Source organism: Candidatus Dependentiae bacterium (assembly GCA_018266175.1).
Lineage (GTDB): Bacteria > Babelota > Babeliae > Babelales > RVW-14 > JAFEAY01.
Window position 1 is genome coordinate 57,672 of record JAFEAY010000028.1, and the last position, 57,671, is coordinate 115,342.

Annotated in this window: 42 protein-coding genes and 2 tRNA genes (2 of these 44 cut by a window edge); 23 read left to right on the top strand and 21 right to left on the bottom strand. The window is 39.2% G+C overall.

Going from position 1 to position 57,671, the window contains the following annotated elements; genetic code table 11:
- From JST56_07490 to JST56_07515, 6 genes are all read left to right on the top strand, one after another.
- Positions 1–688: the 3' portion of a hypothetical protein gene (locus JST56_07490; GenBank protein MBS1988799.1), read on the top strand. It extends 1,997 nt beyond the left edge of the window; only the last 688 of its 2,685 coding nucleotides appear in the window; its start codon lies beyond the left edge, outside the window; its stop codon occupies positions 686–688.
- A 157-nt stretch (positions 689–845) separates the two neighbouring features.
- A complete protein-coding gene (locus JST56_07495; protein ID MBS1988800.1) occupies positions 846–3,452 on the top strand; it encodes a hypothetical protein in 2,607 nt (868 codons plus the stop codon).
- A 190-nt stretch (positions 3,453–3,642) separates the two neighbouring features.
- The gene (locus JST56_07500; GenBank protein MBS1988801.1) at positions 3,643–4,275 is read left to right on the top strand and encodes a hypothetical protein; all 633 of its coding nucleotides are present in this window, start codon (positions 3,643–3,645) and stop codon (positions 4,273–4,275) included.
- Positions 4,276–4,398: 123 nt separating this feature from the next.
- Positions 4,399–6,843 (top strand): hypothetical protein, encoded by a 2,445-nt coding sequence (locus tag JST56_07505; GenBank protein MBS1988802.1) that lies wholly within the window; start codon positions 4,399–4,401, stop codon positions 6,841–6,843.
- 57 nt (positions 6,844–6,900) lie between these two features.
- Positions 6,901–7,971, top strand: coding sequence for a hypothetical protein (locus JST56_07510; GenBank protein ID MBS1988803.1), 1,071 nt, complete (start codon positions 6,901–6,903; stop codon positions 7,969–7,971).
- A 129-nt stretch (positions 7,972–8,100) separates the two neighbouring features.
- The gene (locus tag JST56_07515) at positions 8,101–11,127 is read left to right on the top strand and encodes a hypothetical protein (protein MBS1988804.1); all 3,027 of its coding nucleotides are present in this window, start codon (positions 8,101–8,103) and stop codon (positions 11,125–11,127) included.
- A 447-nt stretch (positions 11,128–11,574) separates the two neighbouring features.
- On the opposite strand, the gene JST56_07520 is transcribed toward JST56_07515, so the two are convergent.
- Positions 11,575–13,200: an ankyrin repeat domain-containing protein gene (locus JST56_07520; GenBank protein ID MBS1988805.1), complete on the bottom strand. Its 1,626-nt coding sequence runs from the start codon at positions 13,198–13,200 to the stop codon at positions 11,575–11,577.
- Between the two features lie 556 nt (positions 13,201–13,756).
- Between JST56_07520 and JST56_07525 the strand changes: the two genes are divergently transcribed.
- Positions 13,757–14,404, top strand: a complete 648-nt coding sequence (locus JST56_07525) for a hypothetical protein (protein ID MBS1988806.1) — start codon at positions 13,757–13,759, stop codon at positions 14,402–14,404.
- A gap of 61 nt (positions 14,405–14,465) precedes the next feature.
- Here JST56_07525 and asnS read toward each other — a convergent pair whose 3' ends face one another.
- A complete protein-coding gene (gene asnS / locus JST56_07530) occupies positions 14,466–15,851 on the bottom strand; it encodes an asparagine--tRNA ligase (GenBank protein ID MBS1988807.1) in 1,386 nt (461 codons plus the stop codon).
- A gap of 269 nt (positions 15,852–16,120) precedes the next feature.
- On the opposite strand from asnS, the gene JST56_07535 reads away from it, so the two are divergent.
- From JST56_07535 to JST56_07545, 3 genes are all read left to right on the top strand, one after another.
- Positions 16,121–19,510 (top strand): hypothetical protein, encoded by a 3,390-nt coding sequence (locus JST56_07535; protein ID MBS1988808.1) that lies wholly within the window; start codon positions 16,121–16,123, stop codon positions 19,508–19,510.
- Between the two features lie 182 nt (positions 19,511–19,692).
- Positions 19,693–21,774, top strand: coding sequence for a hypothetical protein (locus JST56_07540; protein ID MBS1988809.1), 2,082 nt, complete (start codon positions 19,693–19,695; stop codon positions 21,772–21,774).
- 11 nt (positions 21,775–21,785) lie between these two features.
- Entirely contained in the window at positions 21,786–22,373 is a 588-nt protein-coding gene (locus JST56_07545; protein MBS1988810.1) for a nitroreductase family protein, read from the top strand.
- Between the two features lie 96 nt (positions 22,374–22,469).
- Here JST56_07545 and JST56_07550 read toward each other — a convergent pair whose 3' ends face one another.
- Both JST56_07550 and JST56_07555 read right to left on the bottom strand, forming a co-directional pair.
- Positions 22,470–23,180, bottom strand: coding sequence for a hypothetical protein (locus JST56_07550; protein MBS1988811.1), 711 nt, complete (start codon positions 23,178–23,180; stop codon positions 22,470–22,472).
- 17 nt (positions 23,181–23,197) lie between these two features.
- Complete coding sequence (locus JST56_07555) at positions 23,198–23,893, bottom strand: hypothetical protein (protein MBS1988812.1); 696 nt, start codon at positions 23,891–23,893, stop codon at positions 23,198–23,200.
- A gap of 139 nt (positions 23,894–24,032) precedes the next feature.
- Between JST56_07555 and JST56_07560 the strand changes: the two genes are divergently transcribed.
- The 3 genes from JST56_07560 (at position 24,033) to JST56_07570 (ending at position 26,546) form a co-directional block, all read left to right on the top strand.
- Entirely contained in the window at positions 24,033–24,311 is a 279-nt protein-coding gene (locus JST56_07560; protein MBS1988813.1) for a hypothetical protein, read from the top strand.
- Complete coding sequence (locus JST56_07565; GenBank protein ID MBS1988814.1) at positions 24,301–24,867, top strand: dCTP deaminase; 567 nt, start codon at positions 24,301–24,303, stop codon at positions 24,865–24,867. The genes JST56_07560 and JST56_07565 overlap by 11 nt, the downstream gene beginning before the upstream one ends.
- A 95-nt stretch (positions 24,868–24,962) precedes the next feature.
- Positions 24,963–26,546 carry an AAA family ATPase gene (locus JST56_07570; protein ID MBS1988815.1) on the top strand — a complete coding sequence of 528 codons (1,584 nt, stop codon included), beginning with the start codon at positions 24,963–24,965 and terminating at the stop codon, positions 26,544–26,546.
- A gap of 50 nt (positions 26,547–26,596) precedes the next feature.
- On the opposite strand, the gene JST56_07575 is transcribed toward JST56_07570, so the two are convergent.
- From JST56_07575 to JST56_07585, 3 genes are all read right to left on the bottom strand, one after another.
- Entirely contained in the window at positions 26,597–27,097 is a 501-nt protein-coding gene (locus JST56_07575) for a hypothetical protein (GenBank protein ID MBS1988816.1), read from the bottom strand.
- Positions 27,098–27,167: 70 nt separating this feature from the next.
- The gene (locus JST56_07580) at positions 27,168–28,529 is read right to left on the bottom strand and encodes a TolC family protein (protein MBS1988817.1); all 1,362 of its coding nucleotides are present in this window, start codon (positions 28,527–28,529) and stop codon (positions 27,168–27,170) included.
- Positions 28,530–28,534: 5 nt separating this feature from the next.
- On the bottom strand, positions 28,535–29,617 hold the full coding sequence (locus JST56_07585) for a hypothetical protein (GenBank protein ID MBS1988818.1): 1,083 nt from the start codon (positions 29,615–29,617) through the stop codon (positions 28,535–28,537).
- 89 nt (positions 29,618–29,706) lie between these two features.
- Between JST56_07585 and JST56_07590 the strand changes: the two genes are divergently transcribed.
- The gene (locus tag JST56_07590; GenBank protein ID MBS1988819.1) at positions 29,707–32,496 is read left to right on the top strand and encodes an insulinase family protein; all 2,790 of its coding nucleotides are present in this window, start codon (positions 29,707–29,709) and stop codon (positions 32,494–32,496) included.
- Here JST56_07590 and JST56_07595 read toward each other — a convergent pair.
- The 9 genes from JST56_07595 to JST56_07635 all read right to left on the bottom strand — a co-directional run bounded on the left by JST56_07595 (position 32,490) and on the right by JST56_07635 (position 39,124).
- Positions 32,490–33,962 (bottom strand): saccharopine dehydrogenase NADP-binding domain-containing protein, encoded by a 1,473-nt coding sequence (locus tag JST56_07595; protein ID MBS1988820.1) that lies wholly within the window; start codon positions 33,960–33,962, stop codon positions 32,490–32,492. The two genes, JST56_07590 and JST56_07595, sit on opposite strands and share 7 nt — an antisense overlap.
- A gap of 218 nt (positions 33,963–34,180) precedes the next feature.
- On the bottom strand, positions 34,181–34,921 hold the full coding sequence (locus tag JST56_07600) for a hypothetical protein (protein ID MBS1988821.1): 741 nt from the start codon (positions 34,919–34,921) through the stop codon (positions 34,181–34,183).
- 173 nt (positions 34,922–35,094) lie between these two features.
- The gene (gene yidD, locus JST56_07605; protein ID MBS1988822.1) at positions 35,095–35,325 is read right to left on the bottom strand and encodes a membrane protein insertion efficiency factor YidD; all 231 of its coding nucleotides are present in this window, start codon (positions 35,323–35,325) and stop codon (positions 35,095–35,097) included.
- A gap of 5 nt (positions 35,326–35,330) precedes the next feature.
- Entirely contained in the window at positions 35,331–35,747 is a 417-nt protein-coding gene (rnpA, locus tag JST56_07610; GenBank protein MBS1988823.1) for a ribonuclease P protein component, read from the bottom strand.
- Between the two features lie 24 nt (positions 35,748–35,771).
- Positions 35,772–35,906 carry a 50S ribosomal protein L34 gene (gene rpmH / locus JST56_07615; protein MBS1988824.1) on the bottom strand — a complete coding sequence of 45 codons (135 nt, stop codon included), beginning with the start codon at positions 35,904–35,906 and terminating at the stop codon, positions 35,772–35,774.
- A gap of 171 nt (positions 35,907–36,077) precedes the next feature.
- Entirely contained in the window at positions 36,078–37,466 is a 1,389-nt protein-coding gene (locus JST56_07620) for a hypothetical protein (GenBank protein MBS1988825.1), read from the bottom strand.
- Between the two features lie 137 nt (positions 37,467–37,603).
- Positions 37,604–37,690: transfer RNA gene (locus JST56_07625), tRNA-Leu, on the bottom strand.
- 111 nt (positions 37,691–37,801) lie between these two features.
- Positions 37,802–37,877, bottom strand: a tRNA-Lys gene (locus tag JST56_07630).
- 77 nt (positions 37,878–37,954) lie between these two features.
- The gene (locus tag JST56_07635) at positions 37,955–39,124 is read right to left on the bottom strand and encodes a hypothetical protein (protein MBS1988826.1); all 1,170 of its coding nucleotides are present in this window, start codon (positions 39,122–39,124) and stop codon (positions 37,955–37,957) included.
- 191 nt (positions 39,125–39,315) lie between these two features.
- Here JST56_07635 and ruvB point away from each other — a divergent pair, with 191 nt between their 5' ends.
- The gene (ruvB, locus tag JST56_07640) at positions 39,316–40,353 is read left to right on the top strand and encodes a Holliday junction branch migration DNA helicase RuvB (protein ID MBS1988827.1); all 1,038 of its coding nucleotides are present in this window, start codon (positions 39,316–39,318) and stop codon (positions 40,351–40,353) included.
- Positions 40,354–40,517: 164 nt separating this feature from the next.
- Here ruvB and JST56_07645 read toward each other — a convergent pair whose 3' ends face one another.
- The 3 genes from JST56_07645 to JST56_07655 form a co-directional block, all read right to left on the bottom strand.
- Positions 40,518–42,170 (bottom strand): hypothetical protein, encoded by a 1,653-nt coding sequence (locus JST56_07645; protein MBS1988828.1) that lies wholly within the window; start codon positions 42,168–42,170, stop codon positions 40,518–40,520.
- A gap of 16 nt (positions 42,171–42,186) precedes the next feature.
- Complete coding sequence (locus tag JST56_07650; protein ID MBS1988829.1) at positions 42,187–43,674, bottom strand: hypothetical protein; 1,488 nt, start codon at positions 43,672–43,674, stop codon at positions 42,187–42,189.
- Positions 43,675–43,737: 63 nt separating this feature from the next.
- Positions 43,738–45,255, bottom strand: a complete 1,518-nt coding sequence (locus tag JST56_07655) for a hypothetical protein (GenBank protein MBS1988830.1) — start codon at positions 45,253–45,255, stop codon at positions 43,738–43,740.
- Between the two features lie 460 nt (positions 45,256–45,715).
- Here JST56_07655 and JST56_07660 point away from each other — a divergent pair, with 460 nt between their 5' ends.
- Both JST56_07660 and JST56_07665 read left to right on the top strand, forming a co-directional pair.
- Complete coding sequence (locus JST56_07660; GenBank protein ID MBS1988831.1) at positions 45,716–47,425, top strand: hypothetical protein; 1,710 nt, start codon at positions 45,716–45,718, stop codon at positions 47,423–47,425.
- Between the two features lie 21 nt (positions 47,426–47,446).
- Complete coding sequence (locus JST56_07665) at positions 47,447–49,600, top strand: WD40 repeat domain-containing protein (protein ID MBS1988832.1); 2,154 nt, start codon at positions 47,447–47,449, stop codon at positions 49,598–49,600.
- Between the two features lie 64 nt (positions 49,601–49,664).
- Here the strand turns inward: JST56_07665 and JST56_07670 are convergent, their stop codons facing one another.
- Entirely contained in the window at positions 49,665–50,141 is a 477-nt protein-coding gene (locus tag JST56_07670; protein ID MBS1988833.1) for a GNAT family N-acetyltransferase, read from the bottom strand.
- A 243-nt stretch (positions 50,142–50,384) separates the two neighbouring features.
- Here JST56_07670 and JST56_07675 point away from each other — a divergent pair, with 243 nt between their 5' ends.
- The 6 genes from JST56_07675 to JST56_07700 all read left to right on the top strand — a co-directional run bounded on the left by JST56_07675 (position 50,385) and on the right by JST56_07700 (position 56,440).
- Positions 50,385–51,992 carry a hypothetical protein gene (locus tag JST56_07675; GenBank protein ID MBS1988834.1) on the top strand — a complete coding sequence of 536 codons (1,608 nt, stop codon included), beginning with the start codon at positions 50,385–50,387 and terminating at the stop codon, positions 51,990–51,992.
- 178 nt (positions 51,993–52,170) lie between these two features.
- Complete coding sequence (locus JST56_07680) at positions 52,171–52,887, top strand: YebC/PmpR family DNA-binding transcriptional regulator (protein MBS1988835.1); 717 nt, start codon at positions 52,171–52,173, stop codon at positions 52,885–52,887.
- A 19-nt stretch (positions 52,888–52,906) separates the two neighbouring features.
- Positions 52,907–53,797, top strand: coding sequence for a YicC family protein (locus JST56_07685; protein MBS1988836.1), 891 nt, complete (start codon positions 52,907–52,909; stop codon positions 53,795–53,797).
- A 9-nt stretch (positions 53,798–53,806) separates the two neighbouring features.
- The gene (locus JST56_07690) at positions 53,807–54,946 is read left to right on the top strand and encodes a glycosyltransferase family 9 protein (GenBank protein MBS1988837.1); all 1,140 of its coding nucleotides are present in this window, start codon (positions 53,807–53,809) and stop codon (positions 54,944–54,946) included.
- A gap of 110 nt (positions 54,947–55,056) precedes the next feature.
- Positions 55,057–55,734: a hypothetical protein gene (locus JST56_07695; protein ID MBS1988838.1), complete on the top strand. Its 678-nt coding sequence runs from the start codon at positions 55,057–55,059 to the stop codon at positions 55,732–55,734.
- Positions 55,735–55,765: 31 nt separating this feature from the next.
- On the top strand, positions 55,766–56,440 hold the full coding sequence (locus JST56_07700) for a hypothetical protein (protein ID MBS1988839.1): 675 nt from the start codon (positions 55,766–55,768) through the stop codon (positions 56,438–56,440).
- A 43-nt stretch (positions 56,441–56,483) separates the two neighbouring features.
- Here the strand turns inward: JST56_07700 and JST56_07705 are convergent, their stop codons facing one another.
- On the bottom strand, positions 56,484–57,671 hold the 3' portion of the coding sequence (locus JST56_07705; GenBank protein ID MBS1988840.1) for a glycosyltransferase family 4 protein. Its footprint extends 72 nt past the window's final position; 1,188 of the gene's 1,260 nt are visible here — the last part of the coding sequence; its start codon lies off the right edge, out of view — the gene reads right to left on this strand; the stop codon is at positions 56,484–56,486.

Consider the following 57,671-nt stretch of genomic DNA (forward strand, 5'->3'; position numbering starts at 1 on the left):
GCAGCGATTGAAGTTGCGGAATGTATCTACTGGACATGCTGCAAGTATTTGGGCTGTTGGGCACGAAGATGGACGCATTTATCAGCTTGTTAAGCAGAGTTGGCAATCTTGTTCTGATCCAAAGAGTGGTAAACGAGTAGCGGCATCTCTTGATGCAGTTTTTGCATTGAGTGAAGATGGAAAGGTGTACCGGTATGCTGGAAATAAGCGTTGGATAAAAGTTCCAAGTAAAGCTTCATTCATTGATCTTGCAGTGGTAAATAAAGAGCTTATTTTTGCAATTGATCGTCGATATAACATCTGGCAATATACGCCATCAAGCAACTGGGCTCCTGTTGCAGGACAAAACAAGCAACGTTCTTCAGGCTGTGTACAAATAGCTGCAAACGCTGCAGGTACCATTGCGGTGCTTGATAGCTCTGGAAATATTTACAAAGCACGTAATGTTGGGGTTCCAGAAAATAAAGCAAAACAGATGATTGCTCAGAGTCTCAAGGTGCTCAGCCCTGTTAAAAAGCAGAATCAAAAGAAAGTTAAGAAGCAAAAAGCAGTCTCTATGAAAAAAAGACCTGCCGCAAAACGCTTGAAAAAACAATCAAAAAAATCAAAGAAGGCTTCAAAAAAAAGCGTAAAAGGGGCCAAGAAAAAAATGAAAAAGCGTAAAAAAGTTGCACATAAAAAAATGTAAATAGCGGTAATAACCTAAAGTTGCTTTTTGCAGAAAGTATTGACTTATGGCGAATTGTTAGTCTTTGCTAAGATCTATGTGATAACTGAAAAAAGAGTGTGGGTTACGCTCTGCACTTGAAGAAGTTTTATCCAAAAACAAAAGGAGATGGGAAGTTATGAAGAAAACAATAAAAGGACTTAAGCAAATTAGTCTCGTATTGCTTATAGCAATGGGATTTACAGGAGTTGAAAGAATAATAGCTGCTATGCCTGCAATGAGTGGCAGTAAACCTAAACCTAACAAACCTAAGAAGCCTAAGAAGCCTTCAAAAAAGCCTTCAAAAAAGGGTGGTAGTAAGAAAAAAGGGTATAGACCTCCATCATCAGGTGGTCCTCGATCGTACCTGAAGCATGGTTCAAAAAACTCAAAAGTTCGTGCTGAAAATGCAGCAAAAAAAGCTCAAGCTCATGTTCAAAAAGCTCAGCAAAAATCAGCGCAAGCCGATCAAGAAATAGCAGCAGCAACTACTGCTCGCGATAAAGCTCGTCAAGATTTAGATGCAGCTAAAGCAGCAAAAGATGCAGCAAAAATTAAAGCAGCTCGTAAAGCTCTTGAAAAAGCATCGCAAGCATTGGCTCGTGCAAAAAGAAAAAAAATCCTTGCAGACAGTATTTTGAAGAAAGCTGGTGCAGCGGTTCAGAGTGAAACAAAAAAAGCACAGCTCTATGCAACGCAAATGGATGCAAGTGAAAAAGAAAAAGCGGCAAAAGCAGCTTTAGAAGCAGCGTCAGCTAAACTTAAAGATGCTTCAGGTAGTGATAATGCTGCTGCTGCATCAAAGGAAATTGCCAGTGCTTATAAGGCTTATGAAGATGCAAACAAGGCTGCAGCTGAAACAAGAACAGCTTTGATCAATGCTTTGGTTGCTTCAATTAAAGATAAGCAAGAGACCTGCGTAGCGGTTGATCAACAAAAAGTTGCAGCTGTTGGGCAAGTGGAAGCTGCAAAGCAAGATGATAAAAAAGTTGCAGCCGATGCTCGTCAAGCTGAAATCGATGCTCTTGCATTAGATCCTTCAAAATCAGCTCTTCTACAGGGAGCAAAAGTAGACTTGGATAAAATTAAATCAGCGCTTAGTTCATTTGCAGACAAATTAAAAGCTGCTAAAGATAAAGCTCTTGCAAAATTAAATGCTGAAAAAGCATCACTGCAAGCTGCTGCTGAGAAAGAAAAAGCAGAAGCTGTAGCGCTTGCAAAGAGCCTTGAAGAAAAAGCTAAAGCATCTTTAGCTCAACTTGTTAATTCAGCAGTTAAGGGAGCATCAGCTGTTGTTGGTGGTGCTGCGGTGACTGTTGCAAGTGGTGTTGCAAATGCATTAAATACCGGTGTTCAGGCTGCGCAACAAGCGGTTTCTGCAGCGGTACAAAAAGCTTCAGAGATCAGCAAACCTCGTGGTGATCGTCGCGCTCACTTTGCAGAGATGTTCAAAAAACTGATTGATGAAGCAAAAGAGCTTGCAAAGCCTGTTGATCCTTCGGTAGCTATTACCACTGTGGTTGGTGCGCCAGCGGTAGCGTCGGCAGTTATTGCTCCAGCAGGCATCAGTATTCCAGCCGGTTTTGCAAAAGATGCTGATGGCATGATTTGGGCTTCAGTTGGATCTGCTGCAGGAAAAATGGTTGCTTGGGCTGTTGGAACTGATGGAAATCTCTATCAGTATACAGTTGGTACCATGACCAATAATCCTTGGGCTCGTCATACTGCAACTGATGTCAGTGGTGCTGCTTTGAGTGGATTTACATCAGTTTGTGCAACTTCAAATGGCGAAGTATATGCGGTAGCAAAAGGTCTTGCTTATAGCCTTGATCAAAGTACCCCAACTGCTCCAAAATGGTCTCCAATTGCTCCTGGTGCAGGAAAAGAAGCATTACAACTAACAGAAATTTCTGCTGGTCATGCTAAAAATATTTGGGCAGTCGATGCAAAAGGCAAGAAACTTTATCAACTTGGTGCAAATGGTTGGGATGTTCGCTCAGATGCAGGTAAAGCTGTTTCTGTTGCAGCAGACAATACCGTATATGCTTTGAATCCAGATGGTGCGATCTATCGCTTGGCTGCAAGTAATGAGTGGGTGAGTGTTCCTGCGACGGTTAAGTTTGTGAGCATTGCAGTAGGTTCAAAAGACCTTGTTTATGCAGTTGATAGCTCAGGTACATTAAACCGCCTTTCAGCAAGCGGCTGGACCGTTGAGAATGGTGCAAATGGTCAAAAGACATCAGGTCTTGCAGCAGTAGCAGTTAACGCTGCGGGAACAACGCTTGCTATTGATACCAATGGTGCTCTTTATCGTAAGGACAGCAAAGGTATTGACCCTGCTCTTGTAACCAAGATGATTGGCGCAAAACCACTTGCTGCAACTAAACCAGGAACTAAGGCAATTGGTCTTAAGAAAAAAGCTGCTAAGAAGGCCAAAAAAGCTCGCGGAATTACCAAGAAGACTCGTAAAGCGGCTAAAAAAGGCGCTAAAAAAGCAACCAAAAAAGGCGCTAAAAAGGGTGCCAAGAAGTCAGCTAAGAAAGGTGCTAAAAAAGGCGCAGCTAAAAAGAAATCAGCCAAAAAGGGCGCTAAAAAAGCAACCAAAAAAGGCTCTAAGAAAGTAGCCAAGAAGGGCGCGGCTAAAAAAGGTGCTAAAAAAGGCGCTAAAAAGTCAGCCAAAAAAGGTGCTAAAAAAGCCGGCAAAAAATCATCAAAAAAGAAGGCTAAAAAACCCGCTAAAAAATAAGCTGATGCAAGACTAATAGAGCGCTTTAAACGCTCATGCAAAATAGGGTCGGAGTTATTTCTGACCCTATTTTGCTTTGGGATGTGAATAAGGGTTGGTTTTTAAGGAACCATTGATTTTTACAAGCTGTGTGGTGTTATGCTTGTACCTGATACAAATTTTGATTAAATCAATGTATGAGGGGGATCTCATGAATATGATACGAGAGAAAGTAAGCAAATATTTTTTATTGTCTTCGATGTTGCTTGTGATGAGCATGGGTAAAGTCCTCTCACAACAACCACGTGGTCGTGGTACGCAACCAGCAGCTTTATCGACACTTCAAATTATTCGTGGGTTGTATGGTGACCTCACCCTACAAGCAGGTGTTGTCGATGTTACCGCAAAACTCCAGCAGAGTATTCAGAATAATCAGCTTTCTTTGCCGGCCCAATCTAAAACTACTTGGCTGGGAGACCCAGCTCCCGGGAAGGCAAAGTCCCTCCTTATTATTTTTAGAATAGGTAACAATTTGTATCTCAAGCTTATTGCAGATATGGCCGGGGATATTATTTCTCCAGCCACTGCTCAAAGCGCAATGCTCTTGATTGGCCAGCCTACGCCTATTGTCCAACAACAGCAGCAGGCTCCAGCTGCACCAAGAGTCCAGCAGCAAGCAGTTGCAACTCAGCCATCGGTTCAACCAGCAACACAGTCGCTTGGGGGAGTTCAGGTTATGGTTGCTCAGCCGGGAACTGTCGCTGCACCTTCGGCTCCAAGTCAGCAAGAAGTACAAATGCGCAACATGCAACAGCAGCGTATGCAGCAATTCAGAAATCAATAATCAATAGTCCTTGATGTTGCAATGATTGGTGAGTGTTTTAAGTAAGGTATTGCTTTTGCTCTGTGCGCTCGTGATAGACTATGCGCAGAAGTGGCAAAAGATTGAAAAAAGGTTGGGAGGAAAATGATGAGAAGAATCATTAAGAAGTTTCAGTATTCGTTACTTTTGTTGGTAATGATGATACTGAGTTCGGGCTTGTTTCAAGAGTGTCATGCTGCAGAGCCCGGAAAGATTAAAAATATTATTTTTGGTCTATATGGCGATTTGACTTCGAAAAAAGCAAGCACACGTTTTGAGGTTACCGATAAACTTAAGAGCATGCTTAAGAGTGGCAAAATTAAGGGCAAGGTTGTCGAAAAAGCATTTGGTGTTGATCCTGCAAAAGGTAAACACAAGGGACTTTTTCTTGTCTACAAGGCAGAAGATGGAAGGCTTTTTTGTCGAGTTAAAAGTGGTAATGGAAGTTTAAGCTTTCCTGATGCACGTGATGTTGAGTTTAACAAGGGGCATTCAGGATCATCAGACTTGCAAATATTACAAGCATTTTATGGTGATTTAAACAGAACCAAAAGTGATAAAGCGGTTATCAACGTTACCGCACGAGTGCAAGCGCTTGTAAAAAATGGAAAGCTTGATATTGCCGAAAAGCATAAGCTTTTTGGAGATGTTGCAAAAGGTAAAGATCTTGGTTTATTCATACTTTATCGTGTTCGCGATAAAGTATATGCTGTTATTTTTGGTGACGGTGAAAAAGGTTCTATTTCTAATGTAGGCCATGAAAATGCATATCAAGTCTACACATTCAAAAAACATACACGTAAAGATGTAACACCATCTGTTGTATCTCCAACACCTGCAACTGATGTCAATACAGCTCGTGAAAGCGCAGCACTTGCAATGTTTCCAGAAGGAACAAAAGTTGTGTTGATGTCGTATGCCGATCAAGAACGACCACATTTATTGCAAGTTGGTAAAAAAGGTGAATTAGAACCTAAGGGGCTTGATCCTAAAGATCCATCGGCTCAATTTATTGTAGGGCGTAGTGGTAACTGGATAAGCTTTAAGTCTGTTGTAACTGGTGAAGTTCTTCAGGTACTCCCTCGCCTTCATATGGTTCGTTTGGCAAAAGATGGTGCTCCAGAGTGGGCTCAATGGTCAGCAGAATTTGATGACCCAGCTCATTCATATAGCATTGTTTATTTAAAAAATCGCGCTTCTGGAGGATATTTAAGTGCGCCTGCTGGAGCGTGGACGCTTGGCCGTATGTGGACAACCTTGAAAGAGCGTGTTGATCAAGCTCTGACCAAAGGCGCAGTTCTTCCATCAACAGATCCTGCAGCTAAGAGTAACGAAGGAAGACTGAAGATTTTTGCGGTTGATGATTTAATCAAAACCATGGAAAGTAAGTCTGGGAAGTCATTACCAGGAAAAGTCGTTGACAAAGTAGTTGACGTGGTACGAGAGCTAGAGCCTCTCAATGCAATTCCAGGTGGTCATGATTTTAGCTATTCTCCTATTATTCATGGAATGAAATCCAAATATCATGATAACTGGAAGTTTGCAACTCCAGGTTCAGGATCGGTTGTGTTCGATGCTCGAACAAGAAATCGTATGATTATCACATTATCAAGCGTTCCTCGAGATCTTGATAATGGTATGTATCGTGTTTCAATTGGGCATGAAAACAATACACGAAGTGGTATTACCAAGAGCACCAGTGGCGCAATGCTCTTTGAAAAAGATGTTACAAAAGGTGCGAGCAAAGATATTGTGGTTACCGGTGGTCTTCCAGGCGATGGCAGCACCTTTGATTCATACTGGATTAAGGTTGATCAAGGAACGATTTCTTTTGGTAAAGGACGTGCTGTTGGTCAAAACGAACAAATGCGTTGGACTGACCCAGACCCAGTTAAGCTGGTGAGCTATGTCGGATTTGGTGGCGGCAAGCTTAATAGAGTTCATTATAAAAACATTGAGATTAACGGTGCTGGTTTACAACCAAAACCTGCACAAGACAGTGCAACAACAGCGGTACTTCCAGCAGATTTCAATGCTGAGCAAATAAAAGCACAATCAGTCGCAGCTGGTCTGCGCGACGGACAGCTTGAGCTCTTTGCAGTTATTGACCATGAGTTGTATTATCGCGAACGTGGTTCAATGGCAACAAAGCCATGGAAAAAGGTTGATGCAAAAGAGTTCACTAAAGTACGATATGTTTCAGCTGCTCCAAATGATGGAACTCTGTATGTCGTTACCATGGATGGAAATGTACTCCGTTATAACTGGCCACAAAAATCAGTTGCTCCAGTAGCCGTTCCTGCGGCTGTTCCAACAGCTGCTCCAGTCAAAAAAGTAGTAAAAAAAGCACGTTCTAAAAAACGTGCTTCTGCCCGTAAAAAAGTTGCTGGTAAAAAAAAGAGCGCAAAGTCAGCTGGTAAAAAAGCAGCAAGCAAGAAGAAGCGTGCAAAAACTTCTCGTGCAGGAGCAAAGCGAAAAGTGGCGAAAAAAAAATCGGCACGTAAATCGGCTAAAAAAAGAGTAAAAAAAGCAGCAGCTACGCCGCAATAAATCGTCTTGCTTATGAAAATATGAAAGCGTAAAAACGGTGTGAATAAAGGAGCTGGAATGAGAATGAAAGAAATAAAGCTAAAAGAAATGCTACAAAAGCGAGGACTTGCTTTTGTGGGAATTTTGTTGATGACGGTCGTTGGGTGTTCTGGATTTAATGGTGGTTCATGGAGCGATATCGGTTCGGGAACAGGAACCAAATTTATTCAGGTTGCTGTAGGTAACGAAAAAACGGTTATTGCTCGCGATGCTGCTGGCGAAGTCTACAAGCTGCGTGATGGTAAATGGGAAATTCTGGGCGGTGGCAAAGCTCGTTGGATTGCTGCTGGAGGCGATGGGTCAATTTTTGCTGTGGGCAAAGAGACACGCAAGCTTTACCGTCGTTCTGGTGATGTATGGGAAGTCGTTCCTGGCATTGAAAAACTCTCACGCGTTGTGGCGCTTGACGAAGGTCGCATGTGGGGTCTTTTAAAAACAAAAGACGGTTCTGACGTTTGGCAATTTGAAGGCGGTAAGTGGGCTCGACCACTTGGTGCTGATGGCAAAACGCCAGCTGCTAACTGGAGAAATATTGCAGTAGCGCCAGGGGTTTTTATCGTGACTGATATGTCGGGCAACGCGATGATGCGCAGCTCTAAAGTTGCACCTGTTGTTGTTGCGCCAGTATCTAAGCCAGTTGTTAAAAAAGCTGCCAAGAAAAAATCGAAAAAGGCTTCCAAAAAAGCTACAAAAAAAGCTTCCAAGAAAAAGCCAGCACGCAAAAAAGGCGCTGCGAAAAGTAAAAAGGGAGCCGCGCGCAAAAAATCTGCAGGAAAGAGCAAGAGAAGTGCTTCGAGTAAAAAGAGAGCTGCTGGTCAGAAGCGAGCTTCTGGTAGCAAATCTCCAAAGTCGAAAACTCAAGGCAAGAAAAAAAGCGCTGCAAAGAAGAAATCGAAAAAGGCTTCCAAGAAAGCTTCCAAAAAATCTTCGAAAAAAAAATCAGCAGGTAAAAAATCTGCTGTAAAACGGACGAAGAGCGCAACAGGTAAAAAGAGCTCAACAAGAAAAAAATCATCCGGCAAAAAAGGTTCTGCGCGTAAGTCAGGGCGTAAGAAATCTGCAAAAAAGAAAGCACCAGTACAAAATTAGTAAACACTGGTAATTTATAATGTTAAGAGAAGCGGGGTCAGGTTTATATAATCTGACCCCGCTTCTCTTAACGATCAACTCAAGAAAATTGCATAAATATTTTTTTATATTCTTGGGAAAGATACGTTGATGTTTCATAATACTAAAATTGGATTACTTCTTGTGTGTACCGCCCTATTGGTCGTTGCGCAAAGCAAAAGTGGCATAAACCCATTGGCACTTAATGGTCTCTTTGCCTGCTTTCATCCTGGGCAAGAAATGTATGCACCAAATCTTGGTTTGGCTGCACTTAAGATCGGTACCGTCGAAGCGATTAGATTGTATGGTGTGGAGCCCGGATTTGAATCAAACGGTGAACGTAAGTGGATAGAAGACAAAGCACCTGTCTATGACCCAGTGGTTGCACTTGCGCGTGTGTTGTTTCCATCAGCAACGGGTCAGCTGACCCCCGAGACAAGTTCACCAAATAATATTGGACGATACCTGCAAGTGAGTGATCTTGCTCAGTTGCTTAATTTTTGTAAAAAAGCCCGAGCTGTAATTGGAGGTTTTGATCTTCTTCGTGGGAAGGATAATCAAGAGGTAAAATCATATTGGATGAGCGGTAATCGATTTGGCAAGAATGCTGTTAATTGCTTAAAGCGACTTGTTGCGGGGGCTCAAAGCGACGAGGATAAAAAATATTTTTCTACATTTTTAAAAAGTTTTAAAGAAAATTTTACACCTTTGACTGAGTTTCAGACTCGTGCACAACGTGATCAAGTGATAGCTGCATTGTGTAAAATTATAGAGCGTGAAGAACGGACTGACTGGTATTCAAAAAATTTATATCCAAAGTATCAAGCCGAGCAACTGCTGAATGCATTTTTTTGTCTAAAATTTGGCGCAGATGATATTCCTGAGCTGCTTAATGCATTAGATGATACGATTGTCGATCGTGAAATCTTGCTTGAAGCCGGGTTAATCACGCATCAGAGTGTTGATGCAGCTTTGGGAAAAGTAAAAAATTTTCCGGCTAAATTATGCTTAGATGATGTTTGGACGCTTTTGCTCAAAGATTCACTTTCAAAAACCATTCCCTACTCAAGTAAAGAGTTGCCCATAAATAATGGCCTGGCAAGCATGTATTCTCGAAAACAAGATAAGTTCTTGATTCAAGATTTTCCAGATTGTGCTGAGACGACGGTGCGGCATTTATGCAATTTAGTGTTGTATTCCAAAGAGCATGAGTCATTTGATTTACGTCCCTTATGTAATCATCTTAAAAATTCTCTTGATTTTAGAAATATAGAAAACTTCTACGCACTTCAAACTGCCGATAAAGCAAATTCAGGAGAACGAGCACTACGTAATGCATTGAATCGGATTGTTGCGGATATCGGTTCGGGAGTTCGATATCGAAAAAAGGGTACATCTTTAAGTGTCAAAAATGATAACGAACTCGATTCGGGTATTATTAATATTTTGCGCCTGCTTAATACGGTATTCCTTTTAGAGCTTGATCCAGAGCCGCAGTATGAGTCTGATAATCAATTTGTTCGAGCAACAAAGATTTGGGCACAAGTTGGGTTAAAAAAATTATTTACCATACTCAGCCCAGAGAAACAAGTTGATATTCAGGTTGAAGAGTTGAAGATATTTCAAGGGTTTCAGAGTAATGAGCGTGATTGCGAAGCCTCGATTACTGTAACGGTGAATAATGACTTTAGATTTGTTATTGATATATGGAGTGGGCATGCTGAATTTCGTTCTATCACAGAGCTCCAGAATGAACCGGAATCTCTTGAGTACGTATCTCAATCGATAAAAAGCGTGCTTAATAATCTCAAGGGAACTGTTGGTGAATCATTTTACCTTTTGGACGAGCCGCTGAAAAAAGAGGTTTCTGTGCCTTTTTATAAATTTTTTAAAAATCGAGTAAGTGATAGTGTTGCAATTGTTCATTTACTTGAAGGCTTAAGTGAATTGCTTGAGAATAAAGAGATTATACCTGATGATGCATCGCTTTATCTTAAAAACTTATTGAAAGACTTTTTATGGTTAGATAGGGCGATGGCCGAGAATATTCAGCCAGTTATTAAGAGGCTCAAAGACGCCTTGATTGATGTTGCCGGTCCATGCCGTGACGTTCTCAGGACGAATGTTAAAGTTCTTAAAACTCAATTTTTTGATGAAGCGTCTGATTCTTTATTGGAATTTTTTTCAAGGCTTGAGATTATTAGGTATCCATATTTTCAATTGAGTGATGAAGTTAAGCCGTTTGATATTGTAATTTCTCATCCGCATGCATCCATAAAAACGATCGATCTTGGTGACTCTCAGGTGGGAAATGTAGCGATAACTGCAAACTTGCCGAGCCTTGAAAATATTAATCTTAATGAGACACGTTATTTGAATACTGTTCAGATCAATGGAAAGATCGATAGGTTAAAGGAAATTAAGATTCAAGATTCGCAGTTAAAGCAATTTAATGGTATTGAAAACTGTCCAAATATTGGATCGTTTATTGTAAAAAATAATAACAATCTAAAAAAAATAAAGATTTCTCAACCAATGAAAAAGCTCAAATATATTGCTCTTGAAAATTGTTCGGCTTTAGAGCACTTTCAAGGTATCGAACATTGTCCTAATCTTAAGAGGTTTGCGGTTTTTGGTGCTAGAAAATTGAAACGTTTAAATATTGCCCGACCAATGGTTCAGTTGGAATATATAATACTTGAGCATACAGGCGTTGAGCGTATTACTTTATCATCTTGTCCTGAGCTTGAGATAATAAAACTTAGTCGACCTGATAATGCTGGGGAGCCAAATCATGTTAAAAGTATTGAATTTACCGGTAATGTAAAGAAGTTAAAAGAAATAGAAAATTTGGAGCAATGTAATAGGCCTGGACGAAGTATTTTTTTGCAAGAAGATGTACAGCCTATGGAAATAACTGATGACTTGTCAGAATCGTATAAACCAGAATTGAGAGGAATTGAATTTTGTAGCGAAGAATTGCTGAAAAAAATACGACCATTCGTAAAAATAGTCCCAAGTCGTAAGCGTTCGCGTCAAGATGCGGAGCTTGAAAATGATGAAGATTCTGCCGTCGGATTTATAGCTCGTTCGTACAATTACCTGAAGTCATTATTATATAACGTAACAGATGAGTGATGTTATATAAAATAATAATGCTGTTGGATTGACGCCTGATAGACATCTCTTTATGTTGTAGGAAGAACGGTTATAAGTTCTTCTTTTGGGGAAAGGTGTACCAATGTTTCATTATGCTAAAATTGGATTACTGCTTGTTGCAATGAGTGTGAGTGTATGTGTAGTTGAGGGGATGCAGTCAACCTTTAACAGAAGATTAATAAAAGATTGTGATACGCTTGTTCAAAAATCAAATTTTTATGATTTAAAAATAATTTTATATCAACATCAGCAGAGTGTTGATTGTGTGCAATGGTTTGCGCAATACGCAGACCAAGGACATTGTTGGGCTTTGTATATGCTGGCGCGTGACAGTTTTATTCGAAATGGGCAAGGTCAACTTGAAGTTGCGGGTAAACCACTTGTTTTTGCGCTTGAGCGTGTTATGAAGTTCATGATTCGTTTCGATCAGGATGTTGCATGTTGGCAGCTCTTTGGACAGCAAATACCGATTGAACTTCGCATGGGTTTACGTACAAAAATTCGAGATTGGTTTTTACCCATGATTCGCGCAGATCGAAAAAAGGAATTTGATGCAGCGCTTGCTCGTGTGAAAAACTGGTTTAAACAGTTTCCAGAAGGAGAGCATCTCGATCCTGCGCCGGTTGAAGAACTTTCTGAATTAATTTGTGAGCAACCATTCATTGCTGCATTATGTAAAGGAGTTACTCCGTTATAGTCTTGAACTTTAACATCCGCACCGAGTTTGACTAAAGTTTGAATACATTCTGAATTTCCCAAAAATGCAGCAAAATGGAGTGGTGTTCTTCCATACTGATCTTTAAAATTAATATCAGCTCCAAGAGAGAATAATAATTTAATACATTCTGGATTTCCATTAATGATAGCGTAATGGATGGGAGTCATTCCACAAAAAGATTGAGTATTAATATTTGCACCATGTCTTACTAAAATTTGAATGCATTCTTGGTAATCAACTAGCGAAGCAACATGTAAAGGGGTAGCTCCTTCCAGATCTTTCATATGAACATTTGCTCCTAAAAAGAGTAATAATTCAATGCATCTTTGATTATTACCCATTGCCGCATAGTGTAATGATGTTGATTCTTGAGTATCTTGAGCATGAATATCGGCACCAAGCCTGACCAACGTTTCAATACATTCTGAATGACCAAAAAGTGATGCTAAGTGGAGTGGCATAGTTCCATCAATAGATTGAGCATGAATATCAGCCCCAAGCTCTATTAACATTTTTATGCATGCCAAATTCCCAAGTTCTGCAGCATCATGCAAGGGAGTTATCTTGTTGTTATCGAAAGTATTTACAGAAGCACCAAGCTCAATGAGTGTTTTGATGCATTGCGCGTTAATAATATCATCATCTTTTTCAAGAGGCATTGCTGCATAATGGAGCGGTGTTGCTCCATCACAATCTTGAGCATGAACATCTGCACCAAGCTTAACTAACATTTCAATACATTTTTTATTACCCCACGTTGCTGCCTTATGAATAGGGGTTGCATCTGGTGTGTTCAGGTTGGCACCATGTTGAACCAAAATTTTAATGAAGATTGGGTTTTCATTTTCTGCCGCATAATGCAAAGGCGTTTGATTACTTATATTTTGAGCATTGATATTTAAGCCAAGACTAATAAGTATTTCAACCAAATCGATGCGTTCATACTCAATGGCAATATGAAGAGCACTATTTTTTTCTTCATCTAATTCTGCATTAATATCAGCACCGCATTGAACAAGTGTTTCAATGCATTCTGGAGAGCTCCATCGTATTGCACTTTGAAGTGTTAGTGATCCATCCTCTTCTTTATTAACATCGACACCAGATGCAGCAAGCTTTTTTATACATCGTAGATGATTATGTAAAACGGCGTATCCAATTGTATAGCAGCCAGGGCATTGCTCAGGTGATACTTCTGGCTCATCAATTTTTTTAGGAACAGACTGAAATTGTTCTGTTCCTAGCGAAGAACAGTTAATCTGTTGTAATGATTGAGCACAAGTAACACTCTTTAGCAACAAGCAAGTTATAATACAAAGCTTTTTTGCGACCATTTGACATTCTTTCTATAAGGCACATAAAACTGCTAGATGAATAATTCGGTTACAACTCACAAACTCTTTTTAATGACGCTCACTATACGAAATGCAATGTATTTTATCAAGGCAGAGCATGCGGTACAGTAAAGAATGCAAGTAATTCACCACACACCAAGATCTACGCCAGCTTCCGCTTTTTAACCGCGAAAGCGGAAATCTTGGGAGATTGCTCCCGAGCAGCAGGCTTATAAATATTGCTTGAAGGGAGCGCGATTAGTTGCTGCACGATGTACGCTTGAAGTATTGGTAGAAGCGGAATCTCATTATGGAGTAAGTGCTAAGTTAAGATCTGCTTTATTGAGCAGCTTTATATCGAGCAAGTATTAAAGCATGATATCTAAATCGTCAATTACACAAGAAGCAAATCTTGAATGGGCCATTTTTATAGTGCTATGGTAGGCTGAACTCGTTGGCAAGAGCCAACGCTCTCATGGTGTAAGAAATTAAGAGAGTTATGTGATCAAGAAGCGTATTTTATATAAGCGTTATATGAACTCAAAAACTTGGGAGTATGATTATGTTATATGGCCTTCTTTTTGTTTATGTATTTTTCTTGCCGATGACCGTAGCTGCATCAATTGATGAATATGTTATTCCAGATTGTTCATTTAGAGAGCTGCTTTCTCAGGTTTATACGATTGAAAAAGACGAGCAGCTTTTCGATATTGATTACGTTTTTAAGAACCGTTCTTGGGGTCGGGTGATTACAGATTTTTTTGATCCTGCGCATGATTTTTCTAAAAAAATTATTAAACAGATTATTGCTGGGAAAAATTTAATTCATGAAAATTCCAGGCTTGTCACTGAATTTAAAAAAAAATGCTTGCAAAAAAATGAATATTATCTCTACGAAAAAGAGATATGTTTAGGAAGTGATGACTTCAATAATCGCAAAAAAATTATTCAGACATTCCTCGAAATAGCCAACTTTTTTGGTGTAACCAAAGAGAATGTTTCGGATAACATACAAAGTATTTCTTTAGATACACTCGTGAGCTTTAACAAGCATAAAGTTACTTTTACCGTATTAAGCAGGCAGCCCATAAACTCTTCTGATGTAAGTCTATTGCGTACGTTGTCAGATGAAGCTATTTCAGGAATAACTTTGGGAATATTGTTTATTCTATACCATACCGATGCATATTATCCTCTGTACTAAGAGCTCTATCACAAGAGCTCAATAGTTAAAAAATAACGTATTGAGCCCTTGTAAAATTTTCTTAGAAATCGATATGTTTTGGATAACGAGGAAATGGAATAACGTCTCGAATGTTTTCAACTCCGGTTGAAAATTGAACCAGTCGTTCAAGCCCAAGCCCAAAGCCTGCATGAGGAACGCTGCCAAACTTGCGCAGTTCAAGATACCACCAGTAGGCATCTTTGTTCAGGCCAGCTGCAACCATTCTTTGTTCAAGAAGTTCGAGTCGGTCTTCACGCTGAGAACCCCCAATGATTTCACCAACACCAGGAACCAAAACGTCCATAGCGGCAACGGTTTTATTATCATCGTTCAGGCGCATGTAAAAAGATTTAATTGCTTGAGGATAGTTAATAAGGATAACCGGAGTCTTGCAATATTCTTCTGCCAAATACCGCTCGTGTTCGGACTGAAGGTCGATACCCCATTGCACAGGATACTCAAATTTCTTACCACATTTTTGTAAGATATCTATTGCTTGAGTGTAAGGTATGCGAGCAAAAGGGCTTGCCACAACGTGCTTGAGGCGTTCGATAATTCCCTTGGAAATATAAGCATCAAAGAATTCCATATCCTGGAGGTTATTATTGAGCACATATTCCAGGCAATACTTGAGATAACTTTCTGCGCAATCCATGTTGTCGTTCAGGTCGGCAAAAGCCATTTCGGGTTCAATCATCCAAAACTCAGCTAAGTGGCGTGATGTATTTGAATTTTCTGCACGAAATGTTGGCCCAAAAGTGTAGATGTCGGAGAGTGCACAGGCGTAAGCTTCACCGTTGAGTTGACCGGATACGGTTAAGAATGATTGCTTACCAAAAAAGTCTTGGGAGTAATCAACTTTTTTATCAGGAGTACGGGGTGGGTTATTGGAATCAAGGGTGGTTACGTTGAACATTTGTCCTGCACCCTCGCAATCTGATGCGGTGATGACAGGCGTATGAACGTAGAGAAAACCTTTTTCTTGAAAGAATTTATGCGTTGCATAAGAAAGCGCGCTACGTACTCGAGCAACAGCTCCAATGGTGTTAGTGCGCGGGCGAAGGTGTGCAATAGTGCGCAGAAACTCAAGTGTATGACGTTTTTTTTGCAGTGGATAGCTTTCTGCATCGCATGTACCGATGATTTCTATGGCAGAAGCTTTTAGCTCAACCGCTTGTCCAGCTCCAGGGCTTTGAACAACGGTGCCTGTAATTGCAACCGAGCTTCCTGTTGTCATTTGTTTTATAGTTTCATCAAAATTTGGTAATGAATTCTCAATAATTACTTGCAATCCTGCAAGTGTTGATCCGTCATTAACCATAGCAAAAGCGAATTCTTTTTGGTCTCGAACACTACGCACCCATCCTTTGAGGGTGAGTTGCTTGCCGATTAAGGCCTGTGAAATTTCTTTAATTTTTATGCGCATACATATCTCCAAAGCTACATACTTAACTGCTAAAAAGGCAGGTTTCTTAGATGATAGCTGTTTAAGAAGTGCGGTCAAGCCAAAAGCTTCTTTTGTGTAAGATATTGGTTGTTGGTTGCTTCTATACCTACTGCATTAAATTCAATTCTAATTGTAAATTTTATTGACTTTTAACCTCGTGAGTATGGTATTCTCAAAGTTGATAGAGTTTATTTATATAGTTTTTTGAGTTTATTAAAGATTATGGGATCAGGAAACGAGGAGAAGTAATGAAGAAGTTGCTACAAATTTTTCTAAAAAATTGCTTGTTATTGTTGTTGGTTGGCGCTTTTTCTCACCAAGAAATAAACGCTGCAACTGTTGATGTACAGGCAGGTGCCGATGAAGCTGTATCTGGTCTGCCAAGACAGGGTGGAAGCCAGCTTTCTGCATGGGGAAAACAATCAAGCTCTGCAGTTGCTTCTTCTGATGTTGTTGCCAAGCTTGAAGAAGATTTGTCCAGCTTGCTTCTCAAGCGCGTTGCAGATTTTGTAAAGCCTTTGGTGAGCGCTCTTAAGCCTGCAACAATGGAGCTCCTTTCGGTTACCTCACAAGAGGTGATGAAAACCATTCTTGCAAATCAGACGTTTATAGATCCTGAAATTTTAGGAATATTAAAAGAGCCAGCAATGCAGTTGATTTCTTTGACTAAAGATGTTGCTGGAATGCTTGCAGGAACGCCTGCAACATCAGTTGATGATTGGTTTGCCAAGCTTGATAGTCTCAAGGATGAGCTTGTTGGCCATTTAAAAGTGCTTGGTTTAACTCCTGGTAGTAATGCTGATCAAGCGGTGAAAAAAATATTGAAATCAGTAACATCACTTGAAAATGTGATGAATCTTTTTCAGGGCGATATTGCTACAGAATTAAAAAAGAGAATTGAAGCAATTAAAAAGCCAATTTCTGCGGCAGCGGGTCAGCTTTTGGCTGGACTTCCACCTGAAACCGTTGAACGGCTTTTGGTGCCGCTCAAGGCTTTACAGGGTGATATTGCGCAAGCTCTTAAGGGTGAACTTGATTCATTTAAAAAAGTTATTTTTCAAAAATTACCTCAATCGCTTCTTCAAACAATTAAGTTAAAAACCAAGCTTTTGGTAGAAAAAATTCAAGAAGATCCATCGATGCTTCCAAGTGACTTGAGACGTGCCGGTGAATTGCTTCTTGAGCGAATAGAGATTTTTTCAAATCCAATAGAAAAAATTCCAGGGAAAATAGTCAATGCGATGCGTCATGATCTCAAAAAGATTCAAGAAGCTTTGGGTGGCAAAAATAAATCAGGAGCTGAAGAAGTTGCGCTTGACCTTACAAGAAGTCTTGATGATGCTGCGCAGATGATTCCTGAAGCCCCATCAAGAGATGTATCGGGGCAAGGAGCTTCTCAACCAACACAGCCTAAAAAAGGATTTTTGGGAAGTCTTATCTCTCGCGTTAAAAAAGATATTTCAAGTACCACAAGAGAAGTTGTTGGTTCAATAACTGGTGGAGCAGTGATTGAGTCTCAGCCGGGTGAAAAGCCCTCAGCACTTTTTAGTGACTTATCGGATGGAAGCATCATTGCTATCCGTTCATACAAAGAGAGCCCAGGGCAAGGACGTTATTTGTCAGTTGTTGATGGGTACATTAAGCCTGTTGGAACGAGTAAGACTGAGACAGCGGCGCAATTTATTGTTACGCGTTTTGGTAACGTTATGGGTCTTAAGTCAAAAGCGACCGGTAAATTTGTTACCTGTGATTCAACTACTTTTGAGGTAACCTGTTTGGGTAAAGATTTTTATAGCGATACTGCAGATGCAGCTCATTTTGTCCCTGTTGGTAACAGAATTGATAGGATGTGGCTTAAAAATAATAAAGCGAATGCTTTCTTGAGTGTTCGTAAATCAAGTGATGGTGGTATTGTTATGGCCCGTGATGAGAGCGGCAAGCCTGCACAAGCTGCAAATTGGGGTCGTCTTGCAATAGATATTATTAAACAGCCCAATGAGCCACTTGCAGCGTTTACTGACGCTTTAAATTTGTTGCCAGCTGGTGTGGTGGTTGCTATTAAATCACTGAAAGATCCATCAAATCCTAAATATTTAGCTGTTGATATGAGTCAAACAAAAGATAGGTTTTTTGTTCGTGCAACAGGAACAAATAAGAATGATCCAGCATGTCAATTTTATGTTGTTCGTAATGACAACTGGCTTGGTTTTAAAACGCATGGTTGGAAAAGTTTATGCGCTGAACCAGTCATGCATCGAGTAAAGTTTATTGAGCGATCAGATACCCTTGCAAGCTCAATTGAGCACTGGGAGCTTCATCCTGAAAAAGATGGAAGCTTGAAAAGTGTTTGGTTGCAAAATAGATCATCTCAAGGCTATTTAACAGTTCCTGATGGAGCGTGGACCAATAATCTTGTGTGGACAGCTTTTGCTCAAGTCAAAAACCCATTGGCCAAGAGTGTTAAAGGTGCTCCAAAGTTTATTATGCAACCTGCTGGACGAGGTGATAATGGTCGTTTTGAAATAGAGATTGTAAAGCCTATTCCTGATGATGTTAACGGTGGAGGATCAACATTTACCTTCCTGCCTGCGTATCATGGAAAAAATGAAATTCAATTTAACCAAGCATGGAAGTTTCCTGCGGGCGATCTTGAGCTCGTGCTCAAAGATATTCAAGCCGAGAATAATGTTTACATTAATTTATCTCCTGTGATGGGTAAATCATCAGCATCGCTCCGTATTCTGTTGGGACGAGAAAAAAATAGCTCGTCGAGCATTCGATTCGGTGATGATGAATTGCTCAACGTTAAAGATACAAGTGGTGTTGTCGTTAAAAGTCCAGCTGCATTTTGGATCCGCCTTAAGGATGGTGAATTATCGGTAGGTAAGGGAACTGAATTTGGAGCAGGCCTTATTGGAAAAGTACAGATTGATAAAACAGCTGCTGCAAATATCACCTATCTAGGGCTTGGAGGAAGTATTGAGCCAGTTTTGTATCGATCTGTTTCGATGAATAGAGCTCATGAAGAAACACCTGTTGTTGTAACTCCTGTTGTACCAGAGCCTGTGATAGAGCCGGTTATTCCTGCTGTTCCTGTTACGCAAGAGACAAAAGTTGAGCCGGTTATTCCAGTTACTCAGGTTACCCCGGAGCCTAAGGTAGAACCGATTATTCCAGCTCCAGTTGTCGTAGAGCCTCAACCTGAGCCGATTGTTCCGGTTGCTCCAATTATTCCAGCGGTTATTGAATTACCTAAAAAAGAGGTTGTGCCCGAAGTTATAAGCTTGCCAGCTCGTGCACCAGAGCCCGTAGTCGAAGTGCCTGTAGTTCCCGTTATTCCTGTTGCACCTGTTACTCCAAGAAAAAAACCTCTTGCAAAGAAAGCTGTTAAAAAACCAGCAAAACGCAAAAAGGCTGCAAAGAAAAAGAAGCCAGCAAAGAAAAAGAAAACGGCGAAGCGTAAGAAGCCTGCGAAGAAAAAGCGAACTTCACGCAAGGCAGAGCCTCAGAAGAAGGGTACCCATAGAATGCAAATTCAAGCTGCTCAATTTGTATCAGGCGACAAAAAAACAGCTGCACGAGAAAAACGTAACTTGCGTACGATGAAGAAAAGAAGACGAGCACAAATGGCAGAATAGCAATTGTAAAATCTAAGTTCTCACCAGGCTCTCAAAAACTGAGAGCCTCTTTTTTTTGCGCTCTATTTTAGGTAAAAAAAATTACATAGCTCCGTGCCAAATTCTTTGTGTATCATGAAAGAACTTAAAGAGTTTTATTATTTTGTTATGAAAGGGAGTCGATGAATTTTTTTTGGAGTAGGATGATACATCGTTTCGTGATGTTCTTAGTTTTGAGTAGCTATGGGCTTATTGATGTAGTTTCTGCTGAGGGTGAAGTTGAACTATTGATGGAAGAGTTAGTTACGCCGATTGTGGAAAAGGTCGTTGAAACTGGCGTAAAAATGTTTGGAGAGAAGATTAAGGGCAAAAAGGAAGCCAAGCGATCAAAAGCGACTGAGGAGAAATTAACAGCATTAAAAAAAGTTTTTTTTGGAGAACTTGAAGATCGCGTTGCTCAATTGCATTCGAATATACCTTCAGTTTTACAAAGTTCCGATGCGCGCACTATACTTAAAGAACAGCTTGATTTTTTAAAAAGTCCTTTTCAGCCGCAGATTGTTTTTCCAGGATTTTCACTTGCACGAGGGCTTACTTCTACAATTTACCATAATTTGTTTATGTATGTTAAGCGTGCGCAGCAGGCCTGTTTAGACGATCTTGAGCAACTTATTTTGCAGAAGCAGGCTCCAGCACATGAAGTTTTTATCGGTATGATTCAGCGATTTAAAGATCGCATAGCACAGGAATCTTCATATTTAGTTGATAATGTGGTTGTACCCATTGATCCTAAAAAAGAGGGGATTATTGCTCCTCCAACCATTAAAGTTGTTCGTAAGCAATTGGGCAGCCCAAAAACAATGTTTGATGAAATTGTTGAAGGGTCTGTTGTAGCCCTTAAATCATCAATCCAAAGTACTGGCCAAGGAAAATATCTTGCACAAGAGGCTGGTAGTCTTAAAGCAATCAGAAGCAAGGCATCATCAGATGATCGATCTCAATTTTTGGTTGAGCGATATGGTCGATGGATTGGCTTAAAAGGTGCTGATGGATATGTTGGTGTTACAAGTACAACAAAAGAAGTGACATGTTCATTCCAAAAATTTGCACCTGAAACTCGATGGGTATTGGAGGGGCAAGAACTTGGCTCTGTTGTTTTGAAAAACGAAAAAACAGGACTTGTTCTGACAGTTGAAAATAATGCTGCGATTGGTGCAACAAGTAAGATAACTCCTGATGCTTCATTTGAATGCGAAGTTCTTGGCAGACCTTGGAATCCACCAGCGTATTCATTGCCGTTGCTTAAACAGCTGCCCGCAGGTACAAAAGTTGCTTTTAAAGTTAAAGGGCAGGAAAATTATTTAAGCCTTGATAATAAAGGGTTTATTACCGCATCGGGCAAATCGAGCAATGACTGGCGTAGTCAGTTTTATGTTATGAGATTTGGTAATTATGTTGGCTTTAAGTTGAATGGGTGGAAAAATATTTGTACCGACCCGGTCTCACAAATGGTTTATGTTGCTCAGCGTTCACACATGCTTTACAGTACAACAGAGCAGTGGGTGATTGATGCTGATGATAAAAGTGATTTAAAATCTGTACGGTTAATCAATCGAGCTACAGCAGGGTACCTATGTTTGCCAAAAGAAAATTGGGCTGAAGGAAAGGCTGCAACTGCACAGGTGCGTACTCCAAATCCAATACAATTGATCTCTTCACTGGCAACATTGCCGGACTATATTGCTCAAGCTGCAACAAAAGAGCAAGCGCTTACTTTAGAAATTGAAATTATCAAGCCGGCTCCTCGTGATATTATTGCGGGTGAAAAATCTTTGAGCTTTCTTCCTGCTATCCATGGAAAAGATACTCTTTTATGGAGTCAAAATTGGAAATTTCAACCCGGACAGCTGTCATTGATTTTGAGTAATGTCCAAGCTCAAGCAGGAATTTTGATTGCTCTTTCAGATGATGATATTAAAACAAAAAACACTGTTTATATTTTGATCGGGGATCAACAAAATAGTCGCAGTGGAATTCGTGTTTTTGGTTCTATGGCGGCTTCTGTTACTCAGCCACAAAATCATGATGCGATTATAACAGCTCCTCAAGGTGAGGTGTTATGGGTTACTTTGCAAGACGCTATTATATCTTTTGGTAAGGGTAATGTTCCGGGCGCAAGACAAATTGCAAGTGTTCAGCTTGAAGCATCAGTTTCCAAAAAACTTTCATATTTTGGTCTTGGTGGAGGTGGAAATCCAGTTTCATTTGGATCAATTTCATACTAAAAGGAAAATTCATGTCACATAAAAATAATAGAAAATCTGATTTTACTGTTCATGAAATGTTTTTGAATCGATGGTCACCTCGTGCAATGTCTGGAGAATCGATTGAACTTAAAGAGTTGCTCACATTATTTGAAGCTGGTCGCTGGGCACCATCATCATATAATGGTCAACCATGGCGGTTCATTTATGCATTACGTCAGACTTCAGCATGGGATAAACTTTTTAACGTGATGATTAAGTTTAATCAAGACTGGGCAAAAAATGCCAGCGCGCTTGTTGTTGTCATATCAAAAAAAACATTCGATTTTAATGGCAAGCCAGCACGTACGCATTCATTTGATGCCGGCTCTGCATGGATGAGTATTGCTTTGCAAGGTGAATTGAATGGCTTGGTTGTTCACGGCATGGAGGGCTTTGATTACGATCGAGCCAAAACTGAACTTAATATTCCTGATGACTATAACGTGGAAATGATGTTTGCAGTTGGGAAGCCTGGCAAGAAAGAAGATTTGCCTCAAGAGATGCAAGAGCGTGAAGTGCCTTCTGATCGGAAAAAGCTTGAGGAATTAATTTTTGAAGGTTCTTTTGTAAGTAAATAGAAATACGAATGGGGTTGCGGATACTCAACCCCATTCGTACATATTTTTCTGTCTGAGTGAAACTTTTTATTGTGCAGTAAAGTGATCTTTGGTTCTTTACCAGGGACCATCAAACTCAATGCCTGCTTCGCATCGATTACCATTAAAAATATTCGAGGTGATAGGGTAATAAGAACGAGCTTGATGATTAATGACATTGCGGTCTTTGTTCTTGTTATGCTGAAGCATCGATTCAAGAAAATCGCTTACTTCTTTATGATTACTAAAAACAGACCTTATTATTATGCGTTGAGCTGTGCTGAGGCGTAATATTATTTGCCATTCCGGTGCTTGAGCAGATCTCATGTAACCGGCATATTGCTTCATAATCTCATCAATATCGTTCAATACTTGGCTGAGATATTTTCCATGAAGTTTATAATTATTGCCATACAATTTTTCGCACAAAGCCTTTCCAGAATGGCTACAAAAATGAAAATCAAGCCTATTCCAAAGATCTGATTTATCAGGTAGGTAAATAACCACCTGTTTCATTGCTTCAGGCAACTGAGGGCTTAGCATCTGAGAATTATCGGAAAGTATTGGCTCGCTTACATGATCAGCATTATTAATGTTTGAATCAGATTCCTCATCAAGTTGATCGGCTTTTTTTATTTCCAGATTTTTTTTCTTGGAGCGTCCTTGCTGACGTCTGCCAGCACGTGTTTTTTCTAGTGATGGAAAATTTTCTTCAGAATCAATATCAAAATTCATCGCATGTGTCGAACCCATAATACTGAGCATTACGACAAGAACACATTTCTTCATACTTTATCCCCGTCCTTTTATCGGTGACTATTAAATAAAAATTGTTTTTTTAAAAACAAAAATTTTGTTGAAGCTATTTTTTGTACTACAAAAAATAATAGTGTCATCCCACTTGCAATAATCAATCGCTCAACTGCAACAACAGGCATCAATGCTATCCATTGTTCTGGTTTCATAGGGACGGTGAAAAGCCAAATGGTTGATCCAACGGCATGTGCAATAAATGTTGTGCTCAAAGCAACGGTGAATGTACTACTGCGACGGAAAAAGATATGTGCAGCATAAAAAACAATGGGAATAAGCCAGTACAAAGCGTAAAAAAAGCCTTGACCAACTGTAGGGTGTGTCATAAATAGTGCCATGCATGAGGCGGGAAGAGCTGCCATCGTTAAAAAATATCCAAGGTGAGAAGCAAGAGTCTGTTTGCTCACAAACTGTGTATGCGTTGACCATGCTGTAACAGCAAGTAATGTTGGAATACCACCGGTAATTGGATACGAAGTCAATATCACTTTGGTTGCAAGAGCAAACGTTGTGATGATAATTGCTTGAGCTCCGCCAAAGAATGCGCCAAGCAGTGGTACTACAAAAAATATTACTGAAAAGTAAGCAAAACTTTTACCTACGATCATGCTGAATTTCAGTGTTGAGCTCAGTAATAAAATGCAATAACTTAAGCAAAGTATACTTATTTTTTGAAGATTAAGGCTCATGTTGCCCTTTCACTTTTTTTTAATGTCTCGATAAACTAACGTTAGTTGATAGTATAGCGACATTATAAAGTGCTACCAAGAGTACTGCGCTTTTTGATAGTAAAAAATAAAAAAAGTAAAACTATCCATAAAGGAGCGCATGACTGGTTTTAGCTTGCTTTTAGTATTGGCTCTAAGTCAACCAATGCTTGATGATGCTGTTGATCAAAAAACTGTATCAGTTGAGTCATATCACGTGATACTTGTGCTTGATGAATTTGATGACCAGCTTCCAGAGACACGGGATTTTATAGGGACTATAATCGAAGTACTTCTTGAAAAGTTGAAGTTGTTTATGCATGAGTGGGGGCATATTTTGGTTATTAAAAATATTGATTGTATTGAGTTAACAAAAGAAGGCGTAAAAAATGAGTATTAAACCAGACAGTTGGATTAGAAAGATGGCTCTTGAAAACGGAATGATTTCGCCGTTTGTTGATGGTCAAGTAAAAAATGCTGAAAATGGCAAAGTAGTGAGTTATGGTGTTTCAAGTTACGGTTACGACTTACGTGTTGCCAATGAGTTTAAGATTTTTACCAATGTTTATAATTCTATTGTTGATCCTAAAAATTTTACCGATGATGCATTTATTCAACGTGATGGCGATGTTTGTATTGTTCCACCAAACTCCTTTGCGCTTGCTCGTAGCGTTGAATATTTCAGAATTCCGCGCAACGTGCTGACCATTTGTTTAGGCAAATCAACCTATGCCCGTTGCGGTATTATTGTGAACGTGACGCCTTTTGAGCCTGAGTGGGAGGGTTACGTAACGATTGAAATTTCAAATACCACACCGCTTCCGGCAAAAATTTATGCCAACGAAGGCATTGCTCAAGTACTCTTTTTTGAGTCTGATGAGCGATGTGATGTTTCGTATGCTGACCGAAATGGAAAGTATATGAAGCAAGTGGGAATTACGCTTCCTCAAATGTGATAAAGCGTAAACGTTATTTGTTATAGCTTTACAATTGGGAGCTCATAGTTTAAGCACACGTGGTAATTGGTGTATAAAATTTAAGTGGAGAGCATGTGAAAAAGTTGCCGATTGGTGAACAAACATTCAGTGAGCTTATAAACCCTAATACGTTATACGTTGATAAAACGCAATACTTATACAATTTAATTAGGCAAGGTCGAGGGCGCTATTTTTTTTCACGTCCTCGTCGTTTTGGTAAGTCGCTCACTTGCTCTACGCTCAGTGCTATTTTCAGCGGTTGCAAAGAACTTTTTAAAGACTTATGGATTGGTCAGAGTGATTACGAGTGGGTAGCTCGGCCAGTCTTATTCTTTGATTTTAGTCAAATTGATCATAGAGCAGCAGATGTACTTACTCAAGGCCTCCATAGTTCACTTGATGCTCACGCTGAAAAATATAGCATTGTTCTTAAGGAAAAACTTCTTAAAGCAAAATTTGCCGAACTTATTCAAACATTGGGTACAACAAAAGGTTCCGTCGTTGTTATTATTGATGAGTACGATAAACCCATTGTTGATCTTATTAATGATCTGGAGCAGGCAGAACTTTCGCGCAATGAATTAAAAGATTTTTATGGAACACTCAAAGGGAAAGACGTTGATGCCAATATGCACTTTCTCTTTATCACCGGCGTGAGTAAGTTTTCTAAAGTGGCGCTGTTTTCAGATCTTAATAATCTTGATGATTTAACCAACGACCACCGTACCGCAGCGCTTGTTGGCTATACTGATCAAGAAATTGACCGTTATTTAACTGAGCACATTCAAGCATTTGCTGAAAAAAGAGGCGAAAGCTATGAGCAAACGCGGCAGACGCTGAAGTCATGGTATAACGGTTACTGCTTTGTCGGTAACAACCTAAAAGTTTATAATCCCTTTTCTATGCATAATTGTTTAACAAAGCTTGATTTAAGAAATTACTGGTTTACGAGTGGAACACCGAGTTTTTTAATGAAATTTATTGAAAAAAATCCACTCATTGCTGCTGATATTGAAATGGTGGAAGGCTCCTTTTTTGCAGAATCCAACCTAGACTCATTTACGCTTGATCTGTATTACCAAAATTACAGAACCCTCCTTTTGCAAACTGGCTACCTTACCTTTGCATCCGATTATGATTCAAACAAACGTGGCTACAAGGTTGCGTACCCCAATGAGGAAGTGCGCTATTCAATGACCGAACAAATTATGCAGTTTGTTGGAGGTATCACACCGGAAAATTTTGGTGAGTTCGGCGACAGGTTCCGTCGTGCACTTGCAGCCGATGATCTTGGACTCTTTTGCAAGCACCTACAAGATTTCATCAAGCTTGTTCCTCACAATATTCGCGTTAATCGTGAAAAATTTTACCACCAAATTTTCTTTATGGTTTGTGTGCTTTTTGGCAGGAGACCACCTACTGAAGTGGCAACTGAAGAAGGGTTCATGGATCTTTTGCTGGAAGGAACCAAATATACCTTCGTTATCGAGTTTAAAAGAAATAGCACTCCAGAGATTGCCTTAAAACAGATTGAAGAAAAGCGCTACTGGGAGCCGTACGAGATACTCAAAACTAAAAAAGTTATTCTTGCTGGGATAACGTTTAATCAAACCAGTGATGGCATTGCGGTTTTGCATAAGACCAAAGAGCTTTTTTGATTGGTATGAATTTAAAAAGGGGAAGCTTTGCTTCCCCAGAATGTATCAAATTAGTGATGATTTGAAATTCGTTTGACCGACTTGATATGTCCGACTCCGAAGAGAATAATGAGTCCGACTAGAAGCGACAAGAAGCGTAAAGCTTCAGTTAAATAGAACCAATAAAAATAGTATCCCTGGAAGATGGTTAAAATTCCTCCAAGAATGAGTCCTGATCCAACACCCATCCCGCAAATAAACATTCCTGCAATAATTGCACAAATGCCCATAAAAAGTGAAAAGAAGAAAAATGCCTGCGAGTGTTCTTCAACATGCTTTATATAGGCATTACGTAGTTGCATTTGATGTGTATACAGATTCTTTTTTTCTTCTTCGGATTCAGTTTGTTGAATCCGCTGTGCATAGTTTGGGATAGAATAACTTTGGGGTTGGGGGAACGATTTAATAAAAAGTCCTGTTGTATAGAAAACAAATAATGGAAGCAGAAGTGCTAACCCAAAGCAGACAATGCTTTCTTTAAGAATTTCAAACAAATGGTGACGAATATCCATGAACTCTCCTTTAAAGAAAATGAAACTAACCATTTTTTAGTATAGCCAAGTAGTTGGAGAGTGGAAGTTCTTAGTTTAAATCACTTGGATAGCCACAAGCAAATAAGAGGTCGCGGTAGCTCTTTTCAGCACTTACTCTTTGACTGAGCCATGCTAAGTGTTCTTGCTCCCACGCAGTGAGTGCTGTGCTTAATTCAACTTTTGAAGTGTTACCAATTTCAAGATTTTGCTTGGCAAGCGCGAGATCATTTTTTACTTGTGCAAGTCGAATTTCCCGAGCTTGGAGTTGCACAAGCGCTTTGCTGAGAGTGTAATATGTTTCTTCAATATCGATACGAATCTTTTGTCTGGTTTGCTCAGTTTCAAGAATTGCTTTTATTTTGGTTGCTTCAAATTTGCTTGCTCGAAAATGAGAAAGTGCACCGTCAAAAATGTTCCAGTTAATATTTGCACTTACTTGATGATATCCGCTTGGGTTTCTCAAGATATCACCTGATGGGGCAACACGGTGATACAGATGGCTAGATTGCGCAGATACTTCCAACCATGGAAGGTTTTGTTTGCGCGCAATACCAACTTTGTCATGTTCAATTTCGATTTGCTTTTTATTGATAGCAAGATCAGGACGATTTTTGATTGCTTGGTTGTAATAATGGTCAAGCGAAAGTATGTTGATGCTTGCTTCAGGGCTCCAGTGAAGTTGTGTGAGCGATTGTTTTTCTGAATCCGATTCATAGCGAGCTGTGTTTAAAGAAATACTAACGCGTTGCCCAAGTAAGAACTCTAATTTTCTTTCGGCTATCACTGTATCATTGTCGTAGTTTCCAATGGTGGCAACATCTTGAGCGTAGTCAGCAGAGCTTTTTAACCAATCTTTTTTATCAAGCAGCTGGACATTAAATTGATGCTCTGCTTTTTTAAACGTCTCCTGAGTCGATACATACAAACTTTTTATAAACTCTTGTTTTTGCTGCAAAAACCAAGCATCTAAAAATGAGAGTTCGACTTCATTCTGGACTTTTTGCTTTTCACCATCACTTAAAAATTCAACGACTTGCGTTTCTTTGCGGCTAAGATTGTACAAATCAAGAGGTCCTCCAAATTTATACACAAGTTGACGAGCTGCAAATGTAGTATTGGAATGTGGAGATTTATCGCCCTTTGCTTGATCTAACTGATGAGTTAAGGTTAAGTGTGGCAAGTTTCCAGAAAGAAACTCTTTTGCTTGGTACTGACTTGCTTTAATTGCATACTTCAAACTTTCAAGATTTGGGCGGTGCTTATGCGCAAGTACAACAGCTCGGTCCATGGTCAATGAATAGACCGTCATTTTTAGGGGCAATGGCAATACTTCAAGTTTTTTTGACGATGCTTGCCTGGACAGGCAGCACATAGCGATAAGCATGCTCCAGTGCGATATTTTTTTAATCATAGCCTTCAGGCTCCCTGTGTAATACGTACAACTCTGTTAAGTACTTCTTGTGATGATAGTGTATACATACAGTTTTGTTCTGGAACAGTATTTGCATTTTTACCATGAGTTTTTTGGTAATGATGCGGACATTCAACTTGAATGCAATTTTTAACATTCGCTTCTGTTAAAAATGGTCCATGGCGTCTTTTGCTTGTTGGGCCAAAAATGCCGAGTGAATTAACTCCAAGAAAATCAGCGATATGGAGCAGTCCTGTATCTGGAGCAATAACCAGCGTTGCATGAGTGAAAAGATATGCCGTTGTGAGTAGGTCCATTCTTGGAACAATAATGACAGGAAGGTTATGCTTTTTAATAAAGGGGAGCAGTTTTTCGGCAGCTTCACCGGTAAATGATGTTCCCAAAAGTGTGATAATCGGATCACCCGGCTTATTAAAATTGCTACACAGAAGCTTGAGAAGTTCTTGCCAACGCTCAGTTGGCCAGAGCTTTGATGCCCATGTTGTGTTGGGGCAGAGTGCAATAATTTTTTGAGCGTGATGTTGAGCTAGCCACTTTGCGACCAGCTCTTTGCTATGATCTGAAAAAAAAAGGTCAAAGTCTTGGCGCAAAACATGAAGTGCGGGGCAGCTTGGCTGTTGTGTGAGATCATGCACCACATGAGCAGCAAGTGCTAAGTTTTTTTGAATAATATTGGTGTATTGAGAATTGACATGATGATGAGTAAAGAACCGGGTCCATGGATCGCGTGCATGTTCTTTTGCAAATCCGTATTTTTTTCCCTTGAGTTGAGCAATAAGAACTGACGTTTTTAAAATTCCTTGAAAGTCTATTATGGCATCCCACTTGGTTGTTTTAACTTCACGCATAATTTGGGCTGTTGTCTTCCATTGTGCTGGATAAAGATACTTGTCAGGAAGAACCCATACGCGATCAAGAGCAGGATGATGTGCAAGGAGAGCTGCAGCTTTTTTTTGAACAATCCAGCTGATTTGAGCATGAGGAATTTGTTTTTTGAGTAAGAAAAGTGCAGGAAGTGTATGAATAACATCTCCAATTGCAGAGACTCGTATGATTAAGATCTTCATATTCTTGTTCTTTTGATGATATGTGCATAGACTAAAAAATGTAAAACCTACATGATCATAGCAAAACTCTATGGAGAAAGGGAGTGTGCATGAACTTGTTTTTGCCTATTCATCGCAAATCAATTACTCGACTTTTTGTAATTTGTGTAACTGTTGTAACCCTCATTGGCCTACTGTGTTATTTTGGTTATCGCTATAAAAATATGGGGAATGTTTATAGAACAACCAGGGTTGCTATTCCTGAAGGTAAAATAAAAAAAGTGGTATTGAAAAATGGGATGAAAGTTGTAGCCTTTGAAAACCCATCTTCTGCTAAAGTACTCGTTCAAATAGCCTACAATATTGGAGCTGCGGTTGAAGAGTCTGGGGAGCGTGGGTTGGCGCATCTTCTTGAGCATCTTATTTTTAAGGGAACAGATAAACTTTCCGAAACTGACATTGGAGCTATTGCCAGGAGGTATGGAGCAAAATTTAATGCGTTTACCGGGCAAGATGCTACCAGTTATTACTTTGAAGTAAATAAAAACAACTGGAAACCATTTGTTGATTTACTTGCGCATTGTATGCAAAATGCTCGTTTCCATCACGATTATTTGGCTTCAGAGGTTAAAACAATTATTCAAGAATTGCGTATGCATCGAGATAACTATTCGCGCCTTATGTCTCAAAAAGCTGCCGAGCTTATTTTCCCTCCTAATCATCCGTATCATGATCCTGTCATTGGATACAAAGAAGATCTAATTTCGATAACCGCTGCGCAAGTTGAAGCCTTTTATAAAAAATATTATCGTCCAGATCGAGCAACGCTTTTTATTGTTGGTGACGTTGATATTAATGAAGCATTGTCGTGCGCTACTGAAAAATTTGAATCAATTCCAATTGCACCAGAGTCGGTTGTTAAAGAACTTTCTAATGGAATGCCCGAGTTGATAACTCATACAACGCGCATTTTTCAGGATGTTAAGAAAGAACGGCTTGGTTTTTATTGGGCAGTTCCAGGAATCATGGATGAAACCGAATTGGTTGCATCAGCATTTGAATCCTTATTAGGAAAAGGCAGAAAAAGTAGATTGTATCAAATGTTGGTTGAGGAAAAAAAAGTAGCAACATCGGTGTTTACAAAAAACTTTAAACTCATGAACGGTGGTATATTTTTTGTATTTGTTGATCCTGTGCTGGGAAAGTCTGAAAAATGTCGTTCGATTGTACAAAAAGTTTTAAGCTCAATTATTGAAACCGGTTTTTCAGATGAAGAAATTATACGTATGATCAATGGCAAAACGCGTTCTTTCTTGGAAAAGATGTCAAATAATAAAGACTTCACGTATCGCTGGATTAAATCATTTTTTAGTACTGATGATGAGCTTGAAATTTTTAAACGGCAAAATCGTTATGAGTTGGTCACCTCAGAGCAACTTCAGAATTTTGGAGCGCGTTATCTTGATCCCTTTCTTATGAATCAGATTGAAATAGTTCCTGTTCCAGAGAATAAGCGAGAGTTTATAGAAGCTTCACGTAAAATTTGGGACAAGGTTGAGCGTAAAATTTTAAAAGCACATAAACGAACATCCCCACTAGAAAAACCTCGAGTGGCGGATACGATGAAAAATCCTGAGCCTTTTGATTTTAGTTTTCCCAAGCCAGATCGAGTATTTGAGCTTGAAAATGGTTTAAAGATTATGCTCAAATCTAACAAGAATTGGCCAATTGTTGCGATGTGTTGCAAGCTTAAAGAAGCTGAATATTTTGCTCGAGCACGAGAAGGTCGCGCTCTTGGTGTTATGATGAGTATGTTGATGGAGGGAAGTTCGGGATATTCAAAGAAGGATTTGGTTGATTTCTTTGAACAGCGTGGTGTTAAATACCGATTTAGTTCATCAGGTGCTTGCTGTACGGCGCTTGCACATGATGCGGTTGATGTTCTTGAGCGACTTGCTCATATTGTCATGCAGCCAATACTTCCTAAGGATAGTATTGATCGTATTAAAGCACGCAAGGTCAGTCATTACTACCATGCTCAAGATGTTCCTCGTTCGCTTGCTCGGCGAGAGCTTCTTAATCTTATTTATAAAGACACTCCGTTTAGTTGGACCTTTGATCAAGCAATTCAAGATCTTGAACATCTGACGCGTGCAGATTTGATTAAGTTGCATCAAAAATATATATGCCCAGCACATTTGATGGTATCAATCGTTGGAGACTTTGATGTTGATGAAATGGAAAAAGAGGCACGACGTATTTTTGGTTTGTGGGAAGAAGTCGGGGCGTATGTTCCTCTTAAGCTACCAGCGGCAAATTTTGTGCCTGGTGAGCAGATTGATATTCCAATGTTGCGCAATCAAGTTGCTCTTATGCTCGGTAAACCATCACCTCTTACACTCTATGATGATGCGCTCATTTCAATAAAAATGATTAATTCAGCGTTATTTAAATCTTTTGGTTCTCGCATGTACAAGCTGAGAGAACAAACGGGATTATTTTATTCTTCACGAGGCAGATTTGCAGCTCGGTGTTCAAAATTTCCAGGTTATGATTATGTTGTAACTTTAGTTAAAGGTGAGCAGTTAAAGCTTGCTGAAGAAAAAATTTGTGAAGTAATTACGAATATGGGTGAACATGGAATGACCGAAGCCGAACTGATTTCAGCCCGTCAGAATCAGCTCAAAAAACTTATCGATGTGACGGCAAGTTGTAAGCGAACTGCAAAAGCATTTATTTATCAAGAATCGCTTAAATTAGGATTTAATTACTTTGATAAGCTTTTAGAGCGTGTTCAAACCATAACACTTGATGAGGTCAATAAAGTTGCAGCTCAATATGTCAACGCACAAGATATGGCTCGTGTGCGTGTTGGGCGGTTTGAAGGTTTGAATCAGTAAATATTACTTTGAACTAGAAATGTTGAAAATTGCCACATATCTTTTGGAGATGGTGCTGATTTTCCAAATGTAAAAAATTGATTTTCACTGCTCAGCGGTGTCCAATTACTTTGTTGTGAAATAAATTTTCCTAGATATGGCTTTGCGATTGCAAGGATAGTTTCATGGTCGAAATCGTCAGGCAAGCAAAAGCCAAGATTTGGATTATCAAGCATATATTTGATTGCAGCAACAGCGCTAATGGCAACTTGTACCGACGTGCTATTTTGTCCAGGAACAAGTTTGCGGGCTTGAGCAATATCAAGGATGCTTCCAATCCACCACGCACCAAAGTCGTGTCCCATTAAAAGGCATCCAAGTTCATCAACTCCATCAATGATGTCATCATTCATGATGCGTTGTTTCGGCTGCGCAACAAAGTTACGCATACGGAGTTCAAGTAGCGAAGCGATTGTTGCATCACTTGGGCAGTAAGCGTAATGGACTGTTGGCCGGTAAACAACTTTTTTATGTTCCCAGACGGTCAGATAATCAGAAATACTGAATGCTTCACCGTGACGAATAGCCATGCCGATGATTGGTCCAGAGGGAACCCACGAGCGAACGAGTGTGTTAATCCCCATAGAAGCAAGACAGATTTGATTTTTGGGGCCATTTTCATGAAGTCGTGAACCGTGGGGGATTGTCTTTTCATGTGTGCCCCATCCCAGTTCTGAAGGGGCCATTCCTTCTTCAATAAGGCCTTCAACACTCCATGTATTTACAAATTCATTAACGCGCTTGGGCTGCGAGGTTATTTGGGTATCTCGTTCTGAGATATGAATGGTTTTAACGCCGACAAGCTGAGCAAGCATTGCAAAGTTTTTATTCTGCAATGCTTGCTCAAGAGCTTTTCGTCGTTGGTCGGTTGGTTTTTGAAATAAAATTTTTTGAGCAATTTCTATAAGTGCTTGTTTAGTGAAGTGTGAAACAAGCCCTGGATTAGCGCCATGGTCAACCATAGCTGTTGCACCTTTTTTGTTCCAGGTAGCAACAAGTTTACGTATAGCCATTTGACGTGCGTACAGCGTAAGCTCGGTTGGATTCTTCTGTTCAACGTTGCGATATGGTTCCCACTGTTCAACTGACGTGTTGATAAAAAGCACATCATGATTGTAGCACCAATCCAGTAAAGTGCAGGTATCAATGTTCCATGCAAGATCAACCAGTATGTCGCCGGCATTAAGATAGCGACTTAAAATGGCATGATAGTTTTCTTGGTTAAGACGATCTTGAACGTAAGTAACGCCTTGCTCAAGCGTCTGGGCAACTCGTGCACGTTGATCAACAAAATCTATGATAGTGATATTGCTTGCTGGAATATCGATCAAATCAATCATTAAAGGAAGAGCGCATTGCGCAATGCCTCCACAACCGAGTATAAGCATCTTTTTTTGTCTGCTTGCCACTGTGGAACTCCTTTGCATTCATGTAATCCAGATGTTTATCTATTAGGTAGAAAATATATTCTGACATAAAAAAATAAAAAAAGCATAGAATTTGTTTCGATTTGACGATCGAGGGTAATTTGGTGGTATTTTTGAATGCAAATAAAATCTGTTTTTTCAAATAGAGCGTAATAAAAGAGGGCGAACCTTATGAGTACGCCCTTGTTTTTAAAATAGCAAAAAGAAAGAACTTTTTATTATACGAACATTTTGATAATAGCTTCTGGAGTTGTAGAAAAAGTTTCTGCCAACCAGGTAACAACTTCTGGGCAGTAAGGAAGATTTTGGCAAATTGCAGGAAGGCAACCGCGGAGGTCTTCTAGGCTGCATGGGCATTGCTTCCAAAAATCATGAATATTGCACAGTTGCTCTTTCGTACAATATTCTAAAATTCCATCTTTACAAAGCTCGGTGCACGCTGTCATATTATGCCATATTGTACAAAGCTCTTCTTTTGTACAATATTCTAAAATTCCATATTTACAAAGCTCTGTGCATACCGCTTCATAAATATTTTTATAAGGTATCATAACTGGAAATGCAGCTATTATACGAAGAAGAGCATAACGTTTCTTGTTTGGTAATTGACGTTCTGCTTGATTGCCTTCATTTTCATTGGCATTATCTATTAGATTCTGATTTTGATCTTCTTGAATAATAATATTGTCATTCTTCTGTATCAAGTTATTCTTCTGTATCAAGTTATTGTTCTCTATAACGTGTTCTTCAAATATCATTTCAGGCAAATTCTGTGCTTGATTTTGAGCTTGAGCAGATTTTTTTACCTGAGCTTTTTCTTGTGCTTTTTTTACTCGAGCACATCGTGTTTTCTTTTGAACTTCTTTTATTGCTCTTTTTCGATCTTGATTACCAAAAAGTTGTATATTAGCGGACAGAGAAAGTAACAATAATATTGAAATAAAACGGATCGTTTTCATGGTATAACCTCCATAGATATTAAATATAACCATAACAACAGTATTTACTATTTGAAATAATTAGTCAAACGGGGTATCCGAGGATTGGTTAATAGTGTAATTTTAAGTATTTATTGGGCATCAGAGAGATGCCTTTTTGTTAAATGAGGTTCAATAAAAAGTGGTTCTAATGACTAGGACTTTATGGAGTGCTTCCACCACCATGCCCGAATAAGTCCTCCTAGTGGGTTGCAGCTGAGCAAGCGAAGTGAGGTGAGCGCAAAGGCTAACGGCCATGACTTGGTTTGGAATGCTTTTCCAGCGTATTGGCTGCAGGTAACAGGGTAGATGCAGACATCGTACGAGCCCAGGAGCGGGCGAGCTGCGCCATACAAAAATTGAATGATTCTATAAAATCTATTCATAGAGATTAATCTTTTAGCGGGATATTTGTATTTAAAAATTCTTTGATCTGATCAAATGAAAGCGCCTTTGCTTGAGCATAGACAATCAAAACCGATTCAATTGGGTGAAGGTAGAGCTTGCTCTCATAAAAAATAGCTTTTACTTGTCTTCGAAATCGATTGCGTGCACAGGCGTTACCAAATTTTTTTGGGATAACAACCAAGAGCTTACCGTGCTGAACATGTGGATCTTCGAAGGAAGCGTTCTGGTCTGTTAGGATCGGAGCATTCGGAATGGTTTGATCTGGAATTGAGTTTAGAATAGAAAGAGGGGCTTGTAATAATTTAAGCCCCAAACTTTTTTTCTTGAGCTTTGCTTTGCTATAAAGATGAGCTACTTCTGATCGCGAAAAATTGAATAATGCAGAAATGCGTACCATCATAAGCAAATACAAATAAACGTCGGCTTAGACAGCCAGGCGTGTACGGCCTTTTGCTCGTCGACGGTTAATAATTTTGCGACCGTCACTGGTCTTCATACGTTTTCTAAAGCCGTGCTTTTTCTTACGTTTACGATTACTTGGCTGATAGGTTACTGACATAGCAAGCTCCTTTAGGGAATTTAATACAAGAACTCATTTCAAGTTTGAATAAGTCTAGCCTATAAAACTCGAGTCGGCAAGCTAGAATGCACCCTGTAAACACTATTTTTTACTCTATAAATGAATAACCCGCCAATATGTTTCAATCTGAATATATTGGCGGGTTTGTTTTTAGCGTGTAAGCATAAGAATGATATGGTTTAATGTTTTTTCACGCATAATCGTTTGCTCTAAAATTCCAGTACTTACGGGTCTATTTGCTTCATCGATCTGTTCCAAAAGTGGTTTGAAGTAGATAAACTCTCGTAATCGCTTGTTATTAAAAAGATGAAGATATTGTTGCATATCTTTCATGTCGCATCGAACATTTTCTTGAGTTGCAATTTGATCGATGATGATCTCTTCTTTCAGCTGTTTTTCAGCCAAAAGTTCAACTTGTTGAAGGAAATCTTTTTGAGATTTATATACTTGATAGTCGGTTTGTCGCATAAGAACTAAAAGAATATCTTCTTGTCGCCTGAGTACCAAATGTTTAGGAACTTCAAAACGGTGCTTTGCTAAGAAGAGATGGAAAATTTCTTCAATGATTGTTTTACGTTGTGAAATATCATTTCGATACGAAAAAACTTCCATGAGTTTGTTATGGATGTCCAATTTATTTTTGAGTTTGAACATTCCTCTGAAGTGTTCAAGTGACAGATGTGTTCCCTTAGTAATTGCCTTAATGGTAATGCGGAAATTGAATTGCTTAGGGTTGTAGTTGTCAACATTTGCATCATCAAGATCGAAAGTATTCGTGATAAATGATTCACCGACTCCTTTTCCAAGAAAAAGGAATGAGAATTGATTGGGAATATCTTTTGTTTTAATTTTAACCCAAAAATCTGAAAGCTCTTCAAAAATGGGGTTATTAAGTCTATCAAGAGCTAACGCATTGAAGAGTACCCAATCGCTATCTTCAATATTGTTATTTTTTTGCTTTTTGGTTGCAGCAGTTTCATTTTCTAAGAAATGAATAACTTGTTTATCGAGGTCTTTATATTTTTTTCGCTTAGGAGATTTAAAGGAAAAGTGTTTCCATTCTTTTAATTCAATTGGGTCGGCAATTGAAAGATCAAAGTGATACGATAAAGCTCCTGCGGAATCTTCTTCAATAGAGGTTAAACGTGGGTAGTTGGCATAAGGAATTTTATGCTCAAGGGCTTTATGTAATAAAAAATCAATAACTGCATGACGAAAGAGAAAATTTTTTACTTTTTTAGAAATCTCCATCTTGTAGTGTTCTTGAATATACTCTGAAGGAATAAGGCTGGTAGAAAATCCTTCAAGTGAGCCTTGTGTAAATAAATCAATTGTTTGAGCATATGTTTTTTTTGCTACATGACTTCCAACTTGAATGATAATTTTTATCAAGTGGGATGATGTTGGAACATGAGAAAAAGATAGGTAGTGATGTACTAAACTTGCTTGTTTGCTTGTGTCATTACTCTTGGGTGTACTTTGGTTTTCTTCAGATAAAATCGCCTCTGGCATAAGAGCGTTTGAAAAAGTATCAACCATGGCATCTCCTTTTTTTGTCCGAGCCTTCATTCGTACTGTCTCGGGGGAACATCGATGATAGGTATGAAAAGTTCAGTATAAAAAAATGATCATACATGACGTCAAGTTTTGTTATGTATAGAGAGCTTGAGATGCTATGGTGCAAGAGGGGGGACTCGAACCCCCATCCTCTTTCGAGGGCTGGCTCCTAAGGCCAGTGCGTCTACCAGTTTCGCCACTCTTGCGTGAAATGAACTATTCGATGTGCATAGAGGAGATATCGTTTGGAGTATGAAAAAACAAGTAAAGCTCAGCCTATAAAAAATTGGCCTGCCAACCGTAGCCTGGGCAGAGGTTGGTGGGTCGCCAGGGACTCGAACCCTGAACCTGCAGATTAAGAGTCTGTTGCTCTACCAATTGAGCTAGCAACCCATTCAAATATTGTTCAATGATAGCTTAAAGTATGCCAATGCATCTGTCTAGTACCTAATCTCAGAAAAATATTTTTTTTAATTATCATCTAAGTCAAACAAAATAACGGTGACGGTTTGATTGCCGACATCTTGTATGGAGAAAGCTTTCTCAACGAGTTTTTGGGCTATGTACTGAGTAACTTGACAAGATGGCTCATCTGTCTGAAATTTCTCGTATGCTTCAATTAAAAATTGATTTACTAAGTTGCCAACTGCTTCAGGTTCCATGACAAGCCAAAGATTTTTTGATGCTAGAACAGCAGCAGAGGCAAATTTGGGTAGATGAATTTTGCATATGAAAGGATCTGGAATAAGATAGGGTGCAAATCGATGGTCGCAAACTCCGCGGCTTGGCTTTATTAATTCACCGCTTCCATCGGCGTGAGATTTTGATAAATAGACCGACTGAAGCATAACCTCTTTAATGCTACCATCTCCAGTGAGCCGCCTCACGATATCGTCTTTCATTCGAGGGCTTGATGTAATTGAATCGTCTTCAATGCGAGGATATTGAATAATACGCGATACACCTCGAGGACTTGCGGCTAATTCTTGGGGGATATATGAAGTTTGTTTTTCATAAGAATTTGAAATAGTTGTATGAGCCTTAATCGAGCGACTTCTTGAGCGATGAGACAACTGCCTTTGAGAGCTTGAAGGATAATGATCATCGCGAGGACTTGTTGAGATAATACTGCATGCATCATCCATGAGTCCTTTTAAACGATCAAGCTCTTGGTCAACTGTGTGAATTTGACTTAATAGATTTGGCAGAAGTTTTTCGCCATCAAAGTTATAAAATACGGCTTGAACATCACCAGCATTTGCTCCATAGAGTACCTCATCTTTAACTAAAATAACCCCTACCGTTGCGCCATCATCTTGTCCTTCGTACTTTATATGGGTTTTTATAAACCCATTAAAAAGTGCAATTTCAGGACTGTGCATGAAATTCTCATCATTAACAATATTGATGTAAAGATTCTGAGCAATGAAGTTAGCCGCATTTGGTTTAATATGACCGTCATAGACACCGGCATAAAAAATATCATCGTTATTATGTGTGTCATGAGCATCAAGCATTTCTGGACGTAAGGCTCCCGGTGTACTGTAGGTTCCACAAAAAATACCAAGTGGAAATATATGGTGAGTGTTTGTTATCATTAAGATGCAAGCGATTGAAGTAACTTTTTTCAAGAAGTTCATAGGGAAACCTTTCAAATCTGGGTGCTGCAAGATAAATAATTAGTGCATTTTATATGATGCTTACAATAAAAAAGCAAGTAAAAAAAAGTAAGTAAATAGAGAGCTATTTTTTAAATCTATTTGCATCTGATGTGATTGTGGTAGAATGAGGTGATTAAGGTCCTCTGTAACCATATTTTCAGATGAGTACTATGAAATTAGAAGCCCCCATTGAACTTTTAAGCTTGCAAGAGACGCCAGAAGATCGGTTGAATATTTTTGAACCGAGTTCATTTGATGATTATCTTGGGCAAACGCTCATCAAAGAAAAATTAAAAGTTTTTGTTGCAGCTGCAAAAATGCGCAGCGAACCATTGGATCATCTTTTGTTGTTTGGTCCTCCTGGACTCGGAAAGACAACGCTTGCAAAAGTTATGGGTAAAGAACTTGGAGCTCCGGTCAAGATAACCAGTGCGCCGGTACTTGAGCGGATGGGTGACTTGGTTGCTATTCTTTCGGGACTTGCAATCAATGAAATTTTATTCATTGATGAAATTCATCGACTTCCAAAAAACGTTGAAGAGGTTCTTTATACCGCAATGGAAAACTTTTGTGTTGACGTGATCATTGGACAAGGTGCTGGTGCAAAATCGATTCGTTTGCCACTTAATCCCTTTACATTGATTGGTGCAACAACCAAAACATCGCTGATTTCAGGGCCACTACAGACGCGTTTTGGCATAGTTGAACGACTCAATTTTTATGAATCGGATGAGCTTGCTGCAATCGTTAAACAAAATGCCCAGTTCTTGGGGCTACCTATTTTGCCTGAGGCAACACAAACTATTGGTCGACGAGCACGCGGCACTCCTCGTATTGTCAAACGTATTTTACGTCGAGTTCGCGATTATGCACAAGTCCATAAGCACAATGTTGTTGATATTGATGTTGTTGATCAAGCACTCAAATTTTTGGGGATTGATGAAGATGGACTCAATCAGCTTGACCGTATGGTGTTGATCCATTTGATCAAAGACTTTGATGGTGGACCAGTAGGCATTGAAACGCTTGCAGCCATGACTGGTGAAGACAAAGAAACACTTGAAGATGTCTGTGAACCCTATTTGTTACGCCAAGGGTTATTACAAAAAACATCACGAGGGCGCGTGATTCCTCCAAAAAAAATTCCCTTACTGCGCCGAAAACTATTCGGGCAGCAAGGGATTGGTCAGAATGATCTATTTGATTAATTCGTGGCTATTATTCTGTAACGACGTTTAATTATTTTTTTTGAGATATCCGTTTGAGATGTTTCTCTTGTAATTTCATCAGGGTGAAGCCCGCTTCCTTGACGAACTACAAGTTGTACAATTTGTTCTGGTTTGATCTTAAAAAGAGTCCGAGCTCTTTCTATTTATTTTTCAGATTTATCTATTTGAGCAGCAGCTTGTTGTTGCTTTATAAGCTTTCGTTTATTATTCAGAGCAATTCGTATCGCTTTTAAGATTGTTAACTTTGCTTGAGTCACTGTTTTATGCATGTAATCGAATACTGTATTAAATTCTTCATGTTCATAAATCATTTTTGTTGTTGCAAAAGTTGGAAAAAGAGGAATGTAGACAATTACTGGTACTTCAGGGTCGGCGGCATCATAGAGCAAGCTTACTTCAGGAGCCGCACCCTCTGGAATACTTGGAAATTTGTATCCTTTGCGCTGTGCATATTCCGCAGCTTTTTTTAATGGGCCATAGTTTTTACCAGCGTTACAGACAAAATAAAGATTAACATTACGTCTGAGTAATGGAGGAAATGGTAAATTAAATGCAAATGCGCCATCCATAAGCGTCAATTTTTTTGAAGAAGCAAAAGGAGAATTTTTGAGCCCATAGGTGAAGTTGGGTACTGTTGCGGGTGAAAGGCGTGCAGTATCAATAATTTTTCGTTGCTTAGCTGATTGAGTAAGTTCTTTAATATCTTTAACAACGGTGCTATTGATAAGCTGAGCAATATCAGATTTAAGACCTTTTTTTTCAGTTATATTTTTTATCTCTGTTTCAATTATGGGAAGTGCATTTACAAACACATCACGAATGTTTGCTGCGTATGCTGAACCAAAAAGGCCGAGCATAAAGCCGAGCGTTTGTTCAGGTGATGCATCAGTTGTTGTTCCGTTATCAAATTTTTTGCCAAACGCTTCGGTTGGAATCCAGCTTTTTAAAAAATCAGATCCAATTTCAAACGGAGAGTACTCCATCCATTCATAAGGGGTAACACCCGCAATTGATGAAGTAAAAAGAGGGAAAGGGTATTTGCCGCTTCGTGCAGCATCTTGTAAAGATGAGAGATGCACCTTTTGGTTGTCTTGTGGAAGATCATTAAAGAAACCATCGGCTAAAAATCCCCCCCAAAAATCGCACGCAGATACTGCTTGTCCGCGAGCAAATTTTTGTACAATTGCTTTTGCAATAGCCTTATGATCCATGGTAAGCAATGTTGTTTCAACTTCGTGTCTGTGAAAAACCTCTTTCATTTCAGAAAGCGGCCTGTTGTGTGCAAGTATCGAAGCGAGTGACCATGTTGATCCAGAAAGCGTTGCTACATGCGAGCATGCGGGTAACACATTCAGCTCTTCAAGGGCGGTGAGATATGCTAAGAAAGTAATCATGGCTCGATCGCCACCACCACTAGCAGCAATTGCAATACGAGGAATATCTTGATCTTTCAGAGGGCGGCCAACAAGAGATTCGATGGTTTTTTTAATAGTTGGTTGTCGCTTGGCAAGAATAGCTTCTTCTGCTGAACCCAATGCAGTTCCTTGTCGAACTGAAATTGGTTCGATGCTCTTTGGTGTGATCGATAAGGCCTTACGAAGGGCCTTTTGCGCAAGTTTTATTGGTGAGAGCTCTTTTATTGAAAAAGATGCTTGGTTATCTGCTTGAGTGTTTATTTCTCCTGAAAGTTCTCTGGCAGCTTGAGCCAAATACTTTTGCTCTGTTCGGGCATCTGTTTTATTCATTAAAAAGCATACTATCAAAAGTCCATACAGTGAGGAGTATCTTTTATTCATAATTTTCCTAGCTTATTTAATTTTTTTCTAGATGATCAAAAATGTTTTTAAATTGATGATGCGTACGATTTTGTATCAAATTATTCGTTACTCGAGCAATATGTTCCATGATAAGACCTTGGTGTTTAAGTACTGTGTCTCTCATGGATGCGTAGAGTTGATTAAATTCTTCAACTGAATAATTTGGCTTGAATGTTGAAAAGTTGAGTTGATTTGGGAAGTAGATGATAGTTGGAACCGAGGCGTCGTTTGGATCATAAAAAACTGAGACTTCATCACCAATTGAGCTATAGTTGATTACTGGAAATTTGTATCCATTATCATGAGCATAACGTTCTACGCCGTGCAACGGGTGATATTTATTGCCAACATTTGCACTGTTTGAGCCGTCGCATACAATGTACAAATTTATTGATCGTCGCAAAAGTGGGGGAAACGGCAAATTAAAATCGCAACCAGCATCGATTAAGGTCAAGTAATCTTTGGATGCATAAGAAATTCCAGACATATTTTTTGCAAAATTATGAATCTTTGGTGGAGAGACTTGGAGGTCCATAAATTCATCGAATAAAAAGCTAATAATATTTTTGAATTCGTCTCTTTGATCTTTATTATCAAAGAGCGGCGCAAGGCGAGAAAGAATTGCTCTGATGATTTCCTTAACATTTGCAGCATATGCTGAGCTTGATATTCCAATCATGAACCCGAGTGATTGCTCTGGATAATCTTCATAGCTTACGCCATCTTTAAATCGATTTCCGAATGATTTTGTTGGAATCCAAACATGCTTATCAATGCTGCCACATTCAAAAGGGGTAAATTCAAACCACTCATATGGATTGCTGTGGTCTCGTACGGCAGTAAAAATAGGGAGTGGGTAACGGCCTGTTTTTATCAAGGGTGCAAGATCTGAAAAATATACTTGATGTCCAGATCCTGGAAGGTCGACAAGAAATTGATGAGTGACAATGCTGCCCCAAATGTCAGCAAGAGTCACCGGTTGTTTTCGCTTGATTTTAGTATAGATCATGGTGGCGATTGCTTTGATGTCATATGCCATGATGCCCTCATTACTTGTAACGCGAGCGCGTAAAAAAGATTTCAAGTTAGAGAGTGAGCAATCGTGAGCAAGCCAGGAGGCCATAGTCCAGGTTGATCCTGATACTCCACCCATGTAGTGCACTGCATCAAGAATTCCAGTCTGATCGAGTGCATCAAGAAGCCCAAGCGTGCAGACCATTGCTCGATGGCTGCCTCCGCTTCCTGCAATAGCCGTAAACGGAACATGTTGACTACTGATTCGCTTGCCCAAAAGCGAGCTTAATCTGTTTTTTGTTTTATCAAAACGCTGATAAAGCGCTTTAATTTCTTCGCCACATAGGCTTGATCCTTGCCGAACGGTAGCAGCAACTGGGGCCCTTTGTATTGATTGATCTAAGATAGTGCTCGCTTGAAGTCCGATGCTTGTGTAGATAAAGAGCGTGGATAAGTAAAGAATTTTCATGATATCCCCCCGTGTGAAAATCAAGAGAGTATCGGTTTATCACCGATACTCTCTTGGAGAAAATTACTCAGTCTGTTGGTTTATTTTTTTTAAGTTATTGATTGCAATGGTGATGCCACGACAAATCGTATCATAGGAAGATTCGACAGCATCTTTAGATGAGCGATAGAGTTGATTAAATTCATCATTGGTATAGCAGAACTTGAATGTTGAAAATTGTACTTTATTTGGAAAGTAAATAATGACGGGAACTTCTGGGTCTTCTTCATCATAAAAAAGTGAGACTTTATCTGTTCCAACAGTGTTGTAATCAATTCGAGGAAACTTAAAGTTGTTGTCATTTGCATAGCGTTGCGCTTGACGTAGCGTATTTTTTTGGTTGCTTACGGCTGTGTCTGATGCGTCGCAAACCAAATAGACGTTAACATTTCGTCTCAAGAGTGGAGCAAATCCAAGGTTGATATCAACGCCCGGGTCAAAAAAAGAAAGATATTCTTTATTTGCATGAAGAGTTCCCGCAATATTTTTCATGAAATTGAATACCGTTGGCGGTGGTACTTGTGTTTCGCCAACATCACTAAAAAGCCCCTGGAAGTTAACACATTTTTTGCTGAGCAGTAAATTAATGTTGTCAAAAAGAAGGCTTACAAGATCTTTAAAGTTAGCGGCAAATGCTGAACTGCTGAGTCCTAGAATGTAGCCTAGAGTTTGTTCAGGTCCTGTATCACTTGATAATCCTCGATCAAATTTTTTTCCAAAAGCGTATGAAGGTATCCAGCATGCAGATTTTTCACTTCCTATTTCAAATGGGGTGAATTCAAACCATTCATATGGTGTGGTTTCATCAAGAACTGCGGTGAAGAGTGGAAGTGGATACATTCCCGTTTGGATTTTTGATTTGAGAGATGAGAAGAGAACTTGGTGTCCTCCTCCTGCAAGACCTTTTAACAGAACTTCAGAAAGGATACAACCCCATAGGTCAGATTGATTAATTGGTTGTCCGTGATTTATTTTGTTATAAAGTTGACTTGCAATATCTGTCCAGCTGAAATCTTGTAATGCTAAAAAGCCGAAGTCTTGGAGAGCTAAGTCTGTGGTTACTTGATTGCGCAAAAATTCCTTGAGCTCAGAGAGAGAGTATGGTTGTGCAAGCCATGAACCCATGCACCAACCAGATCCAGAGACTGATGCCATATAAGTAGAAGCATCTAAGAAATTATATTTATTAAGTCCAATTAAAAAACCAAGCATGCTAATCATAGATCTGTAGCCGCCACCGCTTCCAACAATCCCAATCGTTGGCACTTCATTTTCATGAATGGATTGATTGAGTTCAGATTCTAGTTTTTCTTGTGCTCGGTGCAATCTGAGTTTTACGATAGCTTTCTCATCATTACATAAATCAATCCCTTGTCTTACCGATACGGTCATACCGATACTTGATTTTTGAAGAGTATCGCTTTTCTTTACCGTATGTTCATGATTTTGGTCATGATTTGCAGAAAGATTGAGCAGGGTAATCGAAAACGTTAGAAATAATAAACGTGCATGTTTGTACAAAAAATGATGACCAAAATTCATAAGCATTCCTTCACTCAAAACCGGACATATACACTCTTGAGAAAGCATAGGAAGATGCTTGATTGTTTTACAAGAATTGAAAAAATTTTGATTAAAAAGGGGTCCGTATATCTTGTGGCCTGGTTTATTGACCTTGAAGGAAAGAAGCCGTACGTTAGAAAAAGTAATTTATTACAGTAAGTAATGAGAGGAGAGTCTTTTTGTTGAGGAATATTCTTGCTTAAAGTGAGTAATTGAGCATAAGCGAGATGTTTGTGCGTTATGTTGTACTTACGTGTAACGCCTCCGTTCATATTTTTTTGCAACACTTGATTCTTCAAGATGTTTTTGCAACGATTGTTACCATAGGTTTGGAGAAGAAGGAAGAGAGAGCCGACAGAGTTTACAAAAAATCCAAACTTAAAAAAGAAGTTGATGAGTTAAGGTTTTGGTGTAAAACAACGGCCAGAAAGAGGGTATAATGAAGAGACTAAGATCGCTGGGCAATTCTGTATTGCTGATAGCTTCGGTTATGTTTTTGAGTGTTGTTCCGGATGCTTCTGGAACAATTAATTTTCATAATCGTAGTTCAATGATTGCAATGAAGGCATCGAATTCAGTGCTTAAAGTGAGGACTGCATCTCAGGTAACCGGATGGAACCTCGAGTCAATTGTCAGGGACTTTGGCAATAATGCTTCTACGAGTTGGGTTGAAACCTATACCAATAACGTTGTGGTGAGTACAGCTGGCGGCGCAGCTCGAACCAATCTTTTGTACGCAACCAGTAATGCTGTCAATGCAGGCACGGGCGGAAGCAGCGCGCTTGCCATCGCAACCAGTAACGCGTTGCTTTATTTGATCAAGAATGAAAGTAATGCAAACTTAAGGATGTTTAAAAATAACAGTAGTGCGCTTTTGTATTGTTGTAAGAACAACAGTAATGCGCTTTTGAGATTATTTGCAAATAACAGTAATGCAATTGTTGGTGGTGGAGCAACAAGCACGCTTGCAAGAACAACCAGTAACGCGCTACTTTTCTTAGTTAAGAATGAAAGTAATTCGAACTTGAGAATGTTTGCAAGCAATAGTAATGCATTACTCTATTGCTGTAAAAATAATAGTAATGCGATTTTAAGATTATTTGCGAATAATAGTAACGCACTGCTTTCCTGTTGCAAAAATAGTAGCAACAGCACCTTGCGCTTCTTTACCAATAATAGTAATGCGATTACGTTAGTTAATAATATTGTTCAAACTGGTGGTGGAAACCTTGTCATTCCTGGTCCAACATATACCATGACTCGACAAGTTGTTGCTTCTGTTGATAGCACTGTTTCTGTAACAGGAAATACAACGCTTGATGGTAATGGTCATGTGTTTGACTTTACAAAACAGGCTGGAAATTTCTCAGTTGCTGCAGGTAAGCATCTTGTGTTTACCGATGTGGTTTTGAGAAATTATTCTGAAGGAGCAATATCTCTTGGAGCTGGCGCTACAGTTACCTTTGGCCAAGGAACGTGCATTGAGCTTGAGGATATGCAAAGTCTTGCATCGAATATGACATTCTCTGGTAATGCAGTTGTTCAGGGCTTTGGTAATAAAATAATGATGAATAACTCGGTGATTTCAGTAAACCCTGGTGGTCGCTTGACACTTCAAGACATTTTTATCGAAGGCTTAAAGCAATTTAATATTAGAGCTCAAGGTAACACAGCTTCGGTTAAATTCAAGAACGCAATACTCTGCCTTTCTCATGATTACTCATTTACATCAGGACGTATCCTTTTTGAAATGGATGTTCATATGGTTGGAACCAATACATTTGGTTATCGCCCAACCAACGTGAATTCTAAGATTTTGCCTTGTTCCAAGCTTCTTCTTGATACCGGCTTAACAATCAGTTATGCACCAGTTGCAGCAAATAGGGACTTGCTTGGTATGGCTGATCGTTCATCGGTTCTCTACTTAAATGGTTGTACGGTCAGATCAACGACTACGGGTATGCGTCTAACAAATGGAACATTGATTGTGGATCATAAAAACCAGTTCTTTAATACTGGAGCAACAAGTCCTTCACAAGCAATTGCATTTGGTAACGGAACAGCAGCTAATGACTTAGGTATAGAAATAATGCCTGGTGGTAGAATTCAGTTGCAATCGGGTCAGTTGGCGTATCAAAATACCAACTAATTAAAGAAGGACACAAATACAATGAATTTAAATATTATTCAAAGAGCTGGGGCGTTTGCCCTTGCTCTTTCCCTCTTGGGGCAAGCAGCTCAAGCTACAAGTCTTGATGGTACGTCATCAATTGCTTTTCAAAATAATCACTATGTTCTCCATAATGGAGATATTGTGAAGGGTTTTGCTCGATTGAATAAAGGATTTACTATTTTAGCTGGCGAAACAGCAACATTTGATACTTTAATATCTGTTTCGGGTGATATTGATTTGCGAACAACAGGTCAACTTCAATTAATTGGAGATCTTCAATTTGATGCAGCTGTTACACTGACTCGAGTAGGGTATATCAAAGGCCGAGGTCATGTAATTAATCTGCAGGGAGATCTGTCGATTCCAGCTTCAGGTGTTTTGTGTATAACAGGTGATACGATTATTGATGGTGGTGGCCATGTTCTCACACTTGCAGAACATGCGCAAATACTTGTTGATAATAATGTCACACTGACTTTGCGTAACATGACTGTTCAGAATACTCGTAATGATTCACTTTTTCCTTGGATTAAATTGCGTGCGACCACCAGCAAACTTGCATTTGATGATGTTAGGTTTGCTATGAATAACGATTTTGATTGGAAACAAGGTCAACTTTATATTCATAATGATGTTGTGGTAACCGGTTCTCATGCATTTATCTATCATGCAACACAGCCAAGTTTTATTGCTCCTGGAAGTACCTGGTTTTTTGATATGAATACTAATTTTTCATTCGCGCCAGTTGGAACTACAACAGAAAATTTAATTAAACTTCAATCATTAAGTTCTGCATTTCAAATGTGCGGATGTTGTATGCGGATTCCTAATGGATCAATTGAATTTGAAACGGGTAAGCTCATCTTAGAAGATGAAGTTCGTGTGCACCGTTATGCAACGCAGGATCTTTCAGCGCTTTCAGCTTTGACGAGCGTTGATTATGGAAATACTTCCACCGTTAATGCAATTGCATGGCACCCAAATGCTAAAGTTGTAGCTCTTGGTGGAATAGCCGCGGTAAATGGAGCTGGTGGGTTTGCAAATACCGACGAAATTCGCCTTTATAGTTTTAATGGTTCAACATTAACAGCGCTTACCAGCCAAGGATATGGAACACGAGCAATAGCGCTTGACTGGAGTTTTGATGGTAAGTTTTTGGCTGTAGGTGGAGCTGGTCCAACCAATGGAGCAGGTGGTTTTGCAAATACCGATGAGTTACGCATATACAGTTTTAATGGTTCAACGTTGACAGCTCTAACGAGTAAAGATTATGGCTCTGAAATACAGGTGCTGAGCTGGAGTCCTGATGGCAAATATCTTGCTGTTGGAGGAAGTGGACCAGTTAACGGAGCTGGTGGATTTTCGAATAATCATGAATTACGGATATACAGTTTCAATGGCTCTACACTAACAGCTTTAACAAGCAAGGATTATGGAATACAGGTTCGAGGCCTTGCTTGGCATCCAAGTGGACAGTTTATTGTCATAGGTGGAGCTGGTCCTGTGTATGAAGCTGGAGGATTTGAAAATAGCGATGAGATCCGTCTTTATAGCTTTAATGGTTCAACTCTTACTTCTTTAATAAGTAAAAATTACGGAACAGATATTGCTTGTTTTGAATGGAGCCCTGATGGAACTGTTCTAGCCGTTGGGGGAAGTTCTCCTACTGATGATTCTACAGAGTGGATTGCAAGAAAGGCAAGAGGATTTGATGACACCAATGAATTGCGTTTATATTCATTTGATGGTTCGACACTTACATCTCTTGTAAGTAAAGATTACGGTAGCTGGGTAAATGCTCTTGCCTGGAATCCTGCAGGGCGCTTGCTTGCAATTACCGGACACAAGGCTGTAATGGATGCTGGTGGATTTGATAATGAATATGAAACACGAATTTATACATTTAATGGAACCGATCTAACAGCAACTACAAGCCATAAGTATGGTGTTGATGGATTTGCAATTAAATGGGATCCAACTGGAAAGACCCTTCTGGTTGCGGGTTCAACACCGTACGTTGGTGCTGGTGATTTCAATAATACTCATGAGGTTCGTTTGTATCAAGCTGAGCTTTATAACAGCCATTCACCTGCTCGCTATAGTAGCGGAACACGATATGGAAAGATCTGCTCTGGTGGTGGTACTATCTAAGAAATAATTTAGATTAAGTTATCAAAGGGCGTTTGTTGAGCAATAAACAAACGCCCTTTACTTATTACACCGACGTAAGGTCTTTTTCAAGCATAATCAATAGGTCATTAAAATCGGCATGGTATTCAAAGCCAAGTTTAGTATATAACGCTCTGGCTTGGGTATTTGCATGGTCAACGAGTAGCGATATTTTCTTAACGTCAAATGAACGCATGAGCTTAAAGAGATATTCAAGCATGCGTGTTGCATGACCTTGACGCCGATAAGCTGGATAGGTTTCAAGCTCAATTACAAAGCAGGAGTTCTGCATTTTTTTGTTAAATCTAAATAAACAGAATCCAATTTGATTATCGGTTCGGTTCTTAAGAAGCGCATAAAAGTAGTGGTCTTTACCAAATTCAATTTTTGAAATCTCAAGCTTTGTGTCTGACTCTGAGAAGTAAGTTGTATGAGTTGGGCCTCCATTCAAATAGGACGGTAGCATACAAATAAGAAAAAATAGAGAAAAGAGTAATTTTTGAGCAAAATATTGTTTTATCATTATAACCCCCACCTTCTAAACGAATAAATAGCAATTATTTAACTGTAAATTATTTATCATACTAACTCATATATTCAATTTGTCAAATAATCCTGTTTTTTATCTAAAAAATAAGGGCTTGTTCAATCCATTGATTGGACTACTCAGCGTTTGTTCTGCTCGCGTTAATATGATAAAATAGAAATAATTAATGAGAAATAGTGTTAATTTTCTCAATGAAAGCTTTTATGGGGGTTATAAATCATGAAGCAATTTTATTCGCGCGGCTTTGCGTATTTTCGTGCTATTTCCTTAGTTTTATTGGCTTGCTTTTCGTTGCAGCTTTCGGGCCCAGTGGTCTATGCGGTGCAATCTGATGAACTTGATTATAGTTCTTCAGAAGATGATTTTTGCGTTATAGATAACGATTCTGACTCAGATTCTAGGTCAGGCTCTGATTTAGATGATGACTCCAGCTATGACTCAGATTATGATTCTGATGATGACTTTGTTCCTCAGAATAGAAGACAGAGTTTTATGGGCTCAGAACGAACTTTCTTGTGGTGGGTTAAAGTTTCCCTTTTGCTTATGCTGTGCCTTTCAGGCATCTATCTCCCGGTTGCGCAAGCGGTAAGTGTTAGTGACGTTAACCAGGCGTCATACGATGTTTGTCATCCTCAAAAAAATGGTATGCAACTTTGTTTTAAGCTTCCACGTGAGTATCTTTCAGTAGACCCTATTGATCAGTGTTATCGACACATCAATACAACCGTTCCACATAGAGGAGCCCCGGTTGATGAAGGTTATTCGATAAGTGAGAAAGCTTTAACTGGAAACTCTATCCAGGCTTGTCTATTTAAAGAAAATAACCCTCATGGACCATTCATTTGTTTGACAGCGTCACTTGATGGTCGTACGAGTAAGAGTTACAACCAGCAAGATGATGGATCGTTTGTAGACCAAGCATCTTCATCGTTTAGGCTTCCAGGATGGAATAGTCTGTGTAAATTATCTTCAAGATACTGCGATTCAACAATAACAACTGAAATTGCACAAGAAATCCTTGCCCAAGGACCGCAAACGAGCTGTGCGCTGACGCTTGTGAATTTTGCAGATAGCTCAGCTTTGCGTAAAGAAGTTGGGAACCTTGCAATTATTCTTCAGCTATCGAATCCTCACTGTATTGATTTTTCACAACAATCGACGTTCTGTGAACTTATTAAAACAGCAAGCCAAAATCTTTTAAAGCTCACTGATAGCCAGATGAGAGCGCTTATTGCTCAAACCCTGGCGTATGTGAAATTACAAAGAAATATTGTGATTCAAACAGATGATGTTCAAGAAGAATCATTGCCTGTAGCGAACATTATCAGAGCTGCTATTATATCAAATAACTTGCTGCCTGAGTATCAAGAAAAACCTATCGAAGATAAAAAGTCTAATTGTTTGCTTTCATGGTGCTCATTTCCTCAAGAAATTCCGCCTTTTCGAAATTGTACCTTGCTTGCTGTTGATACGGTTAATAGCAATGTAAAACTTACTATTTCATCAGATGCAGTTAAACAAATTGAACGCTTGAATTTTCATGTAATAGCAGACTTATTAGCTGGTTTGGCTACTCAGCAACCTGCAGAGCTTGCTCGAGCCTTTGCAACCCTTGCAGCACTTGAAGTGCAAGGGAGACGTATAAACATTTATCCTGGAATGAAGCCGATTGATTCTACATCTGTTATTAAAAATAATGGTAAAAAGAATCCACTTGAAATTCCTCTTCTGGATGACGAGCATAGGGTTGCTACATTACTTGAGCTTCAAGAAGAGCACGATGCAGTTTCTCAAGCTCTTGAGAAGAGTTATGCAAGTATTCAATGACACTCAAAAACAGTAAATAAGTAAGATACAATGAGGGGGTGGTGCATGACGCATCGCTCCCTCATTTCTTTTGCAATAAACTGGTCGACAAATTGACGAGCTCCAGGTAGATTAGAAGCGGTGTTTTGCATTAAATCAATGAGCAAGACGTGCATATGATTTACCTGAGGAGCTCGACATGGCCGGACATTCTAAATGGAAAACGATAAAAAATAAAAAAGAGAAACAAGATTCCAAGCGTGGTAAAATCTTTACCAAGCTTGTTCGCGAAATTATGGTTGCTGCTAAAGAGGGCGGCGGAGACCCAGCTGGAAATGCCCGGCTTCGCATTGTTCTTGAAAATGCAAAAGCCATGAATATGCCTCAAGACAATATTACCCGCGCTATAAAAAAAGGTTGCGGTGAGCTTGAAGGCGTTAACTACGAATCTTTTACCTACGAAGGCTATGGTCCTCATAGCACTGCTGTTATGATTGAAACACTCAGTGATAATAAAAATCGTACAGTTTCTGATCTGCGTCATCTTTTTTCAAAGTCCGGTGGTAACTTAGCTGAAAGTGGCACCGTTTCTTGGATGTTCGAGCACAAAGGTGTTATTCGTGCTGAAAGCAAGCTTTCTGAAGATGACCTTCTGGAAAAATTTCTTGATTATAATGTTGATGATATATCACTGGATGATGGTACCGTTACCATTACGTGCCCTTCACAAGATTTTGATAAAATCAAAAAAGCCGCAGCAAGTATGGGCATAAAGCCCGAATCAGCAGGCATTGAATGGGTACCTAAAAATCCAATGGCACTTGAAGATAAAGATCAAGAAGAGAGTGTTATGAACTTTCTTGATAAGCTTGAAGATCTGGATGACGTTCAGAATGTTTACGCAAATATTGAGTAAATAAAATCAAGGAGAGCTTGTGCTTTTAAGTATGACCGGTTTTAGTACGGTAACCACCATGATCGATTTAAAGAGCGCAGGTCGCGTTTCTTTGGCCATAGAAGTCAAAGCGGTTAACTCTCGTTTTTTTGAATCAGTGTGCAAACTTCCAAGTCTGCTCAGCGCGCTTGAGGTGAGCATCAATAGCATCTTGCAGCGTTCATTACTGCGTGGTCGTGTTTATTTGACCATTCGCCTTGGGCGGGAAAATGAAGCTTTTGAGTCAATTGCTTTGAGTGAACGCGCGTTACAAGGTTATGTTGCTGCAGCACAGGCCATCAAGGAAAAATTTGGAGTTCAAGGTGAACTAACCCTTCACGATTTGATGCAATTACCAAATGTTTTTGTTGCTGAACGGAGCGAACTGAGCTCAGAAGAAGAAACTGTAGTTCTTGACTTGATTAAGCAAGCAGCAGAAAAACTTAATGCAACTCGCCGCGAAGAGGGTAACACCTTGCAGCAAGATATTGATATGCGCTTGTTGCTTTGTTCAAAAAAAGTTGAAGAGATTAAGGCCGGCTTTGAACTGCTGATGGTTGAACAAAAAAAGCTTATTGTTCAGTACCTTGAGCCTGCACAAAATGGTGATGAGCAAGCAAAAGCGAATCTTGAAAGTGCTTACTCGGTTTTGAATAAAATTGATATTAATGAAGAAGTGACGCGATTTAAGAGCCACTTAAGCAGTGTTCAAGCATTTTTGAATTTACAGCAAACTGAAAAAGGTAAGCGCCTAGACTTTATCTTGCAAGAGCTCATGCGTGAAGTAAACACCATGATGGCTAAGTGCTCAAACTATCAGATTAGTTCTGCTGCAGTTGACATTAAAGTTGAGCTTGAGAAAATTCGAGAACAAATTCAAAACATTGTGTAAAGTTTTTTTATGACCAATCAGCTGGTTTCATGTGAGCTTCTTAAAAAAGCCCAAAAAATTCTTTTCATCATTCCACGGTCAATAAGCCACTTTACTTATTTATATGGCTATTTTGTGGCATTTGCAAAAGAATATCCGCATTTAAAAATTGATCTTTGGATTGATGAGCGGAATAAAACGCGGTGCTTTTGGAAATGGAAAAAGCTGAAGCGTTACGGTTTGTATGATTGGACACAAGAGTCTGCCTACTTTAATAAAGTTTATACACAAACTTATTCGCCATCGCTTTTCAAACAATCTCTTGCTCAAGCTCAAAGTCAAGCCTATGAAGTAGTGGTTTCACTTGATCGCAGTCGTTGTCTGTATTCAGCTCGGTTGACACGCCGTATATCACCAAATGGCTTTATCGCTGCGGTTGGCAAGCCACCTAAGTGGTATAATTTTTTAACGCGTTGGCATGCCAGCAAACTCAACGTCTTACTTGATACAACAAAGTATTCTGATAAAGGCCATATCTTTGATCAATATGCTCGATGGTTTGAAGAGCTTTTTGGTCTTACCATTATTTTTGACGAGAGAAATTTATTTATCGATATTCCTCGTCGATGGATTAGTTTTGCAAAACTCCGTTTTTTAAAATGGGGCTTGGATAAGAAATCTAGAAATTTTGGAAAAGTTTTCTTTATCAATTTGTTTGGACCATCAGAGCAACAAAGTTGGCCACTTGAGAAAGCGTTGGAAATGATGAATGCCCTTAAGCGCTCAGAACTTGGAGCAGATGTAAATTTTATAGTGAATGTTCAGTCTGCGCAGCTGCAACAAGTCCGAAAATTTTTTGATCGTTATTCCTTTAACGATATGATTATCTTTTCTCCAAGTGATAATTTTTTTCAACTTCCCGCTATTATTGTCCAGTGCGATTTGGTTATCTCTGTTCAAACATCGGTTCTTCATCTGGCTCGGGCACTTAAGATTCCTACTATAGCACTTGTGAATCATCTTGAATCTGAAATGATTCCCCGTGATTTACATGATTGGCAAATTTTATTATCCGACAATAAAAATAAAGGAATGAGCAGTATTTCTTCGCAACAAGTTATCCAGGCTATTCAGTCCTCCTCTCGTTTTAGTACAGAAAAAACGTATTAAATACTTTATTTTTTTGCCTTCTCTCAAATAGATTTACAGGAAACCATTTTCTATTATTTGAGTAAATAGATTATTCGTAAGATAATATTTTTCAAAAGGGGAGTTTTTCTATGCGTCAATATTTAGTCATTGCAACATTATTATTTGGAATAAGCGTAGGTGCTTTGTTGCCTGATATTGTTCAAGTACTTGATAAGCGATCAGGCAAAACTGTTGTTTTTTCAGATGAATTTACGGAGCAAGATTTTGAGTGTGCAACTAATTTCTTGATTGATGGCCATATTCGTGAATATCATCGAGAAGAAATTACGATTCCCGGCGGTGTCTACAAGCATATTAATCAAGAACGCTGGAACTCATATTTTCAAAAATATTTTGTAGAAAAAAACCCGTACCAAGCTCACCTCATTGTTGCTCGCGTTGATGATCAAATTGTTGGAATGTGTGCATATTACTATGTCCACATCCTTTCTCAAGAGCTAGCAGTGCCTACCTATGTGCCGACGTTATCGGTCTTGGGGATCTTTTCTGAATGCGAAACATACAGGCCAAGAACATTTATGAAAGGGTATAGAGAGCTTGCCCTTAAGAAATATCCTGGTGCAAGGTACTGGCTTGGTGGTGCACGTAAAAATGCCCTATTATTTCATGAAGCATATCGACAAGCTGGCTTTAAAGAGACAGCTGATCACCGTCTACACTTAGATGAGAGGCAATGTAAAAAGGATCAAGGTTTTATTCGTCGCATACAAAAGTGTGCAAAAGCTCATGCTATGGATATTCAGTAGTTTCATTATTTTTTTTAAAAAAGGAGAGCGTATGAAGAGATCTGGATTAGTGATAGCAGGTATTTTAATTTTGGGTGTTGGGTTTGTACAGGCATCACTTTTTGAATTTACCGAACAAAAAACAGGGCATACATTATCTATTGATCAGGGATCAGTAGCTGAGTTTGCTTATGCAAAAATGTTTGCGTTGAATTTTTTTAAAGATAGTTATAGCCAAATACCCCAAAATCAACGAGAATTTGAAACGGTTGAAGAGTTTATAAATCAAAAGTTTTCAGACCATGATTCACATATTTTCGAAAAAAATAAGTATTCATTTTTTATTGTAAGAGATGGTGATGCTTTGATTGGGTATACCATTTTTGACGTGATTGATGATGCTGTTTACAGCATTGAAACTCAGGCAGATTTTATGACCTATAGCTGCACCAGTTTGATGGCTGCACTTGCTCAATTTATTAAAGAAGTTTTTGCGCCTCAATCAATATATTTTATACAAGCTGCTCGAACGGCTGTTCCTTTGTACGGACAAATTTTGGAGATGTGTGGTTCTGTGAAATGCGATACATTGCATCCCAGTCTTGCTAATCCGGCTGAATATTACGGTCAAGAGAATAGAAAAAATGTTTCGCAATATTATCAGGCATACAAATTGAAATTGCCGGAAAATAATGACGTTGATACAAATCTTGATGAAGTAGATTGAGTAAAAAATAAACTCGCGATGGTGGCAACTCCAAGTGCCACCATCACTTTTCGAGTACTTCTTGAAAAAGAGCTTCAAGCTGTTCAAACTTGGTTTGATTTAAAAAATGAGCTGATATATTCTCATAAGATCGTTGCCCCATTTGTTTTGTAAGCTCAGGATTCTTAATTAAAAGTTCAAGTTTTGTAACCAAATCATCACAATCATTATTCTTAAATAAAAATCCTGTTTCACCATTAATAACTGTATCTTCTGCTCCTGTCTGAAACGCACCAACTGCCGGTTTTTTCATAAGTCCTGCTTCAAGGTAAACAATGCCAAATGCTTCCCAATTTGAGGTCAGTACAAAAATATCTGAGTGATACAAAATTTCAGGAATCTCTTGGGAAAAGCCAACAAAGTGTACGCAGTGGTCAATTTTAAGTTCTTTGCTCATTGCTTCAAGCTTTGCTTTGCCAGCTCCCTGTCCAACTGCAATCACTTGTACAGGAATATTTTTTTGAACTAACTGTGCAACTGCGCGCAATAAAAGTGGATAGTTTTTATAATCAAAGCGTGGCGAGGTGTTTGCAACCATACACAGAATTGGTGCGTTAGTAATATCAATATCAAAGCGTGCTTTAAAAAAATCTTTTTTATCAAGAATTGTGGGCGTAAAATTTAAGAATGGTTCTTGTTTAAAAAATGGTGGAATGAAGACAACATTTTTTGTGGTGTAGTTTTGTTTGGTAATTATATATTCAAGATTGTTCTTGATGGCATTGCTTACCGCAACAACTCCATCAAGGTTGTTTAATGTTTGAATATTGTTGAGCGGGCTGCGTAAGTGTCGAAAAAATATGATTTTGGCTTTGTGGAAATCAGCAATTTGTTGTGTTGCGCCAACTTCTCGTTCAGTGTTGCATTGAATAATATCAAAGTGATGATGTTCAAAAATGTTTTCCAGTTGGTATCCCAGAATAAATCGAAAGAGAATTGGTATCGATTTTACCAGCGATACTCGTGTTGTGGCATAGGGCAATTTGAGACGATCAAGCTCTGCGCGCATAGGGGAGTTTTCTTGGATTACCATGAGGCTTGTATAGCCGTTTGATTGCAACATTTTGTAGAGCGTGAGGCTGTGATTTTCTCCCCCGCCAAAGCCGCTTACAATGTGTAAGTGAAGGATAGATGGTTTTTGAGAGCTCTTCTCTTGAAAATTTTCATCGATATTACAGAAGGCAACATCGTG

What these genes read in the sequence shown, in the direction of transcription:
- JST56_07495 (MBS1988800.1), top strand. Translation starts at nt 846, where the DNA reads ATGAAGAAAACAATAAAAGGACTTAAGCAAATTAGTCTCGTATTGCTT.
- JST56_07500 (MBS1988801.1), top strand. Translation starts at nt 3,643, where the DNA reads ATGAATATGATACGAGAGAAAGTAAGCAAATATTTTTTATTGTCTTCG.
- JST56_07505 (MBS1988802.1), top strand. Translation starts at nt 4,399, where the DNA reads ATGATGAGAAGAATCATTAAGAAGTTTCAGTATTCGTTACTTTTGTTG.
- JST56_07510 (MBS1988803.1), top strand. Translation starts at nt 6,901, where the DNA reads ATGAGAATGAAAGAAATAAAGCTAAAAGAAATGCTACAAAAGCGAGGA.
- JST56_07515 (MBS1988804.1), top strand. Translation starts at nt 8,101, where the DNA reads ATGTTTCATAATACTAAAATTGGATTACTTCTTGTGTGTACCGCCCTA.
- JST56_07520 (MBS1988805.1), bottom strand. Translation starts at nt 13,200, where the DNA reads ATGGTCGCAAAAAAGCTTTGTATTATAACTTGCTTGTTGCTAAAGAGT.
- JST56_07525 (MBS1988806.1), top strand. Translation starts at nt 13,757, where the DNA reads ATGATTATGTTATATGGCCTTCTTTTTGTTTATGTATTTTTCTTGCCG.
- asnS (MBS1988807.1), bottom strand. Translation starts at nt 15,851, where the DNA reads ATGCGCATAAAAATTAAAGAAATTTCACAGGCCTTAATCGGCAAGCAA.
- JST56_07535 (MBS1988808.1), top strand. Translation starts at nt 16,121, where the DNA reads ATGAAGAAGTTGCTACAAATTTTTCTAAAAAATTGCTTGTTATTGTTG.
- JST56_07540 (MBS1988809.1), top strand. Translation starts at nt 19,693, where the DNA reads ATGATACATCGTTTCGTGATGTTCTTAGTTTTGAGTAGCTATGGGCTT.
- JST56_07545 (MBS1988810.1), top strand. Translation starts at nt 21,786, where the DNA reads ATGTCACATAAAAATAATAGAAAATCTGATTTTACTGTTCATGAAATG.
- JST56_07550 (MBS1988811.1), bottom strand. Translation starts at nt 23,180, where the DNA reads ATGAAGAAATGTGTTCTTGTCGTAATGCTCAGTATTATGGGTTCGACA.
- JST56_07555 (MBS1988812.1), bottom strand. Translation starts at nt 23,893, where the DNA reads ATGAGCCTTAATCTTCAAAAAATAAGTATACTTTGCTTAAGTTATTGC.
- JST56_07560 (MBS1988813.1), top strand. Translation starts at nt 24,033, where the DNA reads ATGACTGGTTTTAGCTTGCTTTTAGTATTGGCTCTAAGTCAACCAATG.
- JST56_07565 (MBS1988814.1), top strand. Translation starts at nt 24,301, where the DNA reads ATGAGTATTAAACCAGACAGTTGGATTAGAAAGATGGCTCTTGAAAAC.
- JST56_07575 (MBS1988816.1), bottom strand. Translation starts at nt 27,097, where the DNA reads ATGGATATTCGTCACCATTTGTTTGAAATTCTTAAAGAAAGCATTGTC.
- JST56_07580 (MBS1988817.1), bottom strand. Translation starts at nt 28,529, where the DNA reads ATGATTAAAAAAATATCGCACTGGAGCATGCTTATCGCTATGTGCTGC.
- JST56_07585 (MBS1988818.1), bottom strand. Translation starts at nt 29,617, where the DNA reads ATGAAGATCTTAATCATACGAGTCTCTGCAATTGGAGATGTTATTCAT.
- JST56_07590 (MBS1988819.1), top strand. Translation starts at nt 29,707, where the DNA reads ATGAACTTGTTTTTGCCTATTCATCGCAAATCAATTACTCGACTTTTT.
- JST56_07595 (MBS1988820.1), bottom strand. Translation starts at nt 33,962, where the DNA reads ATGCAAAGGAGTTCCACAGTGGCAAGCAGACAAAAAAAGATGCTTATA.
- JST56_07600 (MBS1988821.1), bottom strand. Translation starts at nt 34,921, where the DNA reads ATGAAAACGATCCGTTTTATTTCAATATTATTGTTACTTTCTCTGTCC.
- yidD (MBS1988822.1), bottom strand. Translation starts at nt 35,325, where the DNA reads ATGAATAGATTTTATAGAATCATTCAATTTTTGTATGGCGCAGCTCGC.
- rnpA (MBS1988823.1), bottom strand. Translation starts at nt 35,747, where the DNA reads ATGATGGTACGCATTTCTGCATTATTCAATTTTTCGCGATCAGAAGTA.
- rpmH (MBS1988824.1), bottom strand. Translation starts at nt 35,906, where the DNA reads ATGTCAGTAACCTATCAGCCAAGTAATCGTAAACGTAAGAAAAAGCAC.
- JST56_07620 (MBS1988825.1), bottom strand. Translation starts at nt 37,466, where the DNA reads ATGGTTGATACTTTTTCAAACGCTCTTATGCCAGAGGCGATTTTATCT.
- JST56_07635 (MBS1988826.1), bottom strand. Translation starts at nt 39,124, where the DNA reads ATGAACTTCTTGAAAAAAGTTACTTCAATCGCTTGCATCTTAATGATA.
- ruvB (MBS1988827.1), top strand. Translation starts at nt 39,316, where the DNA reads ATGAAATTAGAAGCCCCCATTGAACTTTTAAGCTTGCAAGAGACGCCA.
- JST56_07645 (MBS1988828.1), bottom strand. Translation starts at nt 42,170, where the DNA reads ATGAATAAAAGATACTCCTCACTGTATGGACTTTTGATAGTATGCTTT.
- JST56_07650 (MBS1988829.1), bottom strand. Translation starts at nt 43,674, where the DNA reads ATGAAAATTCTTTACTTATCCACGCTCTTTATCTACACAAGCATCGGA.
- JST56_07655 (MBS1988830.1), bottom strand. Translation starts at nt 45,255, where the DNA reads ATGAATTTTGGTCATCATTTTTTGTACAAACATGCACGTTTATTATTT.
- JST56_07660 (MBS1988831.1), top strand. Translation starts at nt 45,716, where the DNA reads ATGAAGAGACTAAGATCGCTGGGCAATTCTGTATTGCTGATAGCTTCG.
- JST56_07665 (MBS1988832.1), top strand. Translation starts at nt 47,447, where the DNA reads ATGAATTTAAATATTATTCAAAGAGCTGGGGCGTTTGCCCTTGCTCTT.
- JST56_07670 (MBS1988833.1), bottom strand. Translation starts at nt 50,141, where the DNA reads ATGATAAAACAATATTTTGCTCAAAAATTACTCTTTTCTCTATTTTTT.
- JST56_07675 (MBS1988834.1), top strand. Translation starts at nt 50,385, where the DNA reads ATGAAGCAATTTTATTCGCGCGGCTTTGCGTATTTTCGTGCTATTTCC.
- JST56_07680 (MBS1988835.1), top strand. Translation starts at nt 52,171, where the DNA reads ATGGCCGGACATTCTAAATGGAAAACGATAAAAAATAAAAAAGAGAAA.
- JST56_07690 (MBS1988837.1), top strand. Translation starts at nt 53,807, where the DNA reads ATGACCAATCAGCTGGTTTCATGTGAGCTTCTTAAAAAAGCCCAAAAA.
- JST56_07695 (MBS1988838.1), top strand. Translation starts at nt 55,057, where the DNA reads ATGCGTCAATATTTAGTCATTGCAACATTATTATTTGGAATAAGCGTA.
- JST56_07700 (MBS1988839.1), top strand. Translation starts at nt 55,766, where the DNA reads ATGAAGAGATCTGGATTAGTGATAGCAGGTATTTTAATTTTGGGTGTT.